47 protein-coding genes and 2 tRNA genes are annotated in these 54392 nt (G+C 68.9%); 28 read left to right on the plus strand and 21 right to left on the minus strand.

What is annotated here, in order from left to right:
- Positions 1-138: 138 nt before the first annotated feature.
- The 4 genes from rplI to rpsF all read right to left on the minus strand — a co-directional run bounded on the left by rplI (position 139) and on the right by rpsF (position 1857).
- Complete coding sequence (gene rplI, locus AB0O67_RS13850) at positions 139-585, minus strand: 50S ribosomal protein L9 (protein WP_365449532.1); 447 nt, start codon at positions 583-585, stop codon at positions 139-141.
- A 17-nt stretch (positions 586-602) separates the two neighbouring features.
- A complete protein-coding gene (rpsR, locus tag AB0O67_RS13855; protein WP_003949403.1) occupies positions 603-839 on the minus strand; it encodes a 30S ribosomal protein S18 in 237 nt (78 codons plus the stop codon).
- Between the two features lie 55 nt (positions 840-894).
- Positions 895-1491 (minus strand): single-stranded DNA-binding protein, encoded by a 597-nt coding sequence (locus AB0O67_RS13860; protein WP_365449534.1) that lies wholly within the window; start codon positions 1489-1491, stop codon positions 895-897.
- Positions 1492-1566: 75 nt separating this feature from the next.
- Positions 1567-1857, minus strand: coding sequence for a 30S ribosomal protein S6 (gene rpsF, locus AB0O67_RS13865; RefSeq protein ID WP_019324683.1), 291 nt, complete (start codon positions 1855-1857; stop codon positions 1567-1569).
- 273 nt (positions 1858-2130) lie between these two features.
- Here rpsF and AB0O67_RS13870 point away from each other — a divergent pair, with 273 nt between their 5' ends.
- The 3 genes from AB0O67_RS13870 to AB0O67_RS13880 all read left to right on the plus strand — a co-directional run bounded on the left by AB0O67_RS13870 (position 2131) and on the right by AB0O67_RS13880 (position 4881).
- On the plus strand, positions 2131-2442 hold the full coding sequence (locus tag AB0O67_RS13870) for a hypothetical protein (protein ID WP_365449536.1): 312 nt from the start codon (positions 2131-2133) through the stop codon (positions 2440-2442).
- Between the two features lie 190 nt (positions 2443-2632).
- Entirely contained in the window at positions 2633-3754 is a 1122-nt protein-coding gene (gene femX, locus AB0O67_RS13875; RefSeq protein ID WP_365449538.1) for a peptidoglycan bridge formation glycyltransferase FemX, read from the plus strand.
- A 95-nt stretch (positions 3755-3849) separates the two neighbouring features.
- Positions 3850-4881 carry an alanine racemase gene (locus AB0O67_RS13880; RefSeq protein ID WP_365449540.1) on the plus strand — a complete coding sequence of 344 codons (1032 nt, stop codon included), beginning with the start codon at positions 3850-3852 and terminating at the stop codon, positions 4879-4881.
- A gap of 131 nt (positions 4882-5012) precedes the next feature.
- Here the strand turns inward: AB0O67_RS13880 and AB0O67_RS13885 are convergent, their stop codons facing one another.
- On the minus strand, positions 5013-6521 hold the full coding sequence (locus AB0O67_RS13885) for a glycosyltransferase 87 family protein (protein ID WP_365449611.1): 1509 nt from the start codon (positions 6519-6521) through the stop codon (positions 5013-5015).
- Between the two features lie 122 nt (positions 6522-6643).
- Complete coding sequence (locus AB0O67_RS13890) at positions 6644-9352, minus strand: transglycosylase domain-containing protein (RefSeq protein WP_365449542.1); 2709 nt, start codon at positions 9350-9352, stop codon at positions 6644-6646.
- A 374-nt stretch (positions 9353-9726) separates the two neighbouring features.
- On the opposite strand from AB0O67_RS13890, the gene AB0O67_RS13895 reads away from it, so the two are divergent.
- The 4 genes from AB0O67_RS13895 (at position 9727) to AB0O67_RS13910 (ending at position 13290) form a co-directional block, all read left to right on the plus strand.
- On the plus strand, positions 9727-10410 hold the full coding sequence (locus AB0O67_RS13895; protein WP_365449544.1) for a helix-turn-helix transcriptional regulator: 684 nt from the start codon (positions 9727-9729) through the stop codon (positions 10408-10410).
- 45 nt (positions 10411-10455) lie between these two features.
- Positions 10456-11538 (plus strand): inositol-3-phosphate synthase, encoded by a 1083-nt coding sequence (locus AB0O67_RS13900; protein WP_365449546.1) that lies wholly within the window; start codon positions 10456-10458, stop codon positions 11536-11538.
- A 74-nt stretch (positions 11539-11612) separates the two neighbouring features.
- A complete protein-coding gene (locus AB0O67_RS13905; RefSeq protein WP_365449548.1) occupies positions 11613-12875 on the plus strand; it encodes an MFS transporter in 1263 nt (420 codons plus the stop codon).
- 214 nt (positions 12876-13089) lie between these two features.
- Entirely contained in the window at positions 13090-13290 is a 201-nt protein-coding gene (locus AB0O67_RS13910) for a hypothetical protein (RefSeq protein ID WP_365449550.1), read from the plus strand.
- Positions 13291-13405: 115 nt separating this feature from the next.
- Here AB0O67_RS13910 and AB0O67_RS13915 read toward each other — a convergent pair whose 3' ends face one another.
- Positions 13406-14845: a CCA tRNA nucleotidyltransferase gene (locus tag AB0O67_RS13915; protein ID WP_365449552.1), complete on the minus strand. Its 1440-nt coding sequence runs from the start codon at positions 14843-14845 to the stop codon at positions 13406-13408.
- 257 nt (positions 14846-15102) lie between these two features.
- On the opposite strand from AB0O67_RS13915, the gene AB0O67_RS13920 reads away from it, so the two are divergent.
- From AB0O67_RS13920 to trxA, 7 genes are all read left to right on the plus strand, one after another.
- On the plus strand, positions 15103-17493 hold the full coding sequence (locus AB0O67_RS13920; RefSeq protein WP_365449554.1) for a DUF6049 family protein: 2391 nt from the start codon (positions 15103-15105) through the stop codon (positions 17491-17493).
- Between the two features lie 43 nt (positions 17494-17536).
- Positions 17537-19846 carry a murein biosynthesis integral membrane protein MurJ gene (gene murJ / locus AB0O67_RS13925; RefSeq protein ID WP_365449556.1) on the plus strand — a complete coding sequence of 770 codons (2310 nt, stop codon included), beginning with the start codon at positions 17537-17539 and terminating at the stop codon, positions 19844-19846.
- Positions 19847-19985: 139 nt separating this feature from the next.
- Positions 19986-21710 (plus strand): protein kinase family protein, encoded by a 1725-nt coding sequence (locus AB0O67_RS13930; RefSeq protein ID WP_365449558.1) that lies wholly within the window; start codon positions 19986-19988, stop codon positions 21708-21710.
- Between the two features lie 27 nt (positions 21711-21737).
- The gene (gene sigM, locus AB0O67_RS13935; protein ID WP_365449560.1) at positions 21738-22463 is read left to right on the plus strand and encodes an RNA polymerase sigma factor SigM; all 726 of its coding nucleotides are present in this window, start codon (positions 21738-21740) and stop codon (positions 22461-22463) included.
- Positions 22460-23368: an anti-sigma factor gene (locus AB0O67_RS13940; protein WP_365449562.1), complete on the plus strand. Its 909-nt coding sequence runs from the start codon at positions 22460-22462 to the stop codon at positions 23366-23368. The genes sigM and AB0O67_RS13940 overlap by 4 nt, the downstream gene beginning before the upstream one ends.
- A 145-nt stretch (positions 23369-23513) precedes the next feature.
- Positions 23514-24482 (plus strand): thioredoxin-disulfide reductase, encoded by a 969-nt coding sequence (trxB, locus tag AB0O67_RS13945; RefSeq protein WP_365449564.1) that lies wholly within the window; start codon positions 23514-23516, stop codon positions 24480-24482.
- Positions 24483-24524: 42 nt separating this feature from the next.
- The gene (gene trxA, locus AB0O67_RS13950) at positions 24525-24857 is read left to right on the plus strand and encodes a thioredoxin (RefSeq protein WP_365449566.1); all 333 of its coding nucleotides are present in this window, start codon (positions 24525-24527) and stop codon (positions 24855-24857) included.
- 102 nt (positions 24858-24959) lie between these two features.
- Here the strand turns inward: trxA and AB0O67_RS13955 are convergent, their stop codons facing one another.
- The 9 genes from AB0O67_RS13955 to rpmH form a co-directional block, all read right to left on the minus strand.
- Complete coding sequence (locus AB0O67_RS13955) at positions 24960-25577, minus strand: GNAT family N-acetyltransferase (protein WP_365449568.1); 618 nt, start codon at positions 25575-25577, stop codon at positions 24960-24962.
- 334 nt (positions 25578-25911) lie between these two features.
- Positions 25912-27027, minus strand: a complete 1116-nt coding sequence (locus AB0O67_RS13960) for a ParB/RepB/Spo0J family partition protein (protein ID WP_365449570.1) — start codon at positions 27025-27027, stop codon at positions 25912-25914.
- Complete coding sequence (locus AB0O67_RS13965) at positions 27024-28097, minus strand: ParA family protein (RefSeq protein WP_365449613.1); 1074 nt, start codon at positions 28095-28097, stop codon at positions 27024-27026. The genes AB0O67_RS13960 and AB0O67_RS13965 overlap by 4 nt, the downstream gene beginning before the upstream one ends.
- Before the next feature lie 304 nt (positions 28098-28401).
- Positions 28402-29118, minus strand: coding sequence for a 16S rRNA (guanine(527)-N(7))-methyltransferase RsmG (rsmG, locus tag AB0O67_RS13970; protein ID WP_365449572.1), 717 nt, complete (start codon positions 29116-29118; stop codon positions 28402-28404).
- 105 nt (positions 29119-29223) lie between these two features.
- A complete protein-coding gene (locus AB0O67_RS13975) occupies positions 29224-29736 on the minus strand; it encodes a R3H domain-containing nucleic acid-binding protein (RefSeq protein ID WP_365449574.1) in 513 nt (170 codons plus the stop codon).
- Positions 29737-29751: 15 nt separating this feature from the next.
- Complete coding sequence (gene yidC / locus AB0O67_RS13980; RefSeq protein WP_365449576.1) at positions 29752-31059, minus strand: membrane protein insertase YidC; 1308 nt, start codon at positions 31057-31059, stop codon at positions 29752-29754.
- A 3-nt stretch (positions 31060-31062) separates the two neighbouring features.
- Positions 31063-31440, minus strand: a complete 378-nt coding sequence (gene yidD, locus AB0O67_RS13985) for a membrane protein insertion efficiency factor YidD (protein ID WP_365449578.1) — start codon at positions 31438-31440, stop codon at positions 31063-31065.
- A complete protein-coding gene (gene rnpA, locus AB0O67_RS13990; RefSeq protein ID WP_365449580.1) occupies positions 31437-31808 on the minus strand; it encodes a ribonuclease P protein component in 372 nt (123 codons plus the stop codon). Before rnpA ends, yidD begins: the two co-directional genes overlap by 4 nt.
- A gap of 21 nt (positions 31809-31829) precedes the next feature.
- Positions 31830-31967, minus strand: coding sequence for a 50S ribosomal protein L34 (gene rpmH, locus AB0O67_RS13995; RefSeq protein WP_003956500.1), 138 nt, complete (start codon positions 31965-31967; stop codon positions 31830-31832).
- 375 nt (positions 31968-32342) lie between these two features.
- On the opposite strand from rpmH, the gene dnaA reads away from it, so the two are divergent.
- The 10 genes from dnaA (at position 32343) to AB0O67_RS14045 (ending at position 45804) form a co-directional block, all read left to right on the plus strand.
- The gene (dnaA, locus tag AB0O67_RS14000; RefSeq protein ID WP_365449582.1) at positions 32343-34280 is read left to right on the plus strand and encodes a chromosomal replication initiator protein DnaA; all 1938 of its coding nucleotides are present in this window, start codon (positions 32343-32345) and stop codon (positions 34278-34280) included.
- An 858-nt stretch (positions 34281-35138) separates the two neighbouring features.
- A complete protein-coding gene (dnaN, locus tag AB0O67_RS14005; RefSeq protein ID WP_365449583.1) occupies positions 35139-36269 on the plus strand; it encodes a DNA polymerase III subunit beta in 1131 nt (376 codons plus the stop codon).
- A 201-nt stretch (positions 36270-36470) separates the two neighbouring features.
- Complete coding sequence (gene gnd, locus AB0O67_RS14010; protein WP_365449584.1) at positions 36471-37346, plus strand: phosphogluconate dehydrogenase (NAD(+)-dependent, decarboxylating); 876 nt, start codon at positions 36471-36473, stop codon at positions 37344-37346.
- 47 nt (positions 37347-37393) lie between these two features.
- Positions 37394-38515, plus strand: coding sequence for a DNA replication/repair protein RecF (recF, locus tag AB0O67_RS14015; RefSeq protein ID WP_365449585.1), 1122 nt, complete (start codon positions 37394-37396; stop codon positions 38513-38515).
- Positions 38512-39045: a DciA family protein gene (locus AB0O67_RS14020; RefSeq protein ID WP_365449587.1), complete on the plus strand. Its 534-nt coding sequence runs from the start codon at positions 38512-38514 to the stop codon at positions 39043-39045. Before recF ends, AB0O67_RS14020 begins: the two co-directional genes overlap by 4 nt.
- 443 nt (positions 39046-39488) lie before the next feature.
- Positions 39489-41549 (plus strand): DNA topoisomerase (ATP-hydrolyzing) subunit B, encoded by a 2061-nt coding sequence (gyrB, locus tag AB0O67_RS14025; RefSeq protein WP_365449589.1) that lies wholly within the window; start codon positions 39489-39491, stop codon positions 41547-41549.
- Positions 41550-41591: 42 nt separating this feature from the next.
- Positions 41592-44198, plus strand: coding sequence for a DNA gyrase subunit A (gene gyrA, locus AB0O67_RS14030; protein ID WP_365449591.1), 2607 nt, complete (start codon positions 41592-41594; stop codon positions 44196-44198).
- 18 nt (positions 44199-44216) lie between these two features.
- Positions 44217-45026, plus strand: a complete 810-nt coding sequence (locus AB0O67_RS14035) for a DUF3566 domain-containing protein (protein WP_365449593.1) — start codon at positions 44217-44219, stop codon at positions 45024-45026.
- A gap of 100 nt (positions 45027-45126) precedes the next feature.
- Positions 45127-45203 (plus strand) — tRNA-Ile (locus AB0O67_RS14040).
- Positions 45204-45315: 112 nt separating this feature from the next.
- On the plus strand, positions 45316-45804 hold the full coding sequence (locus AB0O67_RS14045) for a hypothetical protein (RefSeq protein WP_365449595.1): 489 nt from the start codon (positions 45316-45318) through the stop codon (positions 45802-45804).
- A 9-nt stretch (positions 45805-45813) separates the two neighbouring features.
- Here the strand turns inward: AB0O67_RS14045 and AB0O67_RS14050 are convergent, their stop codons facing one another.
- Complete coding sequence (locus AB0O67_RS14050; RefSeq protein WP_365449597.1) at positions 45814-46314, minus strand: helix-turn-helix domain-containing protein; 501 nt, start codon at positions 46312-46314, stop codon at positions 45814-45816.
- Positions 46315-46397: 83 nt separating this feature from the next.
- Here AB0O67_RS14050 and AB0O67_RS14055 point away from each other — a divergent pair, with 83 nt between their 5' ends.
- Positions 46398-46877, plus strand: a complete 480-nt coding sequence (locus tag AB0O67_RS14055) for an HGxxPAAW family protein (protein WP_365449599.1) — start codon at positions 46398-46400, stop codon at positions 46875-46877.
- Positions 46878-46905: 28 nt separating this feature from the next.
- On the opposite strand, the gene AB0O67_RS14060 is transcribed toward AB0O67_RS14055, so the two are convergent.
- Both AB0O67_RS14060 and AB0O67_RS14065 read right to left on the minus strand, forming a co-directional pair.
- Positions 46906-47781 (minus strand): hypothetical protein, encoded by an 876-nt coding sequence (locus AB0O67_RS14060; protein WP_365449601.1) that lies wholly within the window; start codon positions 47779-47781, stop codon positions 46906-46908.
- Positions 47782-48427: 646 nt separating this feature from the next.
- Positions 48428-48817: a DUF6344 domain-containing protein gene (locus AB0O67_RS14065; protein ID WP_365449603.1), complete on the minus strand. Its 390-nt coding sequence runs from the start codon at positions 48815-48817 to the stop codon at positions 48428-48430.
- 371 nt (positions 48818-49188) lie between these two features.
- On the opposite strand from AB0O67_RS14065, the gene AB0O67_RS14070 reads away from it, so the two are divergent.
- Together AB0O67_RS14070 and AB0O67_RS14075 are read left to right on the plus strand one after the other, a co-directional pair.
- Complete coding sequence (locus tag AB0O67_RS14070) at positions 49189-49317, plus strand: DLW-39 family protein (RefSeq protein ID WP_003999697.1); 129 nt, start codon at positions 49189-49191, stop codon at positions 49315-49317.
- Between the two features lie 180 nt (positions 49318-49497).
- Positions 49498-50862: a hypothetical protein gene (locus tag AB0O67_RS14075; protein ID WP_365449605.1), complete on the plus strand. Its 1365-nt coding sequence runs from the start codon at positions 49498-49500 to the stop codon at positions 50860-50862.
- Positions 50863-51071: 209 nt separating this feature from the next.
- Here AB0O67_RS14075 and AB0O67_RS14080 read toward each other — a convergent pair whose 3' ends face one another.
- Positions 51072-52883, minus strand: a complete 1812-nt coding sequence (locus AB0O67_RS14080; protein WP_365449607.1) for a protein kinase — start codon at positions 52881-52883, stop codon at positions 51072-51074.
- 90 nt (positions 52884-52973) lie between these two features.
- Entirely contained in the window at positions 52974-53522 is a 549-nt protein-coding gene (locus AB0O67_RS14085; protein WP_365449609.1) for a DNA-binding protein, read from the minus strand.
- A 182-nt stretch (positions 53523-53704) separates the two neighbouring features.
- Between AB0O67_RS14085 and AB0O67_RS14090 the strand changes: the two genes are divergently transcribed.
- Positions 53705-53777: transfer RNA gene (locus tag AB0O67_RS14090), tRNA-Ala, on the plus strand.
- Positions 53778-54392 lie beyond the last annotated feature (615 nt).

The raw sequence follows: 54392 nt of genomic DNA on the forward strand, positions 1-54392 counted from the left end.
CCGGGCGACTTCTACGGCCGCGCGGGCGAGAACTTCGTGCGTGTGGCCCTGACGGCCTCGGACGAGCGGGTGGCGGCGGCGGTCAAGCGCCTCGCCCGAAGGGTGCGGCCCCACTCACTGCTTCAGCGAGCGCAGCACTCAGGCAGCGATGACCTCGATGTTGACCTTGGCGGCAACCTCGGGGTGCAGACGCACGGACGTCTCGTGGGCGCCCAGCGTCTTGATCGGCGAACCAAGCTCGATGCGGCGCTTGTCGACCTCGGGGCCACCGGCAGCCTTGATCGCCGAGGCGACGTCGGCCGGGGTGACAGAACCGAAGAGACGACCGGCGTCGCCGGAGCGAACGGCCAGGCGGACCTTGACGCCCTCGAGCTGGGCCTTCACCTGATTGGCCTGCTCGATGGTCTGGATCTCGTGGATCTTGCGAGCACGACGGATCTGCTCGACGTCCTTCTCGCCACCCTTGGTCCAGCGGATAGCGAACTTCCGCGGGATCAGGTAGTTGCGAGCGTAACCGTCCTTGACGTCGACGACGTCGCCCGCGGCACCGAGGCCGGAGACCTCGTGGGTAAGGATGATCTTCATTAGTAGGTCACCCTCCCTTATCGCGCGGTGGACGTGTAGGGCAGCAGCGCCATCTCACGGCTGTTCTTCACGGCCGTGGCGACGTCACGCTGGTGCTGCGTGCAGTTGCCGGTCACGCGGCGGGCACGGATCTTGCCGCGGTCGGAAATGAACTTCCGCAGCATGTTCGTGTCCTTGTAGTCCACGTACGTGACCTTGTCCTTGCAGAAAGCGCAGACCTTCTTCTTCGGCTTGCGCACAGGCGGCTTCGCCATGGTGATTCTCCTGTGTGATCAAGAAGTGTGGGTGGGCCACCCTCGGCCGTGAGGCCTAGAAGGGGGGCTCGTCCGAGTAGCCGCCACCGCTGCTGCCGGAGCCACCGCCCCAGCCGCCGCCACCGCCGCCGCCACTCTGGTTGCCACCGGCGGGAGCGCCGGTCGCCCAGGGGTCGTCGGCGGGAGCGCCGCCGGCCTGCTGACCGCCACCGGGGCCGCCGCCCCAGCCGCCGCCACCCTGCTGGCCGCCACCGCCACCGCCGCCGTACCCGCCCTGGCCACCTCGGCCTGCGGTCTTGGTGACCTTGGCCGTGGCGTTGCGCAGGCTGGGGCCGACTTCCTCGACGTCCAGCTCGTAGACCGTGCGCTTGACTCCCTCACGGTCCTCGTAGGACCGCTGCTTCAGCCGGCCCTGCACGACGACGCGCATGCCTCGCTGGAGCGACTCGGCGACGTTCTCCGCCGCCTGACGCCAGACCGAGCAGGTCAGGAACAGGCTCTCGCCGTCCTTCCACTCGTTGGTCTGACGGTCGAAGGTCCGGGGCGTGGACGCGACACGGAACTTCGCGACCGCCGCACCGGAAGGGGTGAAGCGCAGCTCGGGGTCGTCGACAAGATTGCCGATGACCGTGATGACGGTCTCGCCTGCCATGGGGGAACCTCTCGGCGGGTTTGCTGCTGGCTGCTGGTGGTGCTACTCGAATCCCGGGATCAGCTGAGCGAAAGCTCAGTGGGTCTCGGGGCGGAGGACCTTGGTCCGGAGGACCGACTCGTTCAGGTTCATCTGGCGGTCGAGCTCCTTCACGACCGCAGGCTCGGCCTGCAGGTCGATGACCGAGTAGATGCCCTCAGGCTTCTTCTTGATCTCGTACGAGAGACGACGACGGCCCCAGGTGTCGACCTTCTCGACCTTTCCGCCGCCGTCACGGACGACAGAAAGGAAGTTCTCGATCAGCGGGGAGACAGAACGCTCCTCGAGATCGGGGTCGAGGATGACCATCACCTCGTAGTGACGCATGTGGAACCCACCTCCTTTGGACTCAACGGCCACGGTCGTTCCGTGGCAGGAGGGTTGTGATGCGTTGTGACGCGTACGCAACGGTATCGGCCACCACTGACAATCGGATCCCCTTGTCGGGGCTCCTGTCATGGCCTGGGCAGACACCGGTGCAGACGGTACAGAGTACCCGCACAGCGGCTTCCGGTTGAAATCCGGCCGTGGTGGCCGTCAATCTGTACACGTCGGGTGTGTATGGCGCTACGATGCGCCGTTTTCCGCAGGAGGTGCCCCATGGCACAGGCATTGCGACCCAACACCGCCGGATCCCTTCTCGCCACGGACGGCCGGCCCCATCCCGTCCAGCACGCGCTGCTCGCGGTGACCCTCCTTCTCGGAGTGGTCTCGTTCATCACGGCGATGTTCCACAGCCTTCATCTGATCAGCTCCTGGGCCGGCCTGCTGGGGCTCTTCACCGGGGCGTACGGCCAGTGGATCTCGGAGACGACCCGCGAACGCTTCGGACTGGTGCTGGGTCTCGGCGCCTCCGCCATCGGCTTCTTCCTGGGCATGGCCCACGGTGGGCTGTTCGGCGGGCTGTTCTGACACTCCCGGGCACTCTTGTCCGACACCTCGCCGAGCCCTTCGGGGCCCGGCGCTCGCCGCCGCGGCCACGACAGGCCGAGGCCAAGGATCAGCACGCCCAGTGAGGGCGCTCGTGGGGCGCAGTAGGCTTCGGCGCGAGAGCCGGAGCCCCTGAACCCATGGGGACACACCAGCCCGAGGAGCGCCCCGAATGAGCCTGACCCTGAGGACCATCAGTCGAGAGCAGCATCTGGCCTATATCCAGAGCCTGCCGTCGGCTAGCCACATGCAGGTCCCGGCCTGGGCTGACGTCAAGGCGGAGTGGCGCTCCGAGAACCTCGGCTGGTTCGACGAGCGGACCGGCGAGCTGGTCGGCGCGGGTCTGGTCCTCTACCGCCAGTTGCCCAAGATCAAGCGCTACCTCGCCTATCTTCCCGAGGGCCCGGTCATCAACTGGTTCACGCCGAATCTGGACGACTGGATCCAGCCGATGCTGGCCCACCTCAAGCAGCAGGGCGCCTTCTCCGTGAAGATGGGCCCGCCGGTGATCATCCGCCGCTGGGAGGCCACGTCCATCAAGAGGGGCATCCAGGACCCGGACGTGAAGCGCCTGCGGGACATCGAGGCCGACTTCATCGAGCCGCGCGCCTTCGAGGTCGCCGACAAGCTCCGTCGGATGGGCTGGCAGCAGGGCGAGGACGGGGGCGCCGGCTTCGGGGACGTACAACCCCGCTATGTCTTCCAGGTGCCGCTGGCGAACCGCTCGCTGGAAGAGGTCCACAAGGACTTCAACCAGCTGTGGCGCCGCAACATCAAGAAGGCCGAGAAGGCCGGCGTCGAGGTCGTCCAGGGCGGTTACCAGGACCTGCAGGAGTGGCAGCGGCTGTACGAGATCACGGCCGTGCGCGACCACTTCCGGCCCCGCCCGCTGGCGTACTTCGAGCGCATGTGGACGGCCCTCAACAGCGAGGACCCCAACCGCATGCGGTTGTACTTCGCCCGCCACAACGGCGTGAACCTCTCCGCGGCGACGATGCTGATCGTGGGTGGGCACGTCTGGTACTCCTACGGCGCCTCGGACAACATCGGCCGTGAGGTCCGGCCCTCGAACGCGATGCAGTGGCGGATGCTGCGCGACGCCTACGCGCTCGGGGCCACCGTCTACGACCTGCGCGGCATCTCCGACTCGCTGGACGAGTCGGACCACCTCTTCGGCCTGATCCAGTTCAAGGTAGGCACCGGCGGACAGGCCGCCGAGTACCTCGGCGAGTGGGACTTCCCGCTGAACAAGCTGCTCCACAAGGCGCTCGACATCTACATGTCGCGCCGCTGAGCGGCACCGGCGGCCCCGGCCGTTCGACTCGACAGCTCCGATCGCTTCCACACCTCTGATACACCGCAGCCACGAGAAAGGTTCCAGGTCCGGCCATGGCGCTCACGCTCTACGTCGACACCGCGCGCTGGCGGGCGCATCACAAGCACGTGCAGGAGCAGTTCCCGGGTCTCGTCCCGGTCTGCAAGGGCAACGGCTACGGCTTCGGACACGAACGCCTGGCGGAGGAGGCCACACGTCTGGGCTCGGACGTCCTCGCCGTCGGCACGACGTACGAAGCCGCGCGCATCAAGGACTGGTTCGGCGGCGACCTGCTGGTGCTGACGCCGTACCGCCGGGGCGAGGAGCCCGTGCCGCTGCCCGACCGCGTCATCCGCTCGGTCTCGTCGATCGACGGCGTGTACGGCCTCGTGGGTGCCCGCGTGGTCATCGAGGTGATGTCCTCGATGAAGCGTCACGGCATCAGCGAACAGGACCTGGCGCAACTGCACTCCGCCATCGAGAACGTGCGGCTGGAGGGTTTCGCCATCCACCTGCCGCTGGACCGCACCGACGGCTCGGACGCCGTCGAGGAGGTCATCGGCTGGATGGACCGGCTGCGCGCCGCCCGGCTTCCGCTGCACACGATGTTCGTCAGCCACCTCAAGGCCGAGGAACTCGTCCGGCTGCGGCAGCAGTTCCCGCAGACCCGTTTCCGCGCCCGTATCGGCACCCGGCTGTGGCTGGGCGATCACGACGCCACCGAGTACCGCGGCGCGGTCCTGGACGTCACCCGCGTCTCCAAGGGCGACCGTTTCGGCTACCGGCAGCAGAAGGCGGCCTCGGACGGCTTCCTGGTGGTCGTGGCGGGCGGTACGTCGCACGGGGTGGGCCTGGAGGCCCCCAAGGCTCTGCACGGCGTCATGCCGCGCGCCAAGGGCGTCGCGCGCGCCGGCCTCGCCACGGTGAACCGGAACCTCTCGCCGTTCGTCTGGGGCGGCAAGCAGCGCTGGTTCGCCGAACCCCCGCACATGCAGGTGTCCATCCTGTTCGTGCCGTCGGACGCCCCGGAGCCGAAGGTCGGTGACGAGCTGGTGGCCCATCTGCGGCACACCACCACGCAGTTCGACCGCATCGTCGACCGCTGACCGGCTGGCACCTCCCCCGACAGCCCGAAAGGCCGTACACGGAGACACCGTGTACGGCCTTCCTCGTTGCCTGCCTCGGGGCTGCGACTGGCCGACCCCGTGTGCCCAGGACCATCCGAAGGTCTGTTCGCTCAGAGCGAACTGCCGGTCGCCTTGCCCTTGCCCCACTCCACCTGAGGCCCCTCGAACTGGGCAGCGTGCCGCGGTGGATGGGCCGCGGCCCCGAGGACGAACACGTCGTCCGCCCGGTCGAGCACGCCTCCGGAGGGGTCGTCCTCACCGTTGCGGCGCACCACGTCCCGGTCCGGCATGAGGATGTCTCGCACAACGAGGGCGCAAAGGTACAGGGTCCCCAGCAGGTGCACACCGATCGCCCAGTGGTAGCCGTCGGTCGGCAGTCCCTTGTGGGCGTCTCCGCTGGTCGTGTACGCCAGGTACATCCAGATCCCCAGGAAGTACGCCACTTCGCACGCCTGCCAGATCAGGAAGTCCCGCCACTTCGGCCGGGCCAGCGCGGCCAGCGGGACCAGCCACAGGACGTACTGCGGTGAGTAGACCTTGTTGGTGAGGATGAACGCCGCGACGATCAGGAAGGCCAGCTGGGCGAAGCGCGGACGGCGCGGCGCGGTGAGGGCGAGTGCCGCGACGCCCACGCAGCACAGCAGCATCAGCAGCGTGGCGAGCGTGTTGACCGTCTCGGTGCTGAGCGGATCGCTGGAGTTCTGGACCAGGATCAGCCAGAAGGATCCGAAGTCGACGCCGCGCTCCTGGCTGAACGTGTAGAACTTCGACCAGCCCTCGAAGGCGAAGAGCATCACCGGCAGGTTCACGACCAGCCAGGCGACGCCCGCGCCCGCCAGCGCCTTGCCGAAGTCCCGCCACTTGCCCGCGCGCCAGCACAGCACGAACAGCGGCCCCAGCAAGAAGAGCGGGTAGAGCTTGGCGGCCGTGGCGAGGCCCAGGAGCACGCCGAAGGCGACGGAACGGCCCCGTGCCCACATCAGCATCGCCGCGGCCGTCAGAGCGACCGCCAGCAGGTCCCAGTTGATGGTGGCGGTCAGGGCGAAGGCGGGCGCCAGGGCGACCAGCAGACCGTCCCAGGGTCGCCGCGCGTGCGTCCGGGTCACACAGACGGCGATGACGGCCACGCAGACCATCAGCATCCCGGTGTTGACCATCCAGTACCACTGCTGCTGGTCCTGGAGGCTTCCGCTGCCGGGCGTGATCCAGGCGGCCACCTCCATGAACACGCCGGTCAGCACCGGGTACTCAAGGTACTCCATGTCGCCCGGGAGCCTGTCGAAATACGGCACGAGCCCTTCGGAGAAGCCGCGCCCGCTGTAGAGGTGCGGGATGTCCGAGTAGCACGCGTGCGTGTACTGCGAACTGGCGCCGAAGAACCAGGCACCGTTGTAGCAGGGTGCCTTCTGGGCCAGTCCGAGGGCGAAGACCCCGATCGCCACGAGCACGATCACGCGCGCCGGGGTCCACCAGGACGTCCCGAGCAGGGCGCGCCGGCCGAGGGGACCGCCGATCAGCTCGCTGCCACGCGCGGCGACCTCGTCGACCCTGGTGGGCCGCACCGGTTCGGGCTCGCGCTCGCTCGCTTGCGTCGTCTGTGCACTGGGCATGGGGCACATCCTGCCGTACGTGTCCGGGAATACGACGAGGGCCGCCGCACCTGTCAGGTGCGGCGGCCCTCGTTTCACGTGAAACAACGATCCGGTTTCACGTGAAACACCCACGATGGGCGATACGTCGGCTACTCGTCCGGGCCTCCGAAGAGCCCGCCCTGGCCGCCGTTGTTGTTACCGCCACCGTTGTTGTTACCGCCGTCCTCATCCGTCTCACTGGGTGAGGGCGACGTCGTCACACCACCGTCGGTACCACCCGCGTCCGTCCCGCCGGGCCCGGTGTCACCGGTCTCCTCGCAGTCCCAGTCGAAGGGAGGGCAGGTCTCGGTCACCGAGGGCGAGGGAAGGACCTCGGACTCCGTGGGCGTCGGGGTGGGCGACGGGCTCTCCTCCTCGGTCTCGGTGACCGAGGGAGTCGGCGTCGGGATCGGGTCCTCGTTGAGCACCTCACCAATGGGCTCGGGAACGGGGAACTTCACGACCGGCTTGCCCTTGAGCGCCAGCTCCATGTAGTCGTGCCAGATCTCGGACGGGAACGAGGCACCGTGAATCGACTTCTGGTTACCCGTTCCGTACATCTCCAGGAACGTACGGTTCTTGATGTTCTCGTCGTCGGGGTAGCGGAACATGCTGATCGCGGTCGACAGCTGCGGCGTGTAGCCGACGAACCAGGCCGACTTGTTGCCGTCGGTCGTACCGGTCTTGCCTGCCACCTCGCGGCCCGCGAGCTGGGCGTTGGTGCCCGTTCCGTCCTCGACCACGGTCTTCAGCACGTCGGTGACGTTGTCGGCGACCTTGGTCGTGAAGGCCTCTTTGTCCGTCGTCTCGTGCTCGTAGAGCGTGCCGTCCTTGTTGGTGACCTTCTCAACCGAGTAGGGGTCGCGCTGCTTGCCGCTGGCGGCAAAGGTGGCGTACGAGCCCGCCATGCGGATCGCGCTGGGGTCGGAGACACCCAGGGAGAACGACGGGTAGTCCATGCCCGCCAGGCTGTCCTTGAGGATGCCCGCATCGGTGGCCGCCTCCGCCACCTTGTCCAGGCCCACGTCCATGCCGAGCTGAACGTAGGCCGAGTTCACCGAGTGCTGCATCGCCTCGCGGAGGTCGATCTTGTACTTCGGTGCGTCGCCGTAGGTCTGGTCACCGTCGTTGACCTGCAGCCACTCCTTGCCCTTGTCGTCGTGCCAGACCGTCCCATCGTAGTTGTTGATCTTGAGCTTGTTCTTGCCGCTGTAGAGGCTCTTGGAGGAGACGACGGTGCGTTCGTCCTGGGGCTGGGTGGCTTCGAGCTCAGGATCGCGGACGCCCCACTTCATGGCCGCCGCGAGCACGAACGGCTTGAACGTCGACCCGACCTGGGCGCCGGTCTCGTTCGCGTTGTTGGTGAAGTGCTTGGTCGCGTCCTCACCGCCGTAGATGGCCACGATGGCGCCGGTCGCCGGATCCACGGAAGCCCCACCGAACTGGACGTGCGTGTCGGTCTTCGGGCGCTTCTTGGGATCGATGTTGGCCTTCTGGACCTTCTTCACCGACTTCTCGAGCGCGTCGATCTTCTTCTTGTCGAAGGTCGTCTTGATCGAGAGACCGCCCTCGCGGAGCTTTCGCTCGGTGACGCCGGTCTTCTCACTGTTGTTGACCAGGTAGCCGTTGGCGAGGTCGACCAGGTAACCGATCTGGCCGCTCAGCGCCCGGTTGGCCCGGGGGTTCTCGACCTTGGGGAGCTTGGTGTGCTTGGCCCGTTCCGTGGCGTCGAGGTGGCCGTACTCGACCATCTTGTCCAGCGTGTCCTGCATCTGCCTCAGGGCCCGCCTCTTGTTGGCCTCCTCCGTGGCGGCAGGGTCGATGGACGTGGCGCCGGCCGGGTCGTAGTACGTGGCGCCCTTGAGCATGCCCGCCAGGAACGCGCACTCGCCCGCGTCCAGATCGATGGCGTCCTTGTTGAAGTACGCCCGGGCCGCGGCCTGGATGCCGAAGGCGCTACGGCCGTAGTACGCGGTGTTGAGGTAGCCCTCCATGATCTCGTCCTTGGGGAGGGAGGCGCCCACCTTGATGGAGACGAAGAGCTCCTTGAACTTACGCGTGGCCGTCTGCGACTGGTCGTCCAGCATGGCGTTCTTGACATACTGCTGGGTGATGGTGGAGCCACCCTGCGTCTGGCCGCCCCGGGCCATGTTGAACACCGCGCGGGCGATGCCCTTCGGGTCGATGCCCTTGTCCGTCTGGAAGGTCTTGTTCTCCTGCGAGATGACGGCGTACTGCATGTTCTTGGGGATCTGCGCCAGATTGATGATCTGCCGGTTCGTCTCCCCGCCCGTGGCCACCATCTCGGAGCCGTCGGCCCAGTAGTAGACGTTGTTCTGTGCCGTGGCCGTGTCGGCGACGTTGGGCACTCCCACCATGGCGTAACCGATGCCCGCGACGGCGATCATGCTGCCGAAGAAGCCCAGGCACAGGCCGGAGGCGAGTTTCCACGAGGGCATCCAGCGGCGCCAGCCGTCCTGGCCGGCACGCGGATAGTCGATGATCCGCTTCCTGTCGGAAGCCGCGCGTCCCCGACCTGGTCCGGTCGTGCCTGCGCGCCGGCCACCCCGGCCGGGGTCTGCTGCTCTGCGGCGACTGCCACCACTCCTCTGTGCCGCGCGCCGGGCCTCGGCGCGGCCGCCGTACGGCCGCTCCTCGCCTCCCGGTCCAGAGGACTCCGACCCGTACGTGTCGGAAGGAGACCCGGTGGCGCCTCGCGGTGCCGCACGGCGGCCGGAGGACGAACCGGACTGGCCGCGTCGGGCCGCGGCACGTCCGCCTCCCTGCGGCTGCGGCGGTTTGCGACGGTGCTCGCTCATCGAACGACTACTCCTAGGGCAGGCGCACCCTGGCGCGCCTGGAAACGGCGGCTGGTTTCCGGTCCCCCCGAAGTACGGATGTGGTCGGTCCCTCATTCACCCGTACTGCACCGGGGACAAGGACGCCCCCAGACGCAACTTGGTTCCCGGTGGTGTGCATGCCGCACAGACTACGCAGCACCAAAACGCACCTAGTCCTGAAGTTCACCCCAAAACAGGCAAGTTGCTTCCTACGAATCAGTGATGTGACGCCGTTCACGATTCCCCCTCTTGTCGCATTCCAGGAGGCGTTCTATCGTGCTGATGTATCGAGTCGATACATCAGCTCGGCATAATGACCGTGACGGCGCGACCGCAGCAGAGAGGAGGCGACCATGAGCCGGCGTTCCGGGATCCTGGAATTCGCCGTACTCGGCCTGCTCCGCGAATCACCGATGCACGGCTACGAGCTGCGCAAACGGCTCAACACGTCGCTGGGTGTGTTCCGGGCGTTCAGCTACGGGACGCTTTACCCCTGCCTCAAGACGCTGGTCGCCAACGGCTGGTTGATCGAGGAGCCGGGGAACACCACAGAGGATGCCCTCGCCGCTCCCCTCGCCGGACGCCGCGCCAAGATCGTCTACCGGTTGACGGCGGAAGGTAAGGAGCACTTCGAGGAGCTGCTCGCCCAGACGGGGCCGGACGCGTACGAGGACGAGACCTTCGCCGCCCGGTTCGCCTTCTTCGGCCAGACCTCCCGTGACGTACGCATGCGCGTACTGGAGGGCCGCCGCAGCCGGCTGGAGGAGCGCCTGGAGAAGATGCGCGCCTCCCTCGCCCGCACCCGGGAGCGCCTCGACGACTACACGCTTGAGCTCCAGCGCCATGGGATGGAGTCCGTGGAGCGCGAAGTGCGCTGGCTGAACGAGCTCATCGAGAGCGAGCGGGCCGGGCGGGACCTTCACGGTTCGGCCACCGGGGGGTCCGCTCAGCAGGACACCACATCTGGAACGTCGGGCGACCTGCCCCGGCCCGGGGACACCTCCCGGCCGGATTCGCCCGACGACACCGCCACGTGAGGTCCCCGTCAGGACCTCACCGAATACACACAGGGAGCAACCGGAATGGGTTCGGTTCGCGTAGCCGTCGTCGGCGTGGGCAACTGCGCCGCGTCGCTGGTGCAGGGAGTCGAGTACTACAAGGACGCCGACCCGGCGTCCAAGGTCCCCGGCCTGATGCACGTCCAGTTCGGCGAGTACCACGTCCGTGACGTGGAGTTCGTCGCCGCGTTCGATGTCGACGCGAAGAAGGTCGGCCTCGACCTCGCGGACGCCATCGGCGCCTCCGAGAACAACACCATCAAGATCTGCGACGTGCCCAGCACGGGCGTGACCGTCCAGCGCGGCCACACCCTGGACGGTCTCGGCAAGTACTACCGCGAGACCATCGAGGAGTCCGCCGAGGAGCCGGTCGACGTCGTCCAGGTCCTCAAGGACAAGCAGGTCGACGTCCTCGTCTGCTACCTGCCCGTCGGCTCCGAGGACGCGGCGAAGTTCTACGCCCAGTGCGCCATCGACGCCAAGGTCGCCTTCGTCAACGCCCTCCCGGTCTTCATCGCCGGCACCAAGGAGTGGGCGGACAAGTTCACCGAGGCCGGCGTGCCGATCGTCGGTGACGACATCAAGTCCCAGGTCGGCGCCACCATCACGCACCGCGTCATGGCGAAGCTGTTCGAGGACCGGGGCGTCATCCTGGACCGCACGATGCAGCTGAACGTCGGCGGCAACATGGACTTCAAGAACATGCTCGAGCGTGAGCGCCTGGAGTCCAAGAAGATCTCCAAGACGCAGGCCGTCACCTCGCAGATCCCCGACCGGGACCTCGGCGAGAAGAACGTCCACATCGGCCCGTCCGACTACGTCGCCTGGCTGGACGACCGCAAGTGGGCGTACGTCCGCCTGGAAGGCCGTGCCTTCGGTGACGTCCCGCTGAACCTGGAGTACAAGCTCGAGGTCTGGGACTCCCCGAACTCGGCCGGTGTCATCATCGACGCACTGCGCGCCGCGAAGATCGCCAAGGACCGCGGCATCGGCGGCCCGATCCTCTCCGCGTCGAGCTACTTCATGAAGTCCCCGCCGGTGCAGTTCTTCGACGACGTGGCCCGCGAGAACGTCGAGAAGTTCATCAAGGGCGAGGTCGAGCGCTAAGGCTCACCCTTTCCGGGCAGAGGGTCCCCGAGGCAGTGTGCCCGGGGACCCTCCCCGTATGTGAGGCTGTGCCCATGGCCGTCGTACGCGATCTACGCGTCCTGCTCCGTTTCCGGAACTTCCGGCGCCTGCTCGCGGTACGGCTGCTCTCCCAGGGCGCCGACGGCGTGTACCAGGTCGGCCTCGCCACCTACGTGGTCTTCTCCCCGGAGCGGCAGACCTCGCCCGCCGCGATCGCCTCAGCCATGGCGGTACTGCTCCTGCCGTACTCCCTGGTGGGCCCCTTCGCCGGCGTCCTGTTGGACCGCTGGCGCCGCCGCCAGGTGTTCCTGTACGGCAACCTGCTGCGCGCCCTGCTGGCGTCGGCGACAGCGATCCTGATGATCAGCCAGGTCCCGGACTGGCTCTTCTACGTCTCCGCGCTGTGCGTCACCGCCGTCAACCGCTTCGTCCTCGCGGGCCTGTCCGCGGCGCTGCCCCGGGTCGTCGACGAGGACCGCCTGGTGATGGCCAACTCCCTCTCCCCGACGGCCGGGACGCTCGCTGCGACCGCCGGCGGTGGCCTCGCCTTCGTCGTACGGCTGGTGCTCGCGGACTCGGACGCCGCCGTGGTGCTGGTCGGCGCCGCGCTGTACCTCTGCTCGGCACTGGCGTCGCTGCGGATGGGACGCGAACTGCTGGGCCCCGACCGCACACTGGTGCGGCCTCGCCTGAGGGCAGCGCTCTCCGGCACCACACGCGATCTCGTGGCGGGCCTTGGCCATCTCGCCGCGCCCGCACGGCGTGAGGCCGCCTGGGCGCTGGCATCCATGACGCTGATGCGGTTCTGCTACGGCGCTCTGACGGTCATGTTGCTGATGCTCTGCCGCTACGCCTTCAGCTCGAACACCGACGACGGACTCGCCCTGCTGGGGCTGGCGGTGGGCGTTTCGGGCGCAGGTTTCTTCGCGGCGGCGGTGCTGACCCCGTGGGCCGCCGGACGGTTCGGTCCCGGACGTTGGATCGTCGTCTGCGCGGCCTCCGCCGCCGTCCTGGAGCCCGCGCTCGGCCTGCCCTTCGCCACCGGGCCCACGCTCGTCGCCGCCTTCGTCCTGGGCCTGACCACGCAGGGCGCGAAGATCTCCACGGACACCCTCGTGCAGTCGTCGGTCGACGACGGCTTCCGGGGCCGGGTCTTCTCGCTCTACGACGTCCTGTTCAACGCCGCCTTCGTCGCCGCCGCCGGAGTCGCCGCCCTGATGCTGCCGCCGGACGGCCGCTCTGTCCCCCTGGTCCTGACGGTGGCGGCGATATACGGGCTGGTCGCGGCAGCTATGGCCCGCTTTGGACGCCAGTAAGCGTCACATCACAGACACAGAGGCCCTCCTGGCCGCCGAGTTGTCAGTGCGGCGCTGTAACTTACGTGCGTCTTATGCGCGGGAGTTACAGCGCTTCTCACGTCCAGTTTTCAGGGGACCACCCCCCAACCCGTACGCGCAGGGCCAGCAGACTCAGGGCCAGAACCCCAGAACCCCTTCGCGCAGGGCCAACAACGCGTCGGTCGGCGACTGCATGAGCATCTCCAACCCGGACAGCATCACGGACCCGGACCTGGAAGTCGTCGACTGCGGCGACGCCAAGGCGGAGTTCAAGGTCGCCGAGAAGAAGGACGGCACGTCGGAGGGGTGCGATCGCACCAAGTACAGCGAGTACAGCGAGACCGGTGGCAGCGACGACTTCACGCTCTGCCTGGAGGAGCTCTCGGCCCAGTAGAACCTGGGACCTGACGAGGGGCGATGTTTCACGTGAAACATCGCCCCTCGTCGACTTCTGGAAATCTTGTGACGGGCCGATGTTTCACGTGAAACATCGGCCCGTTTCCTGTGCCTCAGCTCTGCCCGGCCCACCACTCCTTGAGCGCCGCGACCGCCTCGTCATGCCCCATCGGGCCGTTCTCCAGGCGCAGCTCCAGCATGTGCTTGTAGGCGCGGCCGACCGCGGGGCCCGGCTTGACGTCCAGGATCTCCATGATCTGGTTGCCGTCGAGGTCGGGACGGATGGCGTCCAGTTCCTCCTGCTCCTGGAGTTGGGAGATTCGCTCCTCCAGGCCGTCGTACGCCCGTGACAGCGCCGCCGCCTTGCGCTTGTTCCGCGTGGTGCAGTCCGAGCGAGTCAGCTTGTGGAGACGGCCGAGAAGGGGCCCCGCGTCCCGGACATAGCGACGGACGGCCGAGTCGGTCCACTCACCGGTGCCGTAGCCGTGGAAGCGGAGGTGGAGCTCGACCAGACGCGCGACGTCCCTCACGAGTTCGTTGGAGTACTTGAGCGCCGTCATCCGCTTCTTGGTCATCTTGGCGCCGACCACCTCGTGGTGGTGGAACGAGACCCGGCCGTCCTTCTCGAAGCGACGGGTCCTCGGCTTGCCGATGTCGTGGAGCAGCGCGGCCAGGCGGAGAGTCAGGTCGGGACCTTCCTCCTCCAGCGCCATGGCCTGCTCCAGGACGATCAAGGTGTGGTCGTAGACGTCCTTGTGGCGGTGGTGCTCGTCACTCTCCAGCCGCAGGGCCGGCAGCTCCGGCAGCACATGGTCGGCGAGCCCGGTGTCGACCAGCAGCCTCAGGCCCTTGCGCGGATAGGGGGAGAGGATCAGCTTGTTCAGCTCCTCCCGGATCCGCTCCGCCGAGACGATCTCCAGGCGCCCGGCCATCTCCTTCATCGCCGTGACGACCTCCGGTGCCACCTGGAAGTCGAGCTGGGCCGCGAAGCGCGCCGCCCTCATCATCCGCAGCGGGTCGTCCGAGAAGGACTCCTCGGGGGTGCCCGGCGTACGCAGCACCTGGGCGGCGAGATCGTCGCGACCGCCGTGCGGGTCGATGAACTTCTTCTCCGGCAGCGCGACGGCCATCGCGTTCACGGTGAAGTCACGCCGGACGAGATCCTCGTCGATGGAATCGCCGTACGAGACCTCCGGCTTGCGCGAGGTGCGGTCGTAGGCCTCCGAGCGGTAGGTGGTGACCTCGATCTGGAAGCCGTCCTTCTGCGCACCGATCGTGCCGAAGGCGATACCGACGTCCCACACGGAGTCCGCCCACGGCCGGACGATCTTCAGTACGTCCTCGGGGCGGGCGTCGGTCGTGAAGTCCAGATCGTTGCCGAGCCGGCCGAGCAGCGCGTCCCGGACCGAGCCGCCGACCAGGGCGAGTGAGAACCCGGCCTCCTGGAAGCGGCGGCCAAGGTCGTCGGCGACAGGGGCGACCCGCAGCGGCTCACTCGTCGCACGGGGCGGCACCTGACTCAGGGCACGGGTGTCATCGTTGGCGTTCGGCACAACAGAACAGGGTACGTGGCCCCGACCACCGCGAGCGTCTCGATTAAGGGCGGGCGGACACCGGACCTGATCCGGCACAAGACCAGCCCTCAGGACGGTTCGGAAGTGTTCCTCTTAATAGGCACATAAACGGGACAGCGGCCTCCGCTCCCCCGATCTTGTGGACCGGACCGCGGCACTTCCCCTCAGCGGGCATCGTTACCATGCGTGGACGCACATCCGACGACCACTGACGACGACGAGGGACGGGCAAGCGCGTGGCCGAGGCGGCAGACTTCCAGGGGACGAGTCCCTCAGCTGCCCGCCGGTGGCTGAGGCGCACCGGAGCGCTGCTGGCCGGGGCGCCGCTGCTGGCGGGGCTTCTCCAGTTGTCCGCCGCCCCTGTCGCACAGGCCGCCGAGCAGGACTCCGCACAGCAGGCTTCCGGCTCGCGCACCGTGTCCGTCGCCCTCGACTCGCTCAGCCCCAGCGCCCCCACCGGCGGCGACATCCTGACCATCTCCGGCACGGTGACCAACAAGGGCAGGCAGCCGATCACCGACGCCCATGTGGACCTGCGCACAGGACCCGAGATCGACACCCGCTCGTCGATCGACAGCGCCGCCAGGCGCACCGGCCACTCCCCGGACGCCGACGGCACGCAGATCGACGACACCTACCGCCAGGACTTCGCCAGTCTCACGCCGGGCGTCGCCCAGCCCTTCAGCATCGCCGTGCCCGTCGACGAGCTCGATCTCGGCGACGCCGGCGTCTACCAGCTCGGTGTCTCCCTCTCCGGCGAGACCTCCGCGCAGCCCTGGGACCAGGTGCTGGGCATCCAGCGCACGTTCCTGCCGTGGCAGCCCGAAGAGGCCGACACGAAGACGAGGACGACGTTCCTGTGGCCGCTGATCTCGACCGCGCACATGACGGCGGAGACGGGTTCGAACGAGCAACAGACGCCGGTCTTCCGCAGTGACGAACTGGCCAAGGAGATCTCCCGGGGCGGCCGCCTTGAACAGCTCGTCTCGCTGGGCCGGGACCTCGACGTCACCTGGGTGATCGACCCCGACCTCCTCGCCTCCGTGGACGCGATGGCCCGTGGCTACCGCGTGCAGGGCGAGGGCGACGCCACAGCGCCGGGCAGGCAGCAGGCGATCGCCAAGCAGTGGCTGGCCGATCTGCAGAAGGCGGTGACGGACAAGGAGGTCGTCGCCCTGCCCTATGCCGACCCGGACCTGGCCTCCCTCGCCCACAACGGCACGAACGTCACCGGCTCGCTGAGCCGCCTCAAGGAGGCCACGGACGTCGTCGCCAACACGGTGGAGCCGATCCTCCACGTGAAGCCGAACACGGATTTCGCCTGGCCCGTCAACGGCGCCGTCGACCCGTCGATCGTGAAGGTCGCCACCTCCGCCGGCGCCGACAAGGTCATCACCCGCAGCGACAGCCTGGAGGAGACCGGCGCGCTGTCGTACACGCCCTCCGCGGCCCGTCCCATCGGCGGCGGCACCACGGCGGTGGTCGCGGACACGCGGCTGTCCACGGCCTTCCAGGGCGATCTGACGAGGGCCTCCGTGAAGACGCTGTCCGTGCAGCGGTTCCTGGCCCAGAGCCTCGCCCTCAACCTGCAGACGAACCAGCAGCGCAGCATCGTCGTCGCCCCGCAGCGCATGCCGACCGCGAGCCAGGCCCAGGCCATGGCCGAGGCGATCTCGTCACTGCAGACCGGCGGCTGGAGCGAGTCGCAGGACCTCGGCGCGGCCGCCAAGGCCAAGCCGGACCCCGCGGCCTCAACGAAGGTGCCGTCGGGCTCCGAGTACCCCTCCTCGCTGCGCAAGCAGGAGCTGCCGCGCTGGGCCTTCGAGCAGATCGCGCGGACGCAGGCCAAGCTCGACAGCTTCCGGGTCATCCTCACCGACCAGTCCCGCGTGGTGACGCCCTTCGGCAGGGCCATAAACCGTGAGATGTCCACGTCCTGGCGCGGCCGGGCCACCGAGGCGCAGAACTACCGGGACGGCGTGGAGGACTACCTCGACGGCCTCGCCGCGGGGGTCACGCTGATCGACAAGTCGGAGACCAAGCTCTCCGGCCGCAGCGCCACGATCCCGGTGACCGTCCAGAACAACCTGGTGCAGGATGTCGACCACCTGGTCCTGCGGCTCACCTCCACCAGTCCGACCCGGTTGGAGTTCGGCGGGACCGGCTACGCCGAGCAGCCCGTCACGGTCTCGGGCGGACACAGTCAGTCGGTGAAGTTCGGCACATCGGCCAACGCCAACGGCCGGGTGACGGTGAAGGCCCAGCTGTTCACGAAGGACGGCAAGGCCTACGGTCCGCCCGTCTACTTCGACGTGAAGGTCACCGAGATCACCGCCACGGTGATGCTGGTCATCGGCGGCGGCGTCCTGCTCCTTGTCCTCGCCGGCTTCCGGATGTACACCCAGCGCAAGCGGGCGGCCTCCCGGGAGGCCGAGGAGGAGGGCACGGACACGTCCGGTGAATCCGACGAGGCCGCGCAGAACCCCGAAGGCCTCGTGGACCGTCTCCAGGAGGAGTCCGGTTCCCGGCCCGGTGCAGGCGACCCGGAGCAGCCGAGTGACCCTGGGCCGGACACCCCAGCGGAAAGCGCCGACCCGTCCGGGACGGGTGAGAGAGTGGACCGTTGACATGTCGTGGCCGGTGGGCCCGGGACGATGAGGTGGGGTAACCATGAACGCGCCGTACGACGGTGACCGCGGCCAGGCCGCGGGCAGCTCGGGGCACCCCGAGGGCCCGCCGCCCGAGCACGGCCAGGTGCCGCCGCAGCACCCCGCGGACATGTACCTCCAGGACGCCTATGAGCAGGACCCCTACCGGGCGCAGGACCTGGCTGCCCAGGACCCGGTCACCGAGGCGCTGTACGACCGCGCCGCGCACCCTCCGCCGCCCCCGGGCACGTATCCGTCGCCGCAGCAGCTGTACGCACAGCCGCCGCAGTCGCCGTACGCCCCCGACCCGCGCGTGTGGGCCCAGACCCCGGCTCCCGAGCCGGCGGGCCCCACGCAGCATCTGCCGTACGGCGACGACCCGCGCACGACCCAGTACGTGGGTGTCGACGACCTGGTGACCGAGGCCGGTGACCAGCGCCACGAGCCCGACGCCTTCGCCCACCTGTTCCGGGACCAGCAGCAGACCGGCGCCCGTCCGCCGATGGACTACGCGGGCGTGCCGGGCCCGGCCACCGCGCCGGGCACCGGGCACGGTCCGGCCGGCCAGTACGAAGGGACGTACGCCCCGGAGGGCCAGTACGGCGGTGGTGCCCAGGCGCCGGCCGAGCAGTACCAGGCGCCCGCGCCACGGCACGCCACCGAGCCCGCCCCGGCTCCCGCTCCCGCCGCCCCGGCGAAGAGCGGACGGGCCGCGGGCCTGCTGAAGTCGAGCGCCGTGATGGCGGCGGGCACGATGGTGTCCCGCCTCACCGGGTTCATCCGGTCGGCGATGATCGTTTCGGCGCTGGGCGTCGGCCTGCTCGGCGACACCTTCCAGGTGGCGTACCAGCTGCCGACCATGATCTACATCCTGACCGTCGGTGGTGGTCTCAACTCGGTCTTCGTGCCGCAGCTCGTGCGTGCCATGAAAGAGGACGACGACGGCGGCGAGGCCTACGCGAACCGGCTGCTGACACTCGTCATGGTGGCGCTGGGCGCGCTCACCGTGCTCTCGTTCCTCGGCGCGCCGCTGCTGATCCGCATGCTGTCCGACGCGGTGGCGAGCGACCCGGCGGCGAACGAGGTCGGCGTCACCTTCGTACGCTTCTTCCTGCCCTCGATCTTCTTCATGGGCATCCACGTCGTGATGGGCCAGATCCTCAACGCCCGCGGCCGCTTCGGCGCGATGATGTGGACCCCGGTCCTGAACAACATCGTCATCATCGCCACGCTCGGCATGTTCCTGTGGGTGTACGGCACGGCCGAGCACTCCGGGATGAAGGTCACGAACATCCCGCCGGAGGGCGAACGGCTCCTCGGTCTCGGCGTGCTGCTCGGTCTCGTGGTGCAGGCGCTCGCGATGATCCCCTACCTTCGCGAGACCGGCTTCCGGCTTCGGCTGCGCTTCGACTGGAAGGGCCACGGCCTCGGCAAGGCGGTGACCCTCGCGAAGTGGACCGTCCTGTTCGTCCTCGCGAACCAGGCGGGCGCCATCGTCGTCTCCCAGCTGTCCACGGCGGCCGGAAAGGACTCGCCCGTCGACGGCACGGGCTTCGCCGCCTACGCCAACGCCCAGCTGATCTGGGGCCTGCCGCAGGCCATCATCACCGTCTCCCTCATGGCCGCCCTGCTGCCCCGCCTCGCACGCTCCGCCGCGGAGGAGGACGCCGGTGCCGTCCGCGACGACATCTCCCAGGGGCTGCGGACGACCGCGGTGGCGATCGTGCCCATCGCCTTCGGTTTCCTCGCGCTCGGCATCCCGATGTGCACGTTGATGTTCGGCTCCTCGGGCAGCAGCGAGGCCACCAACATGGGCTTCATGCTCATGGCCTTCGGCCTCGGGCTGATCCCGTACTCCGTGCAGTACGTCGTCCTGCGGGCCTTCTACGCGTACGAGGACACGCGCACCCCCTTCTACAACACGGTGATCGTGGCCGGCGTCAACGCCAGCGCCTCGGCCCTCTGTTACTTCGCGCTTCCCTCCCGCTGGGCCGTCGTCGGCATGGCCGCCTCCTACGGCCTCGCCTACGTGATCGGCGTCGGTGTCGCCTGGCGCCGGCTGAGCAAGCGGCTGGGCGGCGACCTGGACGGGGCCCGCGTCATGCGGACGTACGCGCGACTGAGCATCGCCTCGCTACCCGCCGCGCTCCTGAGCGGCGCGGCCTGCTACTACATCTCCAAGGCACTCGGACAGGGCGCCGCCGGATCGCTCGCCGCGCTGGTCGCCGGGGGGGCCGTCCTCCTGGGCGTCTTCTACGTCGCCGCCCGGCGGATGCGCATCGAGGAGCTGAACTCGCTCGTCGGTATGGTCCGAGGGCGTCTGGGCCGCTGAATCGGGGGGTAGGCGCACAACCATCGTCCGCCATCGCGTGTCGTGCATAGCGGCGGACTGTGGGCACAATTGGTTTCGGCGTCGGACGGCGCGCAACGGAGTTCGCCGGCGCGCTATGAATGGGGAGGCAGGAACGACGGTGGCGGAACGGAGCACGGCTGCCGTCGACGTGGCAGACAACAGCGGCGAAGAGCCGCTGACCGCCAAGGCGGACCAGTCCACGGCCGACGGGGTGGCCAAGAACCCGGAGCGGGACACGGAACACAACCAGGCACAGGGGAGTGGCGGGACCGAGGGTCCCGGCGCCAAGGCTTCACCGCCCGAACTGCACAGCGGTCACAAGCTCGCCAGACGCTACCGCCTCGAGGACTGTGTCACCCGTCTGGACGGTTTCAGCAGTTGGCGTGCGTTCGACGAGAAACTGCGCCGCGCCGTCGGCGTGCATGTCCTGCCGGCGGACCACGCGCGGGCCCGTGCGGTGCTGGCCGCGGCCCGTTCCTCCGCGCTGCTCGGCGACCCCCGCTTCGTCCAGGTGCTGGATGCCGTCGAGGAGAACGACCTCGTCTACGTCGTGCACGAGTGGCTGCCGGACGCCACGGAACTCACCACACTCCTGTCCGCCGGGCCCCTGGAGCCGCACGACGCCTACCAGATGGTGAGTCAGGTCTCCGCCGCCATGGCCGCCGCCCACCGTGAGGGCCTCGCCCATCTACGGCTGAACCCCAATGCCATCCTGCGCACCTCCACCGGACAGTGGCGCATCCGCGGCCTTGCCGTGAACGCCGCGCTGCGCGGCATCAATTCCGACACCCCGCAGCGCACCGACACGGAGGCCATCGGCGCCCTGCTGTACGCGTCGCTGGTGCAGCGCTGGCCGTACGAGAGCGACGCCTACGGTCTGTCGGGACTGCCCAAGGACGTCGGGCTCATCCCTCCGGACCAGGTTCGCGCCGGCGTCCACCGCGGCCTGTCGGAGCTGGCCATGCGCGCGCTCGCCAATGACGGTGCGACCGCCTCCCGGCACGAGTCCCCCTGCACGACGCCGGAGGAGCTGGGCAAGGCGATCGGCGAGATGCCCCGCATCCGCCCGCCGGAGCCCGCGTTCACCGCCCCGCCGGACTACCAGCGCACGACGTACCAGCAGGGCACGTACGGCCGCACTGCCTCTCACCCCGGCGTCACCCAGCCGGTGGCGTCCCCGCCGCCCCCGCTGCAGAGCCGTACCGGAAAGGCCCTGAAGTGGGCCGTCTCCGCGCTGCTCATCGCCGCGCTGGGACTGGGCAGCTGGCAGCTCGCTGACGCGCTGATGGAGCGCGGCAACCAGTCGGACGACCCGAACAAGTCGCAGACGACGGACGGCAACGAGAAGGGCTCAGGGGAGAACAAGGTCACTGCCAAGCCGCTCACCGTCGACGGGGCCCAGGAGTACGTCGCCAGCGGTGGGGCCCAGGCCGCCGATGACGTCGGCCTCACCTACGACGGCGACAGCTCGACGTACTGGCGCACCCTGCGCTACAACGACGGTCCGGAACTGGCTCCCTACAAACCCGGCGTGGGCATCGTCTACGACCTCGGCTCCTCCCAGAAGGTCTCGGCCGCGTCGATAGGGCTCCGGTACGCGGGCGACCACACGACGGTCCACCTCTACGCGACCGACTCGCTGACCCCCTCGACCGGGGTCGACGGAATGCAGGAGATCGGAACCGCCACGTCGAGCGGGACCTCTCTGAGCGTGAAGGCGTCGAAGTCGGTGAAGACGCAGTACGTGCTGCTGTGGATCACGGCAGTGCCGAATGCGCCCACCGACGGCTACAGCGGCGCCGGCTACAAGCAGGCCGTGACCGATGTGAAGTTCACGGGCTGACGTCTCACCGAGGGGGGAGGGGGTCCGATGGCCGAAGGCGCCGGGTACGAGAAGGCCAGCGATCAGGATCTGCTCGCCCGCCACGTGGAAGGCGACCCCGATGCCTTCGGTGAGATCGTGCGGCGACACCGCGACCGTCTCTGGGCGGTCGCGGTGCGCACGCTGGGCGACCGCGAGGAGGCCGCTGACGCCGTCCAGGACGCCCTCGTCTCGGCCTACCGGGCCGCCCACACCTTCCGCGGTCAGTCGGCCGTCACAACCTGGCTGCACCGCATCACGGTCAACGCCTGCCTCGACCGCGCCCGCAAGGCGGCGTCGCGCAAGACATCCCCGGTCGACGACACCGAGCGGATGGAACACCTGCTGGAACCGCACGAGTCGGCCTCGGCGCCCGCCGAGCGCAACGATCTGCACCGCCAGCTCCTCGAAGCGCTCGGCACGCTCCCTCCCGATCAGCGCGCCGCCCTCGTCCTGGTGGACATGCAGGGCTACCCGGTCGCCGAGGCCGCCCGCGTCCTCGACGTCCCGACCGGCACGGTGAAGAGCCGCTGTGCCCGCGGCAGAGCCAGACTCCTGCCGCTGCTCACCCATCTGCGACCGGGGAGAACCGGCGACGGCGAAGAGCCGGTCGCCGGACGGAACCGGGCGCAGGGGACATCCGTCCCACCGGCAGCGGGACCGCACGATGCGGGCCCAGGCAATACAGGGCCAAGCGACTCAGCTGCTGTGAAGGGCGGAGGTGGGCGAGCGTGACTTCCCCGACAAACACGGCCGGGCACCCGGACGTCTCGGAGATCTCCGACCTCGCCGAAGGCCTGCTCCCACCGTCCCGGACAGCCGACGTACGACGGCACCTGGACGAGTGCGAGATCTGCTCGGACGTCTTCGCCTCGCTGGAGGAGATCCGCGGCATGCTCGGCACCCTGCCAGGCCCGGCACGGATGCCCGCCGACGTCGCCGAACGGATCGACGCCGCTCTCGCCGCGGAGGCACTGCTCGACGCCACGACGCCCGACACGGCGGGCGCCGCCCCCGTCGAAGCGGCTCAGGCAGGCGACAGCGCCCATGTTTCACGTGAAACATCGCCCCCGGCCGCTCGTCCCTCGGGCCGCTCCCGCACCTCCACCAGCGGGCCGGGCCGAAAGGAACGCAAGCCCGGCAGGCGCCGCAGGGCGGCCGTCCTGGGAGCCGTCCTCTCCGTCGGCGCCCTGGGACTGGCTTCCCTGCTGATGTCCTCGATGGAGGACGACCAGAGCACCACGGCCGAAGGCCGGCACTCCGCGGCCGCTGACACCTTCGCCGAGGGCAAGCTGGAGCAGCAGGTCTCCGATCTCCTGGCCAAGAGCGAGTCCGGTGGTACCTCGCGCATCCCCCGCGATCCGGGCACGGAATCCGACTCCGGCACCGACGGTCCGCGCATCCTCACCAAGCCCGCGGTCCCGGTGCCCGAGTGCGTGCAGAACGGCATCGGTCGCGACGACGAAGCCCTGGCGACCGAACGCGGCACATTCAAGGGGACGACCGCGCTGCTCGTGGTCATGCCCGACACCTCGGACCCCTCTCAGGTCACGGCCTACGTCGTGGATGCCACGTGCGTGAAGGAGTCCCCTTCCGCCTCGGCCGAGGTGCTGCTGAAGCACTCCTACGCGCACTCCTGAGAACGCCGGTACTCCTGGGAAACGGCTCTCCGTTGTGCCCGGGCACAGCGGGAATGCGCGCCCCTTAGGATCCGTTGGGTGGGGTGAGAGTCCCGAGTGGGGTCCCCCCGGTCGAAGACGCAGTCCAGAGACGAGGAATCAAGCCGTGAGCGACGTCCGTAACGTGATCATCATCGGCTCCGGGCCCGCCGGCTACACGGCGGCGCTCTACACCGCGCGCGCGTCGCTGAAGCCACTGGTGTTCGAGGGGGCCGTCACCGCCGGCGGCGCCCTGATGAACACGACGGATGTGGAGAACTTCCCGGGCTTCCAGGACGGGATCATGGGCCCCGAGCTCATGGACAACATGCGCGCCCAGGCGGAGCGCTTCGGTGCTGAACTCGTTCCGGACGATGTCGTCTCCGTCGACCTGACCGGTGAGATCAAGACCGTGACCGACACCGCCGGCACGGTTCACCGTGCGAAGGCCGTGATCGTCGCCACGGGCTCGCAGCACCGCAAGCTGGGCCTGCCGAACGAGGACGCGCTGTCCGGCCGAGGTGTCTCCTGGTGTGCCACCTGTGACGGCTTCTTCTTCAAGGACCAGGACATCGCCGTGATCGGCGGTGGTGACACCGCAATGGAGGAGGCAACCTTCCTCTCGCGCTTCGCCAAGTCAGTGACGGTCGTCCACCGCCGGGACACCCTGCGCGCCTCCAAGGCGATGCAGGAGCGTGCCTTCGCCGACCCGAAGATCACGTTCGTCTGGGACAGCGAGATCGCGGAGATCCAGGGCGACCCGAAGCTCGCCGGCTTGAAGCTGCGCAACCTGAAGACCGGTGAGTTCTCCGACCTGCCGGTGACCGGGCTCTTCATCGCCATCGGCCACGACCCGCGCACCGAGCTGTTCAAGGGTCAGCTGGAGCTGGACGAGGAGGGCTACCTGAAGGTCGAGGCCCCCTCCACCCGGACGAACCTGACCGGTGTCTTCGGCGCCGGAGACGTGGTGGACCACACCTACCGCCAGGCCATCACCGCCGCCGGCACCGGCTGTTCCGCCGCCCTGGACGCCGAGCGCTTCCTCGCCGCCCTCGCGGACGAGGAGAAGGCCGAGCCCGAGAAGACCGCTGTCTGATCCCCTCCCCACCGCACGCACCAACCAGTTAAGGAGCCCGCCGTGGCCGGCACCCTGAAGAATGTGACCGACGATTCCTTCGAGCAGGACGTCCTCAAGAGCGACAAGCCCGTACTGGTGGACTTCTGGGCTGCCTGGTGCGGCCCGTGCCGCCAGATCGCGCCGTCCCTCGAGGCGATCGCCGCCGAGTACGGCGAGAAGATCGAGATCGTCAAGCTGAACATCGACGAGAACCCGGGCACGGCGGCCAAGTACGGTGTCATGTCGATCCCGACCCTGAACGTCTACCAGGGTGGCGAGGTCGCCAAGACCATCGTCGGCGCCAAGCCGAAGGCCGCGATCCTGCGCGACCTCGAGGACTTCATCGCCGAGTAACGGGCTGCGCCGTCGAACCGGCGACGCATGTTTCACGTGAAACACGAATGGGCCAACCCCAACGGTTGGCCCATTCGCTTCACCAGTGCTCGAAGTGGCGGGCTACAGCGGTCGCAGCGCCGGCTCCTTCTGGACCGCCCCGAGCAAACGGTCGAGTGCCATCTCCACGTCTTCCTTCCAGGAGAGGGTCGTTCGCAGCTCCAGCCGCATACGCGGGAAGGCGGGATGCGGCCGGACCGTCTTGAAGCCCACCGCCAGCAGATGATCGGCGGGGAGCACACAGGCGGGTTCCTTCCAGCGCGCGTCCCCGAACGCCTCGATCGCCTTGAAGCCCCGCCGCAGCAGGTCCTTGGCCACCGTCTGGACCATCACACGGCCGAGCCCTTGCCCCTGGTACCCCGGCACAATGAACGCGGTCATCAACTGCACCGCGTCCGGCGACACCGGGCTCGTCGGGAACGCCGTGGAGCGGGGCACATAGGCTGGGGGCGCGTAGAGCACAAAGCCCACCGGTACGTCGTCGACGTAGACGACCCGGCCGCAGGAACCCCACTCCAGCAGGACGGCCGAAATCCACGCTTCCTTCTCCAGGGCGGGCGTGCCCGCCTTCACCGCGGCTTCGCCGCTGACTGGGTCGAGTTCCCAGAAGACACACGTGCGGCAGCGCCGGGGAAGGTCCGGAAGGTTGTCCAGTGTGAGCGGTACGAGCCGACGGCCCATGAAGGCTGTTCCTCGCTTCCCTCGCCCGCAGCGTCACGGGCGGCAGTCAGAGCACTCCGTTCCCTGAGCAGGCTGCCGACGAACCCGCCGACCGCGCCCAGGCCCAGTCCCGCGCTCAGCAGTCCGGTCCAGCTCATCGTTCGCATGGCCCCGCCTCCCCATAGACGTACCGCAGACGTACTGCCAGGTGGATGCGCCATACCCGATCGCATCGTATCCATGAAGCGATTCCATCGATACCGCCCGAAAGCAAAGTGCGGGCCGTGTTCCGGTACACACCGGACACGGCCCGCACGAGCGGCCACGGAAGGGGATCACGTCGCCGCCCGGGGACTCAGTCTTCCGTCTCCTCGAAGTCGGAGTCGGAATCGCCGCCGTCCAGCAGGCTCTTCTGCAGGACGGGGCCCTCTCCCGGCGCGAGCGAGCCGAGGATCCGCTCGAGGTCCTCCATGGAGGCGAACTCCACGGTGATCTTGCCCTTCTTCTGACCGAGGTCGACCTTGACCCGCGTCTCGAAGCGGTCCGAGAGACGCGTCGCGAGGTCCGTCAGCGCCGGGGAGACCCGGGCACCGGCCCGCGGCCCCTTGGAGCGCTGAGCCGTCTTGGGCCGCGATCCCATGAGGGTCACGATCTCCTCGACGGCGCGCACCGAAAGACCCTCGGCGACGATCCGGTGGGCCAGCCGGTCCTGCTCCTCCGAGTCCTCCACGGAGAGCAGTGCGCGGGCGTGTCCGGCAGACAGCACACCCGCCGCCACCCGACGTTGAACCGCCGGGGAAAGCTTCAACAGACGCAGCGTGTTGGACACCTGCGGACGCGACCGGCCGATGCGGTCGGCCAGCTGGTCGTGGGTGCAGTTGAAGTCCTTCAGCAACTGGTCGTAGGCGGCTGCCTCTTCCAGCGGGTTCAGCTGCGCCCGGTGCAGGTTCTCCAGCAGGGCATCGAGGAGGAGCTTCTCGTCGTCCGTGGCACGCACGATCGCCGGGATGGCTTCGAGGCCCGCCTCACGGCAGGCCCGCCAGCGCCGCTCACCCATGATGAGCTCGTAACGGGCGGGACCCAGCTGGCGTACGACGACGGGCTGGAGAAGACCGACCTCCTGGATGGAGGTGACGAGCTCCTGCAGCGCGTCCTCGTCGAAGACCTCACGGGGCTGGCGCGGGTTGGGTGTGATGGAGTCGAGCGGCAGCTCGGCGAAGTGCGCGCCCATGGGAGGTGCGGGCATGTCCATCACGTCGTTCACCGACGGCTCTTCGGTTTCACGTGAAACAGGGGGCAGTGTGGCCACCTTGGCCGCGGCCACGCCACGGTCGGACGTCAGCACCGGCACCGCCGTGGGCGACGCGGATGCAGCACCTCCCACCGCAGCCTGGGCCGGCGTCCTCTCGGTCGGGGCCGCAGGGATCAGGGCCCCGAGACCACGACCCAGTCCCCTCCGTCGCTCGCTCACTGGATCCCCTCCACCATGCTGTGGTCGCTCTGAGCGCCGATGTGGGCGTGTGTCGCGTCATAGCTGACGCCGACGCCCTTCAGCGCGATTTCTCGTGCCGCCTCCAGATAGGAGAGGGCACCGCTCGAACCTGGATCGTAGGTCAGGACCGTCTGCCCGTAGCTCGGCGCCTCGGAGATACGGACCGAGCGCGGGATGCTCGTCCGCAGCACCTCGTCGCCGAAGTGGCTACGCACCTCGTCGGCGACCTGGGAAGCAAGGCGCGTCCGGCCGTCGTACATGGTGAGCAGAATCGTCGAGACATGCAGGGCCGGGTTGAGGTGCCCTCGTACCAGGTCGACGTTGCGCAGGAGCTGACCCAGCCCCTCCAGCGCGTAGTACTCGCACTGGATCGGGATGAGCACCTCCTGGCCCGCCACAAGGGCGTTGACCGTGAGCAGGCCCAGCGAGGGCGGGCAGTCGATGAGGATGTAGTCCAGCGGCTGCTCGTATGCCTGGATCGCTCGCTCAAGACGACTCTCGCGCGCCACCAGGGACACCAGCTCGATCTCCGCACCGGCGAGATCGATCGTGGCGGGGGCGCAGAAGAGACCCTCGACATCGAGGACCGGCTGGACGACCTCCGAGAGCGGCTTGCTCTCGACCAACACGTCGTAGATCGATGGAACTTCGGCGTGGTGGTCGATCCCCAGAGCGGTCGACGCGTTGCCCTGCGGGTCGAGGTCGATCACCAGGACGCGGCTGCCGTGCAGAGCCAGCGAAGCGGCCAAGTTGACGGTCGTCGTCGTCTTGCCCACCCCGCCCTTCTGGTTGGCGACAACGATGACACGGGTCTGTTCAGGTCTCGGTAGACCCTCCCCGGCCCGGCCCAGAGCCTCGACCGCCAGTTGGGCAGCACGACCGATGGGAGTGTCGTCCATCGGGGGCGGTGTTTCACGTGAAACATCCTCCCCCGGCGACTCGGTACGGGGACCGGGGACCGGATCGGTCATCGGTCCCGCGATGTTGGCGTCGGACCGCAAGGATTCACTCTCCTCGACTTCAGGCTCGCAATGAACAGAGCCTCCCATGCCTTCGGGGTCGTGAACCAGTGAGGCCTGTTGTTCTGTGGAGAAATCCACCTCTGTGGACAACTCCGGACCCCTTGCAGGGGGCGGAGCGCCATCGGAAACGACCGGAGCTTCGCCGAGTGAGCCGAGAGGCTTGCGGTCTCGGGGTTCGGCCGCGGCCCGGCCGCGGCTGATAATGCCGTGCAGCAGTGAGCGACGTTTCACGTGAAACACGATGCACAGCAGCCGGGACCGGACTGTCGCGACACTCCGGGATGCATAGGTTTGGCAGCTTGTGTGGAGTAAGTCTCGTCCTCAGGACGGATCAGCGACGCCGGCGTACGCGTCCCGTCCGCGCGGCCTTCGCTCGCTTCGCAGCGAACCGCACACCGCCGGGGCTCTCCCCGACCTCGACGCGCACGACCGTGGACAGAGGATCCACGACGCCCTCACCCACATGCAGGATGGACGTGCCCACGGCCCCGAGCTTGCTCAGCGCGGTCCCGGCGGACTTGAGCTCCTCCTCCGCGGTGTCGCCCTTGAGCGCGAGCATCTCGCCGTAGGGACGCAGCAGCGGAATTCCCCAGGTCGCCAGCCGGTCCAGCGGGGCCACCGCCCGCGCCGTCACCACATGGACCGGAGGGAGCTTCCCCATGACCTCCTCGGCGCGACCGCGCACGACGGTGACATGGTCGAGGCCGAGTAGCTCGACGACCTCGGTGAGGAAGTTCGTCCGTCGTAGCAGGGGCTCCAGCAGCGTGATCTTCAGGTCCTCCCTGACCAGGGCCAGCGGGATGCCCGGCAGACCGGCACCGGAGCCGACGTCGCAGACGGTGACGGCCTCGGGCACGACCTCCGAGAGCACCGCGCAGTTCAGCAGATGCCGCTCCCAGAGCCGGGGCACCTCCCTGGGGCCGATGAGGCCTCGCTGTACGCCTGCCTCGGCCAGCAGCTCCGCATACCGGACCGCGTCCGAGAAGCGATCGCCGAATACCGCACGGGCTTCCTCGGGAGCGGGGGGGAGCTCCGCTGCCTCCGTCACGGGGACCGTCCTTCCGTACCCTCCAGCGCACGCGCGCTGAATACCAGGCTGACAAAGATCGGCCCCGCCTGCGCAACAGACGGGGCCGGTGGAGCGTGGGACTGCTCAGGCGGGCAGCACGACGACGAAGCGCTGTGGCTCCTCGCCCTCGGACTCGCTGCGCAGACCCGCGGCCTTGACGGCGTCGTGCACGACCTTGCGCTCGAACGGCGTCATCGGCTTGAGCTTCACGGGCTCGCCGCTGTTCTTGACCTCGGCGGCGGCCTTGGCGCCCAGCTCGGAGAGCTCGGAGCGCTTCTTGGCGCGGTAGCCCGCGATGTCCAGCATCAGCCGGCTGCGGTCACCGGTCTCCCGGTGCACGGCCAGGCGCGTGAGCTCCTGGAGCGCCTCCAGCACCTCGCCGTCCCGGCCGACCAGCTTCTGCAGGTCACGGCCGCCCGCGTCACTGATGATCGAGACAGCGGCGCGATCGCTCTCGACGTCCATGTCGATGTCGCCGTCGAGATCGGCGATGTCCAGCAGACCTTCGAGGTAATCCGCCGCGATCTCGCCCTCCTGCTCCAGGCGGGTCAGGGTGTCTGCACCCTCGGCAGCGGCGGAGGTGGTGCCTTCCGTCACGGGATGGACTCCTTCTTACTTCTTGGAAGAGGACTTGGGCCGCTGCGGGCCCTTGCGCTGGCCGGACTGGGCCCGGCTGCGGCCCCCGCCACCGGACTTGGGCGCCGCCTTGCCGGACGCCTCCGCCGATCCCACGTCCTGCGGTTCGTCGGACTTGCTCAGCGAGGTCGTCGGCGCGGCGTTCTCGGCGCCGGTGCTCTCGGCACCGCCCGCGGGCTTGGGACCGCCGGCGGCCTGGCGCTTCGCCTTCGGCTGCCGCTTGGGCTGCTGACGCTTCGGCGTGCCGGCGGTGGTGGTCGGCGTACCGTCCTCGGTCACGGTGGCCACGGCGCCCTCGCTCTTCACGACGTTGCCGTCGGGCTGGGCCGCGAGACCGGCCTTGCTGAGACCGTTGATGAACTTGCGCTCGTAGTCGTTGCGGTCCCGGCCCTTGGCGACGATGGCCTTGACGATGGCGCGCTCACCGCGTCCGCGGGTCTTGCCGTGGTGCGTGACGCTCTTGGTCAGACGCTCCAGGTACGAGGCCTGTGCCTTGGAACCCGGGGTCGGGTTGTTGTGGATGACGTACATCTGCTGGCCCATGGTCCACACGTTGGTGGTCAGCCAGTAGACGAGGACACCGACCGGGAAGTTGATGCCGAAGACGGCGAACATGACGGGGAAGATGTACATCAGCATCTTCTGCTGCTGCATGAACGGCGTCTTCACCGAGGTGTCGACGTTCTTCGTCATCAGCTGGCGCTGGGTGTAGAACTGCGACAGCGACATCAGGACGATCATGATGGCCGTGACGATCCGCACATCGGTGATCGACGAGCCGAGCGCCTCGACCTTGTCCGCGTTGTCGGTGAACTTCGCGGCGAGCGGGGCACCGAAGATGTGCGCCTTCTGCGCGCTCTCCAGCAGCCGCTCGTTGATCACGCCGATCGTGTCGTTCGACGCGATGCTGTTGAGCACGTGATATAGGGCGAAGAAGAACGGAGACTGCGCCAGGATGGGAAGGCACGAGGAGAGCGGGTTGGTGCCCGTCTCCTTGTACAGCTTCATCATCTCTTCGGACTGACGCTGTTTGTCGTTCTTGTAGCGCTCCTGAATCTTCTTCATCTCGGGCTGAAGCGTCTGCATCGCCCGGGTCGCCTTGATCTGCTTCACGAAGAGCGGGATCAGGCAGATGCGGATCAGGATCACCAGCGACACGATGGACAGGCCCCAGGCCCAGCCCGTGTCGGGGCCGAAGAGCGCACCGTACAGCGAGTGGAACTGGACGATGACCCACGAAACGGGTGTGGTGATGAAGCTGAAGAGGCTGGCAATCGTGTCCACTAATCATGCTCCTTGGGCATGGGACGGGGTCTCTGCGGCCGGGCTCGAAGGAACGCCGCTCGAAGAACTCGAATGAACGTTCTCTTCGGTGGCCGTTTCGGCGGCGGAGGGCCCGCCCTTGCGTGCGCGCCATGTGTTGCGCAGCATCTCGTGCCACCGCGGACGCTTGCGCGGCGGGACATGGTCCACGCCGCCCAGCGACCACGGATTGCAACGCAGGATGCGCCAGGCCGTGAGTGCGGTGCCCTTGAGGGCACCATGCCGGTCAATGGCCGTGTAGCCGTAGTGGGAACACGACGGGTAGTACTTGCACACCGGCCCGAGCAGCGGGCTGATGGTCCACTGGTACAGCTTGATCAGCGCCAGCAGCGGGTACTTCATCGCGCGCCCCCTCCCAGTAGCCGCTCCAGGGCGGCGTCCAGGTCTCGGGCCAGCTGTGCATGGTCGGCGTCGCCCGCACCGGGCAGCGCTCGTACCACTACCAGGCTACCGGGGGGCAGCAGGTCGACTCGGTCACGCATCAGATGGCGCAGTCTGCGCTTCACTTTGTTGCGTACGACCGCGCCGCCCACAGCCTTGCTCACGACGAAACCCGCACGTGTCCGGGGAGCGCTCTCCCCAGGCGCGTGCGGGTCCGTGGCACCGCTACGAAGGTGGACGACGAGGAGTGGGCGTCCGGCCCGGCGCCCTCGTCGTACCGCGGTCGCGAAGTCCTCGCGCCGCCTCAGCCGGTTCTCGGTGGGCAGCACGACGTCATGACCTGATCGGAATCAGGCGGACAGACGGGCGCGACCCTTGCTACGGCGGGACGCGAGAATCGCGCGGCCGGCACGGGTGCGCATACGCAGCCGGAAGCCGTGGGTCTTGGCGCGACGACGGTTGTTCGGCTGGAAGGTGCGCTTGCTCACTCGGGGGCTCCAGAAGAAATCGGGGTTTTGCGGGGTGCCGTCCTGGCTGTCACCGTGCGCCCACGAGTAGCTCGCGTTACGCCCGAGTGCACCGCTTTCCGATCACCTTGACGCGATCTGTGCCCATCGGAGGCAGGCGGCAGCAGCCATCGACAACTCGACCTGGTTACGGTACGCGCGGCTACGCCATTCGGTCAAACCAAGGGTCACGGGGAGACACTGTCCACAGGCTGGGGACAACAACTTGAACCGTACCCGTCGCCCTGACTACCGTGACGGGACTCCGATTCGTTCCCTTATCCCCGCCCGACCCGATTTACATCCCGAGCCGTCCCACAACCACACGTTCGTGGGACCCGTGAGAGAGCGTGCCCTGTGGCTGACGTACCTGCCGATCTTGCCGCAGTGTGGCCACGAGTACTCGAGCAACTTCTCGGTGAGGGCCGTGGACAGGGGGTCGAGACCAAGGACGAACACTGGATCCGGCGCTGTCAGCCGCTCGCGCTGGTCGCCGACACCGCACTGCTCGCCGTACCGAACGAGTTCGCGAAGGGCGTCCTGGAGGGACGCCTCGCACCGATCGTGAGCGAGACGCTCAGCCGTGAGTGCGGCCGCCCGATCCGGATCGCGATCACCGTCGACGACTCCGCGGGCGAGCCCCCGCCCTCCCCGTCGGCGCCCCCGGCCCAGCACCAGCACCGCTACGAGGAGCCCGAACAGCTCCCGTCGTCCGGTCAGTACGAGGGCTACGGCCACGGCCGGCACCGCGCCGAGCAGCTCCCGGGTTCGCCCGGCGATCAGCTGCCCAACCCGCGCCCCGCCTATCCGTCGGAGTACCAGCAGCGCCCCGAGCCGGGCGCCTGGCCGCGGCAGCAGCAGGACGAGTACGGCTGGCAGCAGCCGCGTCTCGGCTTCCCCGAGCGCGACCCGTACGCGACGCCGTCACGGGAGTCGTACGACTCGCAGGACTCCTACGGCTCGCAGGACTCGTACGGCTCGCAGGACTCGTACGGCGGCCCCCCGTCGCGCGACCACTACGGCCCTCCCTCGCAGGACTACCGCCCGCAGGGCCGGGAGCGGCCGTACGACCAGCAGCGCTCCGAGTACGAGCCGTCACGCGGTGACTACGACCAGCGCGACGCCCGCCGGGAACTGCCCGAGCAGTCGGTCGGCGGCGGCCAGGTGCACCGCGGTCCGGCCGGCGCCACGCTGCCGGTGTCCAGCGGCGCCCCCGGCCCGCTGGCCGCGCAGCCCGCGCCGGCGACCGGTCCCGGGGAGCCGACCGCGCGGCTGAACCCGAAGTACCTCTTCGACACGTTCGTCATCGGCGCCTCGAACCGCTTCGCGCACGCGGCCGCCGTGGCCGTCGCGGAGGCGCCGGCGAAGGCCTACAACCCCCTCTTCATCTATGGGGAGTCGGGGCTCGGCAAGACCCACCTGCTGCACGCGATCGGACACTACGCGCGGAGCCTGTACCCGGGCACGCGCGTGCGGTACGTGAGCTCGGAGGAGTTCACCAACGAGTTCATCAACTCGATCCGCGACGGCAAGGGCGACAGCTTCCGCAAGCGGTACCGCGAGATGGACATCCTGCTCGTCGACGACATCCAGTTCCTCGCGGACAAGGAGTCGACGCAGGAGGAGTTCTTCCACACCTTCAACACGCTCCACAACGCGAACAAGCAGATCGTGCTGTCCAGCGACCGGCCGCCGAAGCAGCTGGTGACGCTGGAGGACCGGCTGCGGAACCGTTTCGAGTGGGGTCTGATCACGGACGTCCAGCCGCCGGAGCTGGAGACCCGGATCGCGATTCTGCGCAAGAAGGCGGTGCAGGAGCAGCTCAACGCCCCGCCGGAGGTGCTGGAGTTCATCGCCTCCCGGATCTCGCGGAACATCCGTGAGCTGGAAGGCGCGCTGATCAGGGTGACGGCGTTCGCGTCGCTCAACCGGCAGCCGGTGGACCTGGGCCTGACCGAGATCGTCCTCAAGGACCTGATCCCTGGCGGGGAGGACTCCACCCCGGAGATCACCTCGACGGCCATCATGAGCGCCACCGCCGACTACTTCGGCCTGACGGTCGAGGACCTGTGCGGCAGCTCCCGGGGCCGCCAGCTCGTCACGGCCCGGCAGATCGCCATGTACCTGTGCCGTGAGCTGACGGATCTGTCGCTGCCGAAGATCGGCGCGCTGTTCGGCGGGCGCGACCACACGACCGTGATGCACGCGGACCGCAAGATCCGCAATCTGATGGCCGAGCGGCGCTCCATCTACAACCAGGTGACCGAGCTGACGAACCGCATCAAGAACGGCTGACAGCAGCCGCCACAGGCCGACGAAGGGCGCCCCGGGGCGAGATCCCCGGGGCGCCCTTCGTCGTACCGCCGTCATCCCGTGTTCGAATACGTGCCGGGTTACGGCCACTCTCCACAGATTCGGTGAGTTTTTCCCGTCCACATGCTGGGGACTGGGAAGTTGTCCAGATCGTGTCCACAGCCGCGCCTGTTGAAAGACCATCAGACCAGGTCAACTGCTTGTGGATTGGTGGACGAACGATCTCCACAGACTGTGGACGGCCGACGGATCCACAAGCTGTGCACGGAGTTGTCCACGGGCAACCCACAGGCTCGGGGCGGTTGTCCCCAGCGATCCCCAGCTTCTCCACAGCACTGTCCACTGTTCGGCAACGCGACGCGCCTGATCACCGAGTCGAGTGAAAGGCGTCACACAAAGGTGCCAGGTTGGGCTGTGGGAAAGGTGGGTAAAGCTGGGGACGACGCTGGGGAGAAGTCGCCTCGGCCTGTGCACGGGGTGTGCAGAACTTTCTTTTCTCCACAGACAGCCCCGGTTGTCCACCGCCGTCGCCCACAGGGCCCGTGGACAAAATTTCCGCTCTGAGCTGCGCAAACGCAGTTATCCACGGTATCCACAGCCCCTACTACTACTCCCGACTAGAGAGAGTGGGGAATCCGCTTCGAAGGGGGTCCTGTGCACAACTCGCCCTTCGGCGCCCGGCTGCCCCTCGTCACGACTTGACCCCGAGAGGCACCTACTGTCAGTGCGGTGCGTCAGACTGGTCCCCGGTGTTCTTCCCTCCCCAGGGCCAGCGACACCGAGACAGACGACGAAGCCAGGCAGGGCGAGAAGCGCCGGCAACAGCAGGAGGCGGCAACAGTGAAGATCCGGGTGGAACGCGACGTACTCGCGGAGGCCGTGGCCTGGGCGGCGCGCAGCCTCCCGGCCCGGCCGCCGGCGCCTGTCCTCGCCGGCCTGCTGCTGAAGGCCGAGGACGGCCAGCTGAGCCTGTCCAGCTTCGACTACGAGGTCTCCGCACGCGTGTCGGTGGAGGCCGAGGTCGAGGAGGACGGCACGGTCCTCGTCTCCGGCCGCCTGCTCGCCGACATCTCCCGCGCCCTGCCCAACCGCCCGGTGGAGATTTCCACAGACGGTGTACGGGCGACGGTGGTGTGCGGCTCCTCGCGGTTCACACTCCACACCCTGCCTGTGGAGGAGTACCCGGCGCTGCCGCAGATGCCGAACGCGACGGGCACCGTCCCCGGCGAGGTCTTCGCCGCCGCGGCCGCCCAGGTCGCCATCGCCGCCGGCCGGGACGACACGCTGCCCGTGCTCACCGGTGTACGCATCGAGATCGAGGGCGACAAGGTCACCCTCGCCTCCACCGACCGCTACCGCTTCGCGGTCCGCGAGTTCCTGTGGAAGCCGGAGAACCCCGAGGCCTCCGCGGTCGCCCTGGTGCCCGCCAAGACGCTGCTCGACACCGCCAAGTCGCTGACCAGCGGTGACAGCGTGACGCTCGCGCTGTCCGGCTCCGGCTCCGGCGAGGGCCTGATCGGTTTCGAGGGCGCCGGGCGGCGTACGACGACCCGCCTGCTGGAGGGCGACCTCCCGAAGTACCGCACGCTGTTCCCGACCGAGTTCAACAGCGTCGCCGTCATCGAGACCCCGCCGTTCGTGGAGGCCGTCAAGCGCGTGGCCCTGGTCGCCGAGCGGAACACGCCGGTGCGACTGAGCTTCGAGCAGGGCGTGCTGATCCTGGAGGCCGGCTCCAGTGACGACGCACAGGCTGTGGAAAGGGTCGACGCTCAGCTGGAGGGCGACGACATCTCGATCGCCTTCAACCCGACCTTCCTGCTGGACGGCCTGAGCGCCATCGACTCCCCGGTGGCCCAGCTGTCCTTCACGACGTCCACCAAGCCCGCCCTGCTCAGCGGCAAGCCGGCGCTGGACGCCGAGGCGGACGAGGCGTACAAGTACCTGATCATGCCGGTGCGGCTCAGCGGCTGACGCGGGCCGGGCCGGGCAGACCGGTGTTCCACAGCCCTCGCGGTCCTGTGGAACACCGGCTGCGAAGCCGCAGGTGGGGCGGTACGCGTGAGCGCGTATGCCCACAGATGTGCGCGACCGTCCGGGTCTAGGCTCGGACACGGGTACGAAAGTGCCCGACGCCACCTCGCAACACCTGTCGCAACCTAAGGAACACAACTGATGGAGCTCGGTCTCGTCGGCCTCGGCAAGATGGGCGGCAACATGCGCGAGCGGATCCGCCGCGCGGGCCACACCGTCGTCGGATACGACCGCAACCCGGACCTCGCCGATGTCCACAGCCTGGAAGAGCTTGTGGGCAAGCTCGGCGGCCCGCGCGTCGTGTGGGTCATGGTCCCGGCCGGTGCCGCCACCCAGTCGACCATCGACCAGCTGGCCGAGCTCCTGGAGCCCGGGGACGTCGTCGTGGACGGCGGCAACTCCCGCTGGACGGACGACGAGAAGCACGCCGAGGAACTGGCCGCCAAGGGCATCGGCTTCGTCGACTGCGGTGTCTCCGGCGGCGTCTGGGGCCTGGAGAACGGCTACGCGCTGATGTACGGCGGCGATGCCACGAACGTCGCCAAGGTGCGGCCCGTCTTCGACGCGCTCAAGCCCGAGGGCGACTTCGGCTCCGTGCACGCCGGCAAGGTCGGCGCGGGCCACTTCGCGAAGATGGTCCACAACGGCATCGAGTACGCCATGATGCAGGCCTACGCCGAGGGCTGGGAGCTCCTCGAGAAGGTCGACTCCGTGACCGACGTCCGGGAGGTCTTCCGCTCCTGGCAGGAGGGCACCGTCATCCGGTCCTGGCTGCTGGACCTCGCGGTCAACGCCCTCGACGAGGACGAGCACCTGGACAAGCTGCGCGGTCATGCACAGGACTCCGGCGAGGGCCGCTGGACCGTGGAAGCCGCCATCGACAACGCCGTGCCGCTGCCCGCGATCACGGCCTCCCTCTTCGCCCGGTTCGCCTCGCGCCAGGAGGACTCTCCGCAGATGAAGATGATCGCGGCGCTGCGGAACCAGTTCGGCGGCCACGCGGTCGAGAAGAAGTAACCCGAAACAGCCGGTACCAGCGGACCGGGGGAGGTCGGCGCACCACCATGCACGTCACGCATCTGTCGCTCGCCGACTTCCGCTCGTACGCCCGGGTCGAAGTCCCGCTCGACCCGGGCGTCACCGCCTTCGTGGGCCCCAACGGCCAGGGCAAGACGAACCTCGTCGAGGCCGTCGGCTACCTCGCCACCCTCGGCAGCCACCGCGTCTCCTCCGACGCCCCCCTGGTCCGTATGGGCGCCGACCGCGCGGTGATCCGCGCCCAGATCCGCCAGGGCGAACGGCAGCAACTGATCGAGCTGGAGTTGAACCCGGGCAAGGCGAACCGCGCCCGCATCAACAGATCCTCGCAGGTCAGGCCGCGTGACGTACTCGGCATCGTCCGGACCGTGCTGTTCGCTCCCGAGGACCTCGCCCTGGTCAAGGGCGATCCCGGGGAGCGGCGCCGCTTCCTGGACGAGCTGATCACCGCCCGGTCCCCGCGCATGGCCGGCGTGCGCTCCGACTACGACCGCGTCCTCAAGCAGCGCAACACCCTGCTGAAGTCGGCCGCGCTCGCCCGGCGGCACGGCGGCCGTTCCATGGACCTGTCCACCCTGGACGTCTGGGACCAGCACCTCGCGCGCGCGGGCGCCGAGTTGCTCGCCCAGCGCCTCGAACTGATCTCCGCGCTCCAGCCGCTGGCCGACAAGGCCTACGAGCAACTGGCCCCCGGCGGCGGACCGGTCGCCCTGGAGTACAAGCCGTCGTCCCCGGGCGACGCCCACGCGCGCGAGGCGCTCTTCGAGCAGCTCATGGCCACGCTCGCCGACGCCCGCAAGCAGGAGATCGAGCGTGGCGTCACCCTTGTGGGCCCCCACCGGGACGATCTGAACCTCAAGCTCGGCGAGCTGCCCGCCAAGGGCTACGCCTCCCACGGCGAGTCCTGGTCCTACGCCCTGGCGCTGCGGCTCGCCTCCTACGACCTGCTGCGCGCCGAGGGCAACGAGCCCGTACTGATCCTCGACGACGTCTTCGCCGAGCTCGACACCCGCCGCCGCGAGCGGCTGGCCGAGCTGGTCGCGCCCGGTGAGCAGGTGCTGGTGACGGCCGCGGTCGACGACGACGTACCGCATGTGCTGGCGGGGACGCGGTACACCGTGGCGGACGGGGCGGTGGAGCGGGCATGACGGCGGAGGGAGCGGCCCCGAAGAAGTCCCCCGAGCCGTCCGGCGTCGACCTCGCGCGGGTGGCGCTGCGGGCCGCGAAGGAGGCCGCCCGCGCGCGGGGGGACGCGGTGCAGCAGAAGAAGCAGGCGCGCCGCGGCGGCCTGCGCTCCGGCGCACGCGCCGACGGGCGCGATCCGATGGCGCTCGGCTCCGCGATCAACCGGCTGATCAGCGAGCGCGGCTGGGAGGCCCCGGCCGCGGTGGGCGGTGTGATGGGCCGCTGGCCGCAGATCGTCGGCGACGACGTGGCCAAGCACTGCGTCCCGGAGAAGTACGACGAGGACGAGCGGGTGCTCGTCGTGCGCTGCGACTCCACCGCCTGGGCTACCAACCTGCGGCTGCTCGCGCCCACGCTGGTCGCCCGGCTCAACGAGGATCTCGGCCACGGCGCGGTCAAGGCGATCAAGGTGCAGGGCCCCAGCGGCCCCACCCCTCGCTACGGCCCCCTGCGCGCCCCGGGGAGCACCGGCCCCGGCGACACCTACGGCTGAGTCGGACCCGTCACAGAGTGAGCTGCATCACGCCTTGAGGGTGACCCACGTCACGTCTGCGGCAACCGGTGACAGGGGTTTTCCGCAGGCGCGCACCGATCGTCGTACAACCGCACGCGGTTGCGAATCCTGACCTGACGCCGGAGTAGCGAAGGGTTGACGCCCGGAAGCGCTGAGTGCCTCCGTGAGCCTCTTGGAGCCCCCTTCCGTATATCGGTACCCGGCGGAGGATGGTTCAGGGCGGCACATGCGGACTCAGGTACCGGCAAACCCCCATCACTGTCGGCGCTACCGGTAGACTGGGAGACAATCCCGCCCCGATCGTGGGGACCGCCCGGGAAAAGCTGAGCAACGCTGAACAAGGCTTACCAACGCAACATGCCGCAGCCGCTCCGGCAACCCGCCGACGAGCCCGGCTCGTGCTGTGCCAGAAAGGGCGCTTCGTGGCCGATTCCGGCAACCCCAACGAGAACATCCCGTCCACCGACGCCGGCGTGACCGCCGCGGCCCCCGCTTCGAGCGGCGAGGTCACGGCCTCTTACGACGCCAGCGCCATCACCGTCCTCGAGGGTCTGGACGCGGTCCGCAAGCGACCGGGCATGTACATCGGCTCGACCGGTGAGCGAGGACTGCACCACCTCGTGTACGAGGTCGTCGACAACTCCGTCGACGAGGCGCTCGCCGGGCACGCGGACACGATCGACGTCACCATCCTTCCCGACGGCGGGGTTCGGGTCGTCGACAACGGCCGCGGCATCCCCGTAGGCATCGTCCCGTCCGAGAACAAGCCGGCCCTGGAGGTCGTGCTGACCGTTCTGCACGCGGGCGGCAAGTTCGGCGGCGGCGGCTACGCGGTCTCCGGTGGTCTGCACGGCGTGGGCGTATCCGTCGTGAACGCCTTGTCCTCCAAGGTCGCGGTCGAGGTCAGGACCGACGGCCACCGCTGGACGCAGGACTACAAGATGGGCGTCCCGACGGCACCGCTCGTCCAGCACGAGGCCACCGAGGAGACCGGCACGTCGGTCACCTTCTGGGCCGACGGCGACATCTTCGAGACCACCGACTACTCCTTCGAGACGCTCTCGCGGCGCTTCCAGGAGATGGCGTTCCTCAACAAGGGCTTGACGATCAAGCTCACCGACGAGCGTGAGTCGGCCAAGGCCACGACCGGTGCCGACGAGGCGGGCGCGGACGAGAAGCAGGAGCCCAAGACCGTCAAGTACCACTACGAGGGCGGCATCGTCGACTTCGTGACCTACCTCAACTCCCGCAAGGGAGACGTGGTGCACCCGTCGGTCATCGACCTCCAGGCGGAGGACAGGGACAAGAACCTGTCCCTCGAGGTCGCGATGCAGTGGAACAACGGTTACACCGAGGGTGTCTACTCCTTCGCGAACATCATCCACACGCACGAGGGCGGTACGCACGAAGAGGGCTTCCGCGCCGCGCTGACCTCGCTGATCAACAAGTACGCGCGCGACAAGAAGCTGCTGCGCGAGAAGGACGACAACCTCACGGGTGACGACATCCGCGAGGGCCTGACGGCGATCATCTCGGTCAAGCTGAGCGAGCCCCAGTTCGAGGGCCAGACCAAGACCAAGCTGGGCAACACGGAGGCGAAGACCTTCGTGCAGAAGGTCGTCTACGAGCACCTCAACGACTGGCTGGACCGCAACCCGGTCGAGGCCGCGGACATCGTCCGCAAGGGCATCCAGGCGGCCACCGCGCGCGTGGCGGCCCGCAAGGCGCGTGACCTGACCCGCCGCAAGGGCCTGCTGGAGAGCGCGTCGCTGCCGGGCAAGCTGTCCGACTGCCAGTCGAACGACCCCATCAAGTGCGAGATCTTCATCGTCGAGGGTGACTCCGCCGGCGGCTCGGCAAAGTCCGGCCGCAACCCGGAGTACCAGGCGATCCTCCCGATCCGCGGCAAGATCCTCAACGTCGAGAAGGCGCGGATCGACAAGATCCTGCAGAACCAGGAGATCCAGGCGCTGATCTCCGCCTTCGGCACGGGTGTGCACGAGGACTTCGACATCGAGAAGCTCCGCTATCACAAGATCATCCTGATGGCGGACGCCGACGTCGACGGCCAGCACATCAACACCCTGCTGCTGACCTTCCTGTTCCGCTTCATGCGGCCCCTGGTCGAGGCGGGGCACGTGTTCCTGTCCCGTCCTCCGCTCTACAAGATCAAGTGGGGCCGGGAGGACATCGACTACGCGTACTCCGACCGCGAGCGCGACGCGCTGATCGAGATGGGCCGGCAGCGCGGCAAGCGGATCAGGGAGGACTCGATCCAGCGCTTCAAGGGTCTCGGTGAGATGAACGCCGAGGAGCTGCGCATCACCACGATGGACCAGGAGCACCGCGTCCTCGGCCAGGTCACCCTCGACGACGCCGCGCAGGCCGACGAGCTGTTCTCGGTCCTGATGGGCGAGGACGTCGAGGCCCGCCGCCAGTTCATCCAGCGCAACGCCAAGGACGTCCGCTTCCTCGACATCTGAGTCGGTCTCAGCTGACCGCACCAGGAAGGATCTTCACCAGCTATGGCCGACGAGACCCCCAACACTTCCTCTGGCCCTGTCACGCCTGAGGCCGAGGGCCAGGTCCTCCGCGTCGAGCCCGTCGGGCTCGAGACGGAGATGCAGCGCTCCTACCTCGACTACGCGATGTCCGTCATCGTCTCCCGCGCGCTGCCGGACGTCCGGGACGGACTCAAGCCCGTCCACCGCCGCGTCCTGTACGCGATGTACGACGGCGGCTACCGCCCCGAGCGCGGCTTCTACAAGTGCGCGCGCGTCGTGGGCGACGTCATGGGCAACTACCACCCCCACGGCGACAGCTCCATCTACGACGCCCTGGTCCGCCTCGCCCAGCCGTGGGCGATGCGCATGCCGCTCGTCGACTCCAACGGCAACTTCGGCTCGCCGGGCAACGACCCGGCGGCGGCCATGCGCTACACCGAGTGCAAGATGGCGCCGCTGTCGATGGAGATGGTCCGCGACATCGACGAGGAGACCGTCGACTTCACGGACAACTACGACGGCCGCTCCCAGGAGCCGACCGTTCTGCCCGCCCGCTTCCCGAACCTGCTGATCAACGGCTCGGCCGGTATCGCGGTGGGCATGGCGACCAACATCCCGCCGCACAACCTGCGCGAGGTCGCCTCCGGCGCCCAGTGGTACCTGGAGCACCCCGAGGCCGGCCACGAGGAGCTGCTGGACGCGCTCATCGAGCGCATCAAGGGCCCCGACTTCCCGACCGGCGCCCTGGTGGTGGGCCGCAAGGGCATCGAGGAGGCGTACCGCACGGGGCGTGGCTCCATCACGATGCGCGCGGTGGTCGAAGTCGAGGAGATCCAGGGCCGCCAGTGCCTGGTGGTCACGGAGCTGCCCTACCAGACCAACCCCGACAACCTCGCGCAGAAGATCGCCGACCTGGTGAAGGACGGCAAGATCGGCGGCATCGCCGATGTGCGCGACGAGACCAGCTCCCGTACCGGCCAGCGGCTCGTCATCGTCCTGAAGCGGGACGCGGTCGCCAAGGTCGTGCTGAACAACCTCTACAAGCACACCGACCTGCAGTCGAACTTCGGCGCCAACATGCTGGCGCTGGTCGACGGGGTGCCGCGCACGCTGTCGCTGGACGCGTTCATCCGCCACTGGGTGACCCACCAGATCGAGGTCGTCGTCCGCCGTACGCGCTTCCGGCTGCGCAAGGCCGAGGAGCGGGCGCACATCCTGCGCGGCCTGCTGAAGGCCCTGGACGCCATCGACGACGTCATCGCCCTCATCCGGGCCAGCGACACGGTCGACATCGCGCGCACGGGCCTGATGCAGCTGCTGGAGATCGACGAGATCCAGGCGAACGCCATCCTGGAGATGCAGCTGCGCCGGCTCGCCGCCCTGGAGCGCCAGAAGATCGTCCAGGAGCACGACGAACTCCAGGCGAAGATCACCGAGTACAACGAGATCCTGGCCTCGCCGGTCCGCCAGCGCGGCATCGTCAGCGAGGAGCTCGCCGCGATCGTCGAGAAGTACGGTGACGACCGCAAGACCATGCTGGTGCCCTACGACGGTGACATGTCCATCGAGGACCTGATCGCCGAGGAGGACATCGTCGTCACGGTCTCGCGGGGCGGCTACGTCAAGCGCACCAAGACGGACGACTACCGGGCGCAGAAGCGCGGCGGCAAGGGCGTGCGCGGTACGAAGCTGAAGGAAGACGACATCGTCGACCACTTCTTCGTCTCCACCACGCACCACTGGCTGCTGTTCTTCACCAACAAGGGCCGTGTCTACCGGGCGAAGGCCTACGAGCTGCCGGACGCGGGCCGCGACGCGCGCGGGCAGCACGTCGCGAACCTGCTGGCCTTCCAGCCGGACGAGGCGATCGCCGAGATCCTGGCGATCCGCGACTACGAGGCGGCGCCGTACCTGGTCCTGGCGACCAAGGGCGGCCTGGTGAAGAAGACCTCGCTCAAGGACTACGACTCCCCGCGTTCGGGTGGTGTCATCGCGATCAATCTGCGCGAGCGGGAGGACGGATCCGACGACGAACTGATCGGGGCCGAACTCGTTTCACCGGACGACGATCTCCTGCTGATCAGCAGGAAGGCGCAGTCGATCAGGTTCACCGCGACGGACGAGTCGCTTCGCCCGATGGGACGTGCGACATCCGGTGTGAAGGGCATGAGTTTCCGCGAGGGGGACGAACTGCTCTCGATGAATGTTGTTCGACCCGGTACGTTCGTGTTCACTGCCACAGACGGCGGGTACGCGAAGCGGACCGTCGTCGACGAGTACCGCGTCCAGGGTCGCGGCGGCCTCGGCATCAAGGCTGCCAAGATCGTCGAGGACCGTGGGTCGCTCGTCGGCGCGCTGGTGGTCGAGGAGACAGACGAGATCCTCGCCATCACGCTGTCCGGCGGTGTGATTCGCACGCGAGTCAACGAGGTCAGGGAGACGGGCCGTGACACCATGGGCGTCCAACTGATCAATCTGGGCAAGCGCGATGCCGTGGTCGGTATCGCTCGTAACGCCGAGGCGGGACGCGAGGCGGAAGAGGTCGACGGCGATCTGGCTGTCGACGACTCCGCGGAGGGTGCCGTCACCACCGGCACGGACGAGGGCGAGGCGCCCTCGGCCGAGTAGCACGAGGAGTGAGTCAGCGTGAGCGGAGCCACGGGCGCCGGATCGACCGGTATCCCGGCCGGTAGTTCGACCGGCGCGGAGACGGACGGCGGCGGCCGTGGCTCCGCCGCGTCTGCGACGGACCCGCACACCACCCAGTTGCGGGCGATCAAGTCGCCCGCGAAGGATGCCCAGACACCCTCGAACTCGCCCGACACTCATGGATCCCAGGGGGGAACTGTGACGGACACCCGTGGCCCGCAGACCCAGCACTACGCGGCTGGAGCGGGCCCGGCCGCCCCAGCGGGCGCCCAGCCGCAGCCGGCGGGCGCCCAGCAGACGGCTTCCCCGTTGCCCGGCGAGCGGCACGCCGAGCAGCAGGCCTCCGGGCCGTACCACCCGCCGCAGGCCTACCCCGCCGCTCCCGGGGCCGGGAACGCGGTACGCCGGCCGCGCACCGGCGCGCGCACCACGCCGCGGGTGCGCAAGGCGCGGCTGCGGGTGGCCAAGGCCGACCCTTGGTCGGTGATGAAGGTCAGTTTCCTGCTCTCCATCGCGCTGGGCATCTGCACGATCGTGGCCTCGGCGGTGCTGTGGATGGTCATGGACGCGATGGGCGTCTTCTCCACGGTCGGCGGCACGATCTCCGAGGCGACCGGCTCGAACGAGTCGAACGGCTTCGACCTGCAGGCGTTCCTGTCGCTGCCCAACGTCCTGATGTTCACGGCGATCATCGCGGTCATCGACGTCGTCCTGGCGACGGCGCTGGCGACGCTCGGCGCGTTCATCTACAACCTCTCCGCGGGCTTCGTCGGCGGGGTGGAGCTGACGCTGGCAGAGGACGAGTGACGGTCTCTTAAACGTCCCGCGACCATCGATTTTGGGAGTGCCGCAGTCGTGCGCTAATCTTCAGGAGTCAGCGCGCGGGACACACACCGCAGAGCGCGGCGGGGCTATAGCTCAGTTGGTTAGAGCGCATCCCTGATAAGGATGAGGCCACAGGTTCAAATCCTGTTAGCCCCACCAGCGAGAAGACCCCCAGTCCACTAGGGCTGGGGGTCTTTTGACACCACCGTGCCGGGGTTTCTGGTACCTGGCGGTGGGGGCGGCCACGACTCAGGGGAGGGCGCGGTGCGGGGTGGGTGACAGCGAGCGTCACTGGGTCGGGGCGTGGCATGTTCCGCTGAACATCGCCGCCATGCACTTGAGCGGCATGGTGCTGTTCGTCGGCTTCCTTCTGATTCCGGCCGGGTCCGGCCGAAGCCATCTCGAAGTACTGAGCCAGATGATCTGGTTCCTGATGCTCCATGTCGTGATCCAGATTCCGGTCGGCTTCTGGGCCTCCCGGTGGGCGATCCGTGGTCAGGTGTTCCGGGCCGGCCTGGTCGCGCTGGGACTGGCCTCGCTCCCGCTGTGGTCGCTCTACCTGGGTACCGGCCAAGACCCTTCCGTCTGGACGTTGTGCAGGCAGAGTTGGGGAGCGCTCTGTATCTCCCTGACCAGCTACGTATGGCTGTGCACGCTGCGCCGGTCCACGGCTCGGCGGATCGCCGGGCGATTCAGACACCAGGCCCAGTGGCTTGCCATGTGGGCCTTGTTGCGTCCGCCACGGCGGGGACCCCGCTAGGGGCCCTGATCATCGAGCGCCGGGGTCGGCGCGGGTGCCCTCGCGGGACTCCTCCAGGTACGTGCGTGCCAGCGTGCCGGCGCGGGTGAACCAGTCGGCGATCACGGCGGTCTCGTCCGGCGTGTAGCGCGTGAAGAGGTCTGCCAGGAGCACGTAGTACGGCTCGTAGATGGCGCGTACGCGCTCGGCGGCGGCCGGGACGGCGGCCACGCGCACGCGGCGGCGGTCGGCGGGGTCCGGCTGCCGCGTCACGAATCCGCCGCGCTCCAGGCGGTTCAGGATGCCGGTCACGGCGCCCGTCGTGACATGCGCGCGCTCCGCCAGGTCGCCGGCGGTGAGGGGGGAGTCGGGGCCGGCCTGGAGGACGTACGCGAAGCAGATGAGGTCCGTGACGCTCAGGCCCAGGTTCCGGGCGAATTCCTGCTGGCCGAACATGGCCGTCGCCACGAAGTCGTCCATCGCGTTGATCGCGGCCCAGACGGGTGCGGGGGGTTGGGGCGAGCCCTCCATTGAAATCCCTTAGTTTCTAAGTTAAATTGCTTACCTGCTAAGGCAGTGTAGGCATTGACGGACGTGGCCGAGGGGTGACAGACGTGGGTGGACATCAGTTTGACGAGGGGCACACCATCGCCGGGTGGTCGGGGGTCGCCGTTGCCACGGTGGGGTGCGCGGTTCTGGGCTTCGGTGTGGGCGGGTGGCGGCCGGGGCTCTGGCTGGGGGCGGGCGTCGTGGTCGTGGCCGCACTCCTCACATGGGGCCTGCATCTCGCCGGGTGGGGGAAGCCGCCCGGGCCGCGGCCCAAGGATCAGTGGGGGGTGCGGGTTCGTGATGCGGGCGCGCGGGCGGGGCATGCGGGGTGCCTTGGATGCCGGGTGGCGGGTCGGCGGGGTGCGCGGGCTTCGGTGCCACGCGCGTTTGCTGTGCCTGCCGTGACTCCCGCGACTTCCGCGGCTCCCGCACCTTCGGTGCCTGCGTCCTTCGTGGCTTCCTTGGCTGCTGTGGCTTCCGTGTCTTCGGCGTCTGCGGGGTCTTCTGTGCCGTCCGGGTCTGCGGAGTTCGGCCGGGCTGAGTGATCTTCGCCTGTACGGGCTGCGGCGGGCCTCAGTGGCTTTCTGCTGTCAGGCGTTCCACGCGTGCGGCCGCACTCTTGGCCCGGCGTCGGGCCTCACTCACGCGGCGGTCGGCGAAGCGCGTGCGCTCCCTGGCCTGACGTTCGGCCGCGGCGGCCTGCCGGTGTTCCTCCTCGGCCCGTGCCAGCTCCTCGGCCAGGCTGCTGACGCGCTGTCTCAGCTGGTCGGTGTGGTTCTTGGCGCTCCGCGCGTCGCGGGCGGCCACCGTCGCCTCCTCTTCCGCGGCCCGGAGGTCGTTCTCGGCGGTGCCGGCCTCCTCGCGCGCCTTCGTCAGGCGCTCCCGCCTGGTCTCGTCCGCCGCGCGCTCGCGGCGGGCGGTCGGCGGTGGCGCCTCGGACACGGCAGGAGCGGGCCGTACGGCATCCTGTGCGACCGCAGGGAAGCCGACAGCGGCGTCGAGCGGTTTGACCAGCCTGCCCGCGGCCCACTGCCGGGCCGCGTCCGGGTCGGCGAGGACGGCCTGCAGGGTGTTCTCGACCTCCCGTTGGGCGTCCGGCGTGATCGGGCGGCCTGCCTGTGCGGCGAGTTGGGCGGCCTGGCGGGACAGGGTGCTGACAAGGACGCGTTGCCGGCGTATGAGTTCGCGCAGTTGGGCGCCGTCCAGGTCATGGTGTGCCTGGCGCAGGCCCTCCCCGAGTCGCAGCAGTGGTTCGACCTCGTCCGGCTGCTCACGGACCAGGAGGTTGCCGGCCCATGCCGACAGGCTGGGGCGGCGCAGCTTGCTGATCTTCTCGGCGAGGGCGCGGTCGCCGGCCTTGCGGGCCGCCGCCGCGTGGGTGTCGCGGGCGGTCGTGAAGTGCTCCGGCCGCAGCCCGTACAGCTCGTCGGCGACAACGTCGAAGTCCACGGGCGTTCCTCTCCACGTGACGGGGGCGGCGTAGGGGGCGGCCGTCGTGGGGGTCGTCGTACATTTTCCCAGAGCCGGCCTGGGGTGGCGTGCTCATGCGCGGCCCGCCCCTCTGGAGGCCTACGCCGTGCGGCGGGCGCCTCCCGCTGAGGGAAGCGCCCGCCGCAGTCCCGTTCCGGTCGGCCAGACGATGCGCTCCGGTTCCGTGGGCGGGTGTCGGTCCGGGACCGGGTCAGCACCGGCAGCAGGCCGCCGTTGCCGATCTGCACCGGGGCGAGGAAGAGCTAACCGCCGCTGAAGTGGCGGTCTGTCCGACCTGGAGGTGGTCCTCGACGGGCTGGCGCCGCGGTTGCCGCAGGGACGGTGATGTGGCAGGGGGGATGAACGACAAGAAGACGCTCCGCAGAAAGCGGGTTGCAGAAAGGGTTGCAGAAAGCGGGTTGGCAGAAGACGGGTCGGCAGGGGTGCCGCGTCCGGAGGGGGAGCGGGCGGGCAACACGAAGGCCCGGCCACTGTGGGGAGTGGCCAGGCCTCGGCTTGGACGCGGGGTACGCAAGTTCGCCGCGACGACAGGGTGAAGAGAGAGGGATGGAAGGGGCGGGGGAGCAGGAGGAGCAGAAAGATAAGAGGAGGCGGTACGGCGACCTCAGCGCTGGAGGGGCATCGACTCGGGGCCGGAGGCGAGGGGTGTCTCCGCGTCGCAGTCGTCGGTCCGCGCGGCGGTGGCGGTCTCCGGGGCGTCGGCGGAAGCGGTCTGGTCGGTCTCGGCGAGCGGGCGGTTCCGGCAGCTCGGGGACTTTCCGTGAGCCTCGGCCCGGATGCGCTGTTTCATCGTGGGGGGCAGTGACCTGGCATGTACCCAGGCCCAGGGAGACATCGTCGTCGGCAGTGTGATGCTCGCGGCGCTGTTGCGAGCCGGCTCGGGCTGCGGTACCGCCGCGGCGGCGGAGGTGGTGATGAGTCCGAGCGCCGTGAACAGCGCGAGGAAGGCGGTGACGAGGATGTTCCACAGTTTCATGACCGAGTTCCGGGCCATGGCCCCTCACTTTCGGGTTGGGCGATTTGCGTACTTTCCTCATGATGTGTATGAGGCTCGCGAAGTGTTGGACCAACGCTCACGGCGCGTGGATCTTCCGATGAACACCACCCGGATGGACGCAAGGGGCCAGAAAAGACATGAAAGAGGGCGATAGTCGCGGACATGGGACAAATTTCACCGTCCGTGAGGAGGTGATCACCCTCGGATCGGAGTGGCGTCGTCCGCTGTGAGTGCGCTTCCGGCTTCGCTTCTAGTGCGCGGTTCCGGTGGGAAGTTGGGGCGCCCACGCAGGTCACCGATCGATATCGGCCGGTGTGTATAGTCGGGCGCCAGAGGTCCCCTACGTCAAGGAAAGACGAGGTCGCGCGGTGAAGAAGCTTCTCCTGGTCGCACTGGCCGCCATCGGCGGGCTCCTCGTGTACCGCCAGATCCAGGCGGATCGCGCCGAGCAGGATCTGTGGACGGAGGCGACTGACTCCGTGCCCACGGGTTCGTGAGTACCGACAACCGAATCTGAACAGACCCCGGCCGCCTCGCGGTCGGGGTTTTGCGTGTACGCGGGTGCTCGCCGAGGGACCCGCGGGGCAGGATGTGCCAGGCACGGACGATTCGAGGTCGGAACTCCCGGGGGTGGGTTGCACGTGATCGGGCGGCGGTGTACAGAGTGGGGGCGTGCGGTGGCTGGGGGGCTGCCGGGGGTGCTGTTGGTGCTACCGGGTTCGGTGGGCCTGGTAGGGCTTCCGGGACTATCGGGACTATCGGGGCTCACGGAATTTTCCGGGGTTGCTGTTGCTGCTGGGGCGACGCCGAGTGGGTCGTCCTCCGCGTCCGCGTCATATTCGTCGTCCTCTTCCTATGCGTTCGCGGAAGACGCCCGGACGGTCCCCGCCGCCGGGGGTACCACCGACGCCGTACGCCTGGAGCCAGGCCGTACGTACCGGAGCACCCTGCCGGGCAGCGGCGAGGCGTACTACCGCCTCGTACTCGACGCCACCTCGAACGCGTACGTCTCCGCCACCGCCGTACCCGACCCGGACGCCACCGTCTCCGCGATCGAGGGCATCAGGGTGTCCGTGCAGGACGCCGACGGCAGGTCCTGCTCGTCCGAGACGACCACCTTCGGGGCCGCCCGCAGCCCGCATCCGATCGCGGCGGGGGGCTCGCGGGAGGCCGGCGGAACCCGCTGCCAGAGCGCGGGCACGTACTACGTGGTCGTCGAACGCGCGGGCACGGCGGACTTCCCGCCGGCCGACTGGGATCTGGAGCTCACCGCGGTCCAGGAGCCCGGGCTGGCGCAGGGCGGTGCCACGGAGGCCCCTCAGGACTGGGACTCCGGCACGCCCGCCCCGCCCACGGACGAGCCCCAACAGCGTCGGGGCGGCGCTGGGTTCGCTACGGCGGCCTCTCTGGGGCAGGGCGTCTGGACCGACGACATCGCACCCGGGCAGACGCTCTTCTACGAGGTCCCGGTCGACTGGGGCCGGCAAGTGTCCGCCACGGCCGAACTCGGCACGGCCTCCGCAGATTCCGGCTACGTGAGCAGCGCGCTGGACTTCTCCCTCTACAACCCGGTGCGCGCCTTCGTCGCGGACAAGAGCGTCGGCTACGACGGCAAGCAGCGGACCGCCGCGCTGGCTCCGCTTCCGCCGGTCGACCATGCCAACCGTCACTCCTTCACCGGCCGTGTGAGCGAGATGCGCTTCGCGGGCGCCTATTACCTCGTGGTGCATCTCTCCGCGGACGTGGCCGAGAGGTTCGGCGACGGGCCGTTCGGGCTGACGTTGCGGGTGGGGATGAAGGGGGACGCGCACAGCGGGCCCGGTTACGCGGGGCAGTCGGTGCCGGAGGGCCTGTTCGCCGTGCGGGGAGGGGGCCTGGGCGGCGGTCCGGGGGCCGCGGTCGGTGGTGCGGAGGAGAGAGACGGCGGTGACGGGGCCATGACGGCCCTCGCCGTGGGCGGGATCGGCGCGGGCAGCGTGATTCTCGTGGGGCTCGGTGCGTGGACGGCTGCGGCGCGGAGGAGGGCGGGGGGCGCGGGGTAGGCGGGTGCGGGGTGGTCGGGAGTCGGGTCGCCGGTTTCGCGGATCGCCGGTTAGGCGTCTGGGGCGGAGGCGGCGGCGTGGTGGCGCCCATGGCGAGGCCGGGGCGGGAAGCCGTGGGCCGGGCGAGGCTGGGCCGTGGGCCGTGGGCCGTGGGCCGTGGGCGGTGGGCGGTGGGCCGAGGGGCTAGGGGGCCGGATACGCGGTGCCCGTCAGATGCGGGTCAGCGCCCAGAACCCCACTGCGTAGCAGAGCAGCGCGAGTACGAGCAGCGGGACCACCGCCTTGGCCGGTGGGCCGGGGCGCCGGGCGGCGCGTCGGCCGGCGCGGCGATGCCCGGCGGGCGTTCGTGAAATTGGGGGCTCCGAAGGCGGAACCTGCGGGTCTTGAGCGGTGTACGAAGCAGTAGAGACATCAGCGCGCTGCGGCGGCATCGAAGGGGCCGGGAGGGGCGTCGAGCTGGGATGGCGCGGCGCGTACGGCTGGGGGGAGGTGAAGGAAGGGTGCTGTGGTCTTGGGGAGTGCTGGGGCTGTGGGTAGTGCTGGGGTTGCTGTGTGCCGTGCTGCTGGTGCTGGCCTTGGGGCTCTGCGGGGACTCGGCGAGTGGTGACCGTCGGCTGAGGCGGGGGGAGGTGGAAGCTGCCGGTGTCGGACATGCTGGCCGGCTGCGCGGGCGCCGCCGGCTGATGCCGGGGATCAGCGGGTACGTCCAGGGCGCCGGCCTCTGCTACGGAAGCCGTGCCGGGCCACGGATCCTCAGACGCGTGGCCGTCCGTCACGCCGGCCGGCAAACCGCCGCTGCTCAGCTGCGGTCCCTCGGGGGCCATCGGACCGCTGCCCGCACGCGCTACCTCGGACGGCAGGGAGGAAGCGCTGCCCGGACGCGGGCCTTCGGCCGGTACGGAGTCTCCTCCTGGAGGGAATCCTTCGGGCGGTACGGAGCCGCCCTCGGGACGCGAGCCCCCGGGCGGTACGGAGCCGCCTTCTCGGAGCGAGCCTTCGGGCGAAGGACCGTCGCCTGCCGCCCGTGCCACCTCCGGCTGTACAGATGCGCCCCCCACACGCGAACCCTCGGGCGCCAGACCACCGCTTCCGCCTCGCGAGGCCTCGGCCGATCCCACCGCCCGAGCTCCACGCCCCGGCGTGAGCGGCCCGCTCGCGCCGAACCCCGGGGGCAGTGGCCCGACTTGGTCGAAGATCTCGATCTGCTCGTCGTCAGGGCCAGGCTCCGGCAGCAGCTCGGCCGCGGCGGCGAGCGCCTTCCGCGCCCCCGTGGCCGTGCGGAACCGAGCCACCGGATCCGGCTGCAACAGCGTGGCCACGACCTGCCACAGCGGCTCCGGAATGCCCGCGGGCGCACCCGGTGTCCCGTGCTCGGCGAAGTACTGGACGAGCGCTTTGGCATCCGGCTTGGCGCCCTCCAGCAGATACAGGGCGACCAGCCCGACGGCGAACAGGTCGGCCGGGAAGTCCGGTTCCGCGCCCATCATCTGCTCGGGCGCGAGATACCCGGGCGTCCCCACCACGAGGTTTGTCTCGGTCAAGCGCGGTTCGCCCAGCCGCATGGCTATCCCGAAGTCGGACAGCCGCAGCCGCGGCCGCCCGGTGCCGGTGGCTTCCAGCAGGACGTTGGCGGGCTTGATGTCACGGTGCACGACGTCTTCCGCGTGCACCGCGGCCAGGCCCGACAGGAGCTGGTCGAGGAGGGTGCAGACGAAGGACGGCGGCAGGGGACCGTAGTCCCCGACGACATGGACCAGCGAACCGCCGGCGACCAGGTCCATGGTGAACAGGACCTTGTCGTCGTCGGCGGCCCAGCTGGCCGGTGCGAGGACGTGGGGGTGATCGATCCGCAGTGCTTGCTCGCGGACGAAGCGCAGCAGGGAGTGCGCGTCGCGCTGTTGCAGCACCTTGGCGGCCACATAACGACGGCGGCGGTGGTCCCAGGCGCGCCACACTGCGCCCACTCCTCCGCGTCCGATCGGGTCGACCAACTCGTAACGCCCGGCGAAGATCTCACCCATCGCTGTGCGCCGCTCCTCCCCCTGCGGTCCCCTTCAGTCCCAGTTCAGAGCAGGCTTCCCCCGTTGCCTGCCCCTCGACGGTCCCCCGGTTCAGCTCTGGTGCGACTGGTAGTGCGCGACGGCGTCGGAAGTGCGGCCTGCGCCGTACACCCGGAGGAACTCTGCCAGCTCAGGGTGGGTCGGGGCGAGGGTGTCCGCGGCGTCGATGATGTCTCCCGCGGCGGCCACGGACCGCAGCAGGGACTGGATCTCGCGGACCACCCGCTTGACCGTCGGCGCTCCCGAACTGTTCGTCGTATGCGTGGTGTTGCTGAGCACCGAGCCCCCCTGGGACTTCTTGATCTCGTCCATCCGGTCGGTGGCCTCGGCCGCGCTCACACTGCCGTCCGCCACCTGTGCGGCCAGGTCCTGGAGCAACTGCACCCGCTGGACCACGGCCGGATTGCCGATCTTCGCCCGCTGACCGCTCATCAGCTGGGACAGCATCGGTGCGGACAGTCCCAGCACCCCCGCGAGACGAGCCTGGTTGAGGCCAAGATCGTCGATGAGCTTACGGAAGAGCGCCCCCAGCGGCTCCCCGTACCAGTTCCGCTGCAGTTCCCGCGCTCTTGCGGTGGCTTCCTGCTGTGCGGCGTCCATTGCGTCTCCCCATCGCTTCCCCTAAAACGGCGGTTCGCTGTCGCGAACCACGCCGAGCATCTTACGGAGAGTGGTCGTTCACGGGGACCCCCCAATCTTTTTGCGAGATACCGGGGGTGACCCGCTACTCTGGTCTGCGGCGCTGCCGGTACGCGGTACTTCCGGCGGATGTCCCTCTTCTCGGGGCCTTAGCTCAGTTGGTAGAGCGCTGTCTTTGCATGGCAGATGTCAGGGGTTCGACTCCCCTAGGCTCCACACCACGGAAGCCCTCCGAACTGCGGAAACGCGGGTTCGGAGGGCTTTCTTTCGTCGGGACGGACCGGCCGCACTCGGGCAGGGGGCGCGCCCTCGTTCGTCTCTGATCGATCCGATGCCCCCGGCGCCGAAACAGATCTGCAGCCTTACCCGGCGGTAGCCCCCGGGACAGCTCTGCTCGGCGAAGGCCCGGCCCCCGTGATCGTCCTCACGGCCGCCCTCCCACCTTCCAGCCTTGATCGCCCTCGCCCGGTCCTCGACCCGGAGACCAGCAGAGCCCGGCCCGTCAGGGACTCAGCCGACCTCAGACCCCAGGCTCAGCCGACCCGAGTCCCAGCCGACGCGAGTCCCCGCCGAGCGGCGCCCCCTTTGCGCAAGCACCCCCACCTGATCCCCGCAGCCTTACCGTGACGAGGCACGAGCCCTGCTCGCCATTGCATCCGCAATCGCTCTCCTCCTGCGGACGCGGCCCCCTCGCCAAGTCCCCGACCGCAGAGCTCAGTTGGTTCCACGTGAAACATCTGTGGGGCGGGCGACCCTCAGGTCGCGGGCGTCGAACAGGGCGGCGCCGAACGGGCGCCGCAGCGTTCTGCCGCGCTGCAGCTGGATCGTAGT

The organism is Streptomyces sp. NPDC086077 (assembly GCF_040686175.1).
GTDB lineage: Bacteria > Actinomycetota > Actinomycetes > Streptomycetales > Streptomycetaceae > Streptomyces.

Excerpts from the sequence above, each read along its gene's own strand:
- rplI (WP_365449532.1), bottom strand. The coding sequence starts at position 585 with ATGAAGATCATCCTTACCCACGAGGTCTCCGGCCTCGGTGCCGCGGGC.
- femX (WP_365449538.1), top strand. The coding sequence starts at position 2,633 with ATGAGCCTGACCCTGAGGACCATCAGTCGAGAGCAGCATCTGGCCTAT.
- AB0O67_RS13955 (WP_365449568.1), bottom strand. The coding sequence starts at position 25,577 with ATGGGCCGTCGGCTCGTACCGCTCACACTGGACAACCTTCCGGACCTT.
- rpsR (WP_003949403.1), bottom strand. The coding sequence starts at position 839 with ATGGCGAAGCCGCCTGTGCGCAAGCCGAAGAAGAAGGTCTGCGCTTTC.
- recF (WP_365449585.1), top strand. The coding sequence starts at position 37,394 with ATGCACGTCACGCATCTGTCGCTCGCCGACTTCCGCTCGTACGCCCGG.
- AB0O67_RS14080 (WP_365449607.1), bottom strand. The coding sequence starts at position 52,883 with ATGGGTGAGATCTTCGCCGGGCGTTACGAGTTGGTCGACCCGATCGGA.
- AB0O67_RS13860 (WP_365449534.1), bottom strand. The coding sequence starts at position 1,491 with ATGGCAGGCGAGACCGTCATCACGGTCATCGGCAATCTTGTCGACGAC.
- AB0O67_RS13880 (WP_365449540.1), top strand. The coding sequence starts at position 3,850 with ATGGCGCTCACGCTCTACGTCGACACCGCGCGCTGGCGGGCGCATCAC.
- AB0O67_RS14085 (WP_365449609.1), bottom strand. The coding sequence starts at position 53,522 with ATGGACGCCGCACAGCAGGAAGCCACCGCAAGAGCGCGGGAACTGCAG.
- gnd (WP_365449584.1), top strand. The coding sequence starts at position 36,471 with ATGGAGCTCGGTCTCGTCGGCCTCGGCAAGATGGGCGGCAACATGCGC.
- murJ (WP_365449556.1), top strand. The coding sequence starts at position 17,537 with ATGAACGCGCCGTACGACGGTGACCGCGGCCAGGCCGCGGGCAGCTCG.
- AB0O67_RS13965 (WP_365449613.1), bottom strand. The coding sequence starts at position 28,097 with ATGGGAGGCTCTGTTCATTGCGAGCCTGAAGTCGAGGAGAGTGAATCC.
- AB0O67_RS14050 (WP_365449597.1), bottom strand. The coding sequence starts at position 46,314 with ATGGAGGGCTCGCCCCAACCCCCCGCACCCGTCTGGGCCGCGATCAAC.
- rpsF (WP_019324683.1), bottom strand. The coding sequence starts at position 1,857 with ATGCGTCACTACGAGGTGATGGTCATCCTCGACCCCGATCTCGAGGAG.
- AB0O67_RS13895 (WP_365449544.1), top strand. The coding sequence starts at position 9,727 with ATGAGCCGGCGTTCCGGGATCCTGGAATTCGCCGTACTCGGCCTGCTC.
- AB0O67_RS13905 (WP_365449548.1), top strand. The coding sequence starts at position 11,613 with ATGGCCGTCGTACGCGATCTACGCGTCCTGCTCCGTTTCCGGAACTTC.
- AB0O67_RS13890 (WP_365449542.1), bottom strand. The coding sequence starts at position 9,352 with ATGAGCGAGCACCGTCGCAAACCGCCGCAGCCGCAGGGAGGCGGACGT.
- AB0O67_RS13885 (WP_365449611.1), bottom strand. The coding sequence starts at position 6,521 with ATGTGCCCCATGCCCAGTGCACAGACGACGCAAGCGAGCGAGCGCGAG.
- AB0O67_RS13870 (WP_365449536.1), top strand. The coding sequence starts at position 2,131 with ATGGCACAGGCATTGCGACCCAACACCGCCGGATCCCTTCTCGCCACG.
- yidD (WP_365449578.1), bottom strand. The coding sequence starts at position 31,440 with ATGAAGTACCCGCTGCTGGCGCTGATCAAGCTGTACCAGTGGACCATC.
- AB0O67_RS13900 (WP_365449546.1), top strand. The coding sequence starts at position 10,456 with ATGGGTTCGGTTCGCGTAGCCGTCGTCGGCGTGGGCAACTGCGCCGCG.
- gyrA (WP_365449591.1), top strand. The coding sequence starts at position 41,592 with ATGGCCGACGAGACCCCCAACACTTCCTCTGGCCCTGTCACGCCTGAG.
- AB0O67_RS14020 (WP_365449587.1), top strand. The coding sequence starts at position 38,512 with ATGACGGCGGAGGGAGCGGCCCCGAAGAAGTCCCCCGAGCCGTCCGGC.
- AB0O67_RS14065 (WP_365449603.1), bottom strand. The coding sequence starts at position 48,817 with ATGGCCCGGAACTCGGTCATGAAACTGTGGAACATCCTCGTCACCGCC.
- sigM (WP_365449560.1), top strand. The coding sequence starts at position 21,738 with ATGGCCGAAGGCGCCGGGTACGAGAAGGCCAGCGATCAGGATCTGCTC.
- AB0O67_RS13910 (WP_365449550.1), top strand. The coding sequence starts at position 13,090 with ATGAGCATCTCCAACCCGGACAGCATCACGGACCCGGACCTGGAAGTC.